General features: G+C 48.0%; 60 protein-coding genes, 10 tRNA genes, 1 rRNA gene and 1 riboswitch (1 of these 72 running past the window's edge). Of the genes, 40 read left to right on the top strand and 31 right to left on the bottom strand.

Annotated elements, in window-relative coordinates; translation table 11 throughout:
- Both argS and MUN34_RS12950 read left to right on the top strand, forming a co-directional pair.
- A protein-coding gene (gene argS / locus MUN34_RS12955) for an arginine--tRNA ligase (protein WP_026827195.1) crosses the window boundary here: on the top strand, window positions 1-32 show its final stretch. Its footprint begins 1651 nt before the window's first position; the window shows 32 of its 1683 coding nt (coding positions 1652-1683); its start codon lies off the left edge, out of view; it ends in the stop codon at window positions 30-32.
- 30 nt (window positions 33-62) lie between these two features.
- Entirely contained in the window at window positions 63-668 is a 606-nt protein-coding gene (locus MUN34_RS12950) for a hypothetical protein (protein WP_026827196.1), read from the top strand.
- A 75-nt stretch (window positions 669-743) separates the two neighbouring features.
- Here the strand turns inward: MUN34_RS12950 and MUN34_RS12945 are convergent, their stop codons facing one another.
- From MUN34_RS12945 to MUN34_RS12935, 3 genes are all read right to left on the bottom strand, one after another.
- Window positions 744-1337, bottom strand: a complete 594-nt coding sequence (locus tag MUN34_RS12945; protein WP_247858007.1) for a metallophosphoesterase family protein — start codon at window positions 1335-1337, stop codon at window positions 744-746.
- Between the two features lie 63 nt (window positions 1338-1400).
- A complete protein-coding gene (locus tag MUN34_RS12940; RefSeq protein ID WP_026827198.1) occupies window positions 1401-1814 on the bottom strand; it encodes a carboxymuconolactone decarboxylase family protein in 414 nt (137 codons plus the stop codon).
- 87 nt (window positions 1815-1901) lie between these two features.
- The gene (locus tag MUN34_RS12935) at window positions 1902-2786 is read right to left on the bottom strand and encodes a LysR family transcriptional regulator (RefSeq protein ID WP_247858006.1); all 885 of its coding nucleotides are present in this window, start codon (window positions 2784-2786) and stop codon (window positions 1902-1904) included.
- A 114-nt stretch (window positions 2787-2900) separates the two neighbouring features.
- On the opposite strand from MUN34_RS12935, the gene MUN34_RS12930 reads away from it, so the two are divergent.
- Window positions 2901-3683 (top strand): 3-hydroxybutyrate dehydrogenase, encoded by a 783-nt coding sequence (locus MUN34_RS12930; protein ID WP_026827200.1) that lies wholly within the window; start codon window positions 2901-2903, stop codon window positions 3681-3683.
- Window positions 3684-3732: 49 nt separating this feature from the next.
- Here the strand turns inward: MUN34_RS12930 and MUN34_RS12925 are convergent, their stop codons facing one another.
- Window positions 3733-4227, bottom strand: a complete 495-nt coding sequence (locus MUN34_RS12925; protein ID WP_026827201.1) for a YajQ family cyclic di-GMP-binding protein — start codon at window positions 4225-4227, stop codon at window positions 3733-3735.
- A gap of 161 nt (window positions 4228-4388) precedes the next feature.
- On the opposite strand from MUN34_RS12925, the gene pulA reads away from it, so the two are divergent.
- Both pulA and MUN34_RS12915 read left to right on the top strand, forming a co-directional pair.
- Window positions 4389-6401, top strand: a complete 2013-nt coding sequence (pulA, locus tag MUN34_RS12920) for a type I pullulanase (RefSeq protein WP_247858005.1) — start codon at window positions 4389-4391, stop codon at window positions 6399-6401.
- A gap of 217 nt (window positions 6402-6618) precedes the next feature.
- Window positions 6619-7101, top strand: a complete 483-nt coding sequence (locus MUN34_RS12915) for a hypothetical protein (protein WP_026827203.1) — start codon at window positions 6619-6621, stop codon at window positions 7099-7101.
- A 63-nt stretch (window positions 7102-7164) separates the two neighbouring features.
- Here MUN34_RS12915 and MUN34_RS12910 read toward each other — a convergent pair whose 3' ends face one another.
- A complete protein-coding gene (locus tag MUN34_RS12910) occupies window positions 7165-7341 on the bottom strand; it encodes a YycC family protein (protein WP_081776595.1) in 177 nt (58 codons plus the stop codon).
- Between the two features lie 115 nt (window positions 7342-7456).
- Between MUN34_RS12910 and MUN34_RS12905 the strand changes: the two genes are divergently transcribed.
- From MUN34_RS12905 to MUN34_RS12895, 3 genes are all read left to right on the top strand, one after another.
- Window positions 7457-8251, top strand: a complete 795-nt coding sequence (locus tag MUN34_RS12905; RefSeq protein ID WP_235188803.1) for a hypothetical protein — start codon at window positions 7457-7459, stop codon at window positions 8249-8251.
- 60 nt (window positions 8252-8311) lie between these two features.
- The gene (locus MUN34_RS12900) at window positions 8312-10417 is read left to right on the top strand and encodes an MMPL family transporter (protein ID WP_247858004.1); all 2106 of its coding nucleotides are present in this window, start codon (window positions 8312-8314) and stop codon (window positions 10415-10417) included.
- A 103-nt stretch (window positions 10418-10520) separates the two neighbouring features.
- Window positions 10521-11636 (top strand): NADH-dependent flavin oxidoreductase, encoded by a 1116-nt coding sequence (locus MUN34_RS12895; protein ID WP_026827206.1) that lies wholly within the window; start codon window positions 10521-10523, stop codon window positions 11634-11636.
- A gap of 49 nt (window positions 11637-11685) precedes the next feature.
- Here the strand turns inward: MUN34_RS12895 and MUN34_RS12890 are convergent, their stop codons facing one another.
- From MUN34_RS12890 to MUN34_RS12850, 9 genes are all read right to left on the bottom strand, one after another.
- The gene (locus tag MUN34_RS12890) at window positions 11686-12258 is read right to left on the bottom strand and encodes a 3'-5' exonuclease (protein ID WP_026827207.1); all 573 of its coding nucleotides are present in this window, start codon (window positions 12256-12258) and stop codon (window positions 11686-11688) included.
- Window positions 12259-12367: 109 nt separating this feature from the next.
- Window positions 12368-13759: an MATE family efflux transporter gene (locus MUN34_RS12885; RefSeq protein WP_247858003.1), complete on the bottom strand. Its 1392-nt coding sequence runs from the start codon at window positions 13757-13759 to the stop codon at window positions 12368-12370.
- 166 nt (window positions 13760-13925) lie between these two features.
- Window positions 13926-15005: a site-2 protease family protein gene (locus MUN34_RS12880; RefSeq protein ID WP_247858002.1), complete on the bottom strand. Its 1080-nt coding sequence runs from the start codon at window positions 15003-15005 to the stop codon at window positions 13926-13928.
- 78 nt (window positions 15006-15083) lie between these two features.
- On the bottom strand, window positions 15084-16349 hold the full coding sequence (locus MUN34_RS12875; RefSeq protein ID WP_247858001.1) for a sensor histidine kinase: 1266 nt from the start codon (window positions 16347-16349) through the stop codon (window positions 15084-15086).
- A complete protein-coding gene (locus MUN34_RS12870; RefSeq protein ID WP_247858000.1) occupies window positions 16346-17029 on the bottom strand; it encodes a response regulator transcription factor in 684 nt (227 codons plus the stop codon). The genes MUN34_RS12875 and MUN34_RS12870 overlap by 4 nt, the downstream gene beginning before the upstream one ends.
- Window positions 17030-17040: 11 nt before the next feature.
- Window positions 17041-17931: a hypothetical protein gene (locus tag MUN34_RS12865; RefSeq protein ID WP_247857999.1), complete on the bottom strand. Its 891-nt coding sequence runs from the start codon at window positions 17929-17931 to the stop codon at window positions 17041-17043.
- Window positions 17932-18031: 100 nt separating this feature from the next.
- Window positions 18032-18583 carry a maltose acetyltransferase domain-containing protein gene (locus tag MUN34_RS12860; RefSeq protein ID WP_427374472.1) on the bottom strand — a complete coding sequence of 184 codons (552 nt, stop codon included), beginning with the start codon at window positions 18581-18583 and terminating at the stop codon, window positions 18032-18034.
- Window positions 18584-18705: 122 nt separating this feature from the next.
- Complete coding sequence (locus tag MUN34_RS12855) at window positions 18706-19590, bottom strand: SDR family oxidoreductase (protein ID WP_247857997.1); 885 nt, start codon at window positions 19588-19590, stop codon at window positions 18706-18708.
- A gap of 226 nt (window positions 19591-19816) precedes the next feature.
- Complete coding sequence (locus MUN34_RS12850) at window positions 19817-21169, bottom strand: FAD-dependent oxidoreductase (protein WP_247857996.1); 1353 nt, start codon at window positions 21167-21169, stop codon at window positions 19817-19819.
- A gap of 445 nt (window positions 21170-21614) precedes the next feature.
- Between MUN34_RS12850 and MUN34_RS12845 the strand changes: the two genes are divergently transcribed.
- Entirely contained in the window at window positions 21615-22226 is a 612-nt protein-coding gene (locus MUN34_RS12845; protein ID WP_247857995.1) for a YitT family protein, read from the top strand.
- 71 nt (window positions 22227-22297) lie between these two features.
- A complete protein-coding gene (locus tag MUN34_RS12840; protein ID WP_247857994.1) occupies window positions 22298-22858 on the top strand; it encodes a GNAT family N-acetyltransferase in 561 nt (186 codons plus the stop codon).
- A 328-nt stretch (window positions 22859-23186) separates the two neighbouring features.
- On the opposite strand, the gene MUN34_RS12835 is transcribed toward MUN34_RS12840, so the two are convergent.
- From MUN34_RS12835 to MUN34_RS12790, 10 genes are all read right to left on the bottom strand, one after another.
- Window positions 23187-23882, bottom strand: coding sequence for a phosphotransferase family protein (locus tag MUN34_RS12835; RefSeq protein ID WP_247857993.1), 696 nt, complete (start codon window positions 23880-23882; stop codon window positions 23187-23189).
- 13 nt (window positions 23883-23895) lie between these two features.
- Window positions 23896-25278, bottom strand: a complete 1383-nt coding sequence (locus tag MUN34_RS12830; protein ID WP_247857992.1) for a hypothetical protein — start codon at window positions 25276-25278, stop codon at window positions 23896-23898.
- On the bottom strand, window positions 25275-26192 hold the full coding sequence (locus MUN34_RS12825; RefSeq protein ID WP_026827220.1) for an FTR1 family iron permease: 918 nt from the start codon (window positions 26190-26192) through the stop codon (window positions 25275-25277). Before MUN34_RS12825 ends, MUN34_RS12830 begins: the two co-directional genes overlap by 4 nt.
- Window positions 26193-26204: 12 nt before the next feature.
- Entirely contained in the window at window positions 26205-26942 is a 738-nt protein-coding gene (locus tag MUN34_RS12820) for a hypothetical protein (RefSeq protein WP_026827221.1), read from the bottom strand.
- Window positions 26939-27670 (bottom strand): glycosyltransferase family 2 protein, encoded by a 732-nt coding sequence (locus MUN34_RS12815; protein WP_026827222.1) that lies wholly within the window; start codon window positions 27668-27670, stop codon window positions 26939-26941. Before MUN34_RS12815 ends, MUN34_RS12820 begins: the two co-directional genes overlap by 4 nt.
- The gene (locus MUN34_RS12810; RefSeq protein WP_247857991.1) at window positions 27667-29100 is read right to left on the bottom strand and encodes an alkaline phosphatase family protein; all 1434 of its coding nucleotides are present in this window, start codon (window positions 29098-29100) and stop codon (window positions 27667-27669) included. The genes MUN34_RS12815 and MUN34_RS12810 overlap by 4 nt, the downstream gene beginning before the upstream one ends.
- A gap of 5 nt (window positions 29101-29105) precedes the next feature.
- A complete protein-coding gene (locus MUN34_RS12805) occupies window positions 29106-29963 on the bottom strand; it encodes a lysylphosphatidylglycerol synthase domain-containing protein (protein ID WP_247857990.1) in 858 nt (285 codons plus the stop codon).
- Window positions 29942-30862: an NAD-dependent epimerase/dehydratase family protein gene (locus tag MUN34_RS12800; protein WP_247857989.1), complete on the bottom strand. Its 921-nt coding sequence runs from the start codon at window positions 30860-30862 to the stop codon at window positions 29942-29944. The genes MUN34_RS12805 and MUN34_RS12800 overlap by 22 nt, the downstream gene beginning before the upstream one ends.
- 25 nt (window positions 30863-30887) lie before the next feature.
- On the bottom strand, window positions 30888-32069 hold the full coding sequence (locus MUN34_RS12795) for a hypothetical protein (RefSeq protein WP_247857988.1): 1182 nt from the start codon (window positions 32067-32069) through the stop codon (window positions 30888-30890).
- Window positions 32070-32220: 151 nt separating this feature from the next.
- Window positions 32221-32748, bottom strand: coding sequence for a type III secretion system chaperone family protein (locus tag MUN34_RS12790; RefSeq protein ID WP_026827227.1), 528 nt, complete (start codon window positions 32746-32748; stop codon window positions 32221-32223).
- Window positions 32749-32957: 209 nt separating this feature from the next.
- Between MUN34_RS12790 and MUN34_RS12785 the strand changes: the two genes are divergently transcribed.
- The 3 genes from MUN34_RS12785 to MUN34_RS12775 all read left to right on the top strand — a co-directional run bounded on the left by MUN34_RS12785 (window position 32958) and on the right by MUN34_RS12775 (window position 37656).
- Complete coding sequence (locus MUN34_RS12785) at window positions 32958-35405, top strand: CoA-disulfide reductase (protein WP_247857987.1); 2448 nt, start codon at window positions 32958-32960, stop codon at window positions 35403-35405.
- Between the two features lie 226 nt (window positions 35406-35631).
- Window positions 35632-37077 (top strand): alanine/glycine:cation symporter family protein, encoded by a 1446-nt coding sequence (locus MUN34_RS12780; RefSeq protein ID WP_247857986.1) that lies wholly within the window; start codon window positions 35632-35634, stop codon window positions 37075-37077.
- Between the two features lie 117 nt (window positions 37078-37194).
- Window positions 37195-37656: a hypothetical protein gene (locus MUN34_RS12775; protein WP_247857985.1), complete on the top strand. Its 462-nt coding sequence runs from the start codon at window positions 37195-37197 to the stop codon at window positions 37654-37656.
- A gap of 83 nt (window positions 37657-37739) precedes the next feature.
- Here the strand turns inward: MUN34_RS12775 and MUN34_RS12770 are convergent, their stop codons facing one another.
- Window positions 37740-38552 carry an aldo/keto reductase gene (locus tag MUN34_RS12770; RefSeq protein WP_247857984.1) on the bottom strand — a complete coding sequence of 271 codons (813 nt, stop codon included), beginning with the start codon at window positions 38550-38552 and terminating at the stop codon, window positions 37740-37742.
- Window positions 38553-38711: 159 nt separating this feature from the next.
- Between MUN34_RS12770 and MUN34_RS12765 the strand changes: the two genes are divergently transcribed.
- Window positions 38712-38912, top strand: a complete 201-nt coding sequence (locus tag MUN34_RS12765; protein WP_034769616.1) for a hypothetical protein — start codon at window positions 38712-38714, stop codon at window positions 38910-38912.
- Window positions 38913-38955: 43 nt separating this feature from the next.
- On the opposite strand, the gene MUN34_RS12760 is transcribed toward MUN34_RS12765, so the two are convergent.
- Together MUN34_RS12760 and MUN34_RS12755 are read right to left on the bottom strand one after the other, a co-directional pair.
- Window positions 38956-40263: a Na+/H+ antiporter NhaC family protein gene (locus MUN34_RS12760; protein ID WP_026827232.1), complete on the bottom strand. Its 1308-nt coding sequence runs from the start codon at window positions 40261-40263 to the stop codon at window positions 38956-38958.
- Between the two features lie 78 nt (window positions 40264-40341).
- Window positions 40342-40445, bottom strand: a riboswitch (SAM riboswitch).
- A gap of 68 nt (window positions 40446-40513) precedes the next feature.
- Window positions 40514-41467, bottom strand: a complete 954-nt coding sequence (locus MUN34_RS12755) for a metal ABC transporter solute-binding protein, Zn/Mn family (RefSeq protein WP_247857983.1) — start codon at window positions 41465-41467, stop codon at window positions 40514-40516.
- Window positions 41468-41643: 176 nt separating this feature from the next.
- Here MUN34_RS12755 and MUN34_RS12750 point away from each other — a divergent pair, with 176 nt between their 5' ends.
- Window positions 41644-42603 (top strand): alpha/beta hydrolase, encoded by a 960-nt coding sequence (locus MUN34_RS12750; RefSeq protein WP_026827234.1) that lies wholly within the window; start codon window positions 41644-41646, stop codon window positions 42601-42603.
- Window positions 42604-42654: 51 nt separating this feature from the next.
- Window positions 42655-43245, top strand: a complete 591-nt coding sequence (locus MUN34_RS12745) for a histidine phosphatase family protein (RefSeq protein ID WP_247857982.1) — start codon at window positions 42655-42657, stop codon at window positions 43243-43245.
- On the opposite strand, the gene MUN34_RS12740 is transcribed toward MUN34_RS12745, so the two are convergent.
- Complete coding sequence (locus tag MUN34_RS12740; RefSeq protein ID WP_247857981.1) at window positions 43242-43727, bottom strand: YwpF-like family protein; 486 nt, start codon at window positions 43725-43727, stop codon at window positions 43242-43244. The two genes, MUN34_RS12745 and MUN34_RS12740, sit on opposite strands and share 4 nt — an antisense overlap.
- A 142-nt stretch (window positions 43728-43869) precedes the next feature.
- On the opposite strand from MUN34_RS12740, the gene MUN34_RS12735 reads away from it, so the two are divergent.
- Complete coding sequence (locus MUN34_RS12735) at window positions 43870-44199, top strand: hypothetical protein (RefSeq protein ID WP_247857980.1); 330 nt, start codon at window positions 43870-43872, stop codon at window positions 44197-44199.
- 26 nt (window positions 44200-44225) lie between these two features.
- Here MUN34_RS12735 and MUN34_RS12730 read toward each other — a convergent pair whose 3' ends face one another.
- Together MUN34_RS12730 and MUN34_RS12725 are read right to left on the bottom strand one after the other, a co-directional pair.
- A complete protein-coding gene (locus MUN34_RS12730; protein WP_247857979.1) occupies window positions 44226-45677 on the bottom strand; it encodes a nicotinate phosphoribosyltransferase in 1452 nt (483 codons plus the stop codon).
- Window positions 45678-45693: 16 nt separating this feature from the next.
- Window positions 45694-46227: a cysteine hydrolase family protein gene (locus tag MUN34_RS12725; protein ID WP_026827239.1), complete on the bottom strand. Its 534-nt coding sequence runs from the start codon at window positions 46225-46227 to the stop codon at window positions 45694-45696.
- Between the two features lie 166 nt (window positions 46228-46393).
- Here MUN34_RS12725 and MUN34_RS12720 point away from each other — a divergent pair, with 166 nt between their 5' ends.
- Genes MUN34_RS12720 through MUN34_RS12710 form a run of 3 tightly spaced genes read left to right on the top strand, consistent with a single transcriptional unit; the run spans window position 46394 to window position 47451 of the window.
- Window positions 46394-46669 (top strand): 4a-hydroxytetrahydrobiopterin dehydratase, encoded by a 276-nt coding sequence (locus MUN34_RS12720; RefSeq protein WP_026827240.1) that lies wholly within the window; start codon window positions 46394-46396, stop codon window positions 46667-46669.
- Window positions 46659-47153 carry a hypothetical protein gene (locus tag MUN34_RS12715; protein WP_026827241.1) on the top strand — a complete coding sequence of 165 codons (495 nt, stop codon included), beginning with the start codon at window positions 46659-46661 and terminating at the stop codon, window positions 47151-47153. Before MUN34_RS12720 ends, MUN34_RS12715 begins: the two co-directional genes overlap by 11 nt.
- 34 nt (window positions 47154-47187) lie before the next feature.
- Window positions 47188-47451: a hypothetical protein gene (locus MUN34_RS12710; RefSeq protein ID WP_026827242.1), complete on the top strand. Its 264-nt coding sequence runs from the start codon at window positions 47188-47190 to the stop codon at window positions 47449-47451.
- 72 nt (window positions 47452-47523) lie between these two features.
- Here MUN34_RS12710 and MUN34_RS12705 read toward each other — a convergent pair whose 3' ends face one another.
- On the bottom strand, window positions 47524-48270 hold the full coding sequence (locus MUN34_RS12705) for a rhomboid family intramembrane serine protease (RefSeq protein WP_026827243.1): 747 nt from the start codon (window positions 48268-48270) through the stop codon (window positions 47524-47526).
- A gap of 68 nt (window positions 48271-48338) precedes the next feature.
- On the opposite strand from MUN34_RS12705, the gene acpS reads away from it, so the two are divergent.
- From acpS to MUN34_RS12605, 20 genes are all read left to right on the top strand, one after another.
- Window positions 48339-48725, top strand: coding sequence for a holo-ACP synthase (gene acpS / locus MUN34_RS12700; protein ID WP_026827244.1), 387 nt, complete (start codon window positions 48339-48341; stop codon window positions 48723-48725).
- Window positions 48697-49770, top strand: a complete 1074-nt coding sequence (gene alr, locus MUN34_RS12695; RefSeq protein ID WP_026827245.1) for an alanine racemase — start codon at window positions 48697-48699, stop codon at window positions 49768-49770. Before acpS ends, alr begins: the two co-directional genes overlap by 29 nt.
- A gap of 139 nt (window positions 49771-49909) precedes the next feature.
- On the top strand, window positions 49910-50134 hold the full coding sequence (locus MUN34_RS12690) for a hypothetical protein (RefSeq protein ID WP_012371670.1): 225 nt from the start codon (window positions 49910-49912) through the stop codon (window positions 50132-50134).
- 3 nt (window positions 50135-50137) lie between these two features.
- Window positions 50138-50488 (top strand): type II toxin-antitoxin system PemK/MazF family toxin, encoded by a 351-nt coding sequence (locus tag MUN34_RS12685; RefSeq protein ID WP_014971520.1) that lies wholly within the window; start codon window positions 50138-50140, stop codon window positions 50486-50488.
- 202 nt (window positions 50489-50690) lie between these two features.
- Window positions 50691-51017 (top strand): STAS domain-containing protein, encoded by a 327-nt coding sequence (locus tag MUN34_RS12680; RefSeq protein WP_026827246.1) that lies wholly within the window; start codon window positions 50691-50693, stop codon window positions 51015-51017.
- Entirely contained in the window at window positions 51014-51496 is a 483-nt protein-coding gene (rsbW, locus tag MUN34_RS12675) for an anti-sigma B factor RsbW (RefSeq protein ID WP_012371667.1), read from the top strand. The genes MUN34_RS12680 and rsbW overlap by 4 nt, the downstream gene beginning before the upstream one ends.
- On the top strand, window positions 51462-52259 hold the full coding sequence (gene sigB / locus MUN34_RS12670) for an RNA polymerase sigma factor SigB (protein WP_012371666.1): 798 nt from the start codon (window positions 51462-51464) through the stop codon (window positions 52257-52259). The genes rsbW and sigB overlap by 35 nt, the downstream gene beginning before the upstream one ends.
- 67 nt (window positions 52260-52326) lie before the next feature.
- On the top strand, window positions 52327-54447 hold the full coding sequence (locus MUN34_RS12665) for a Tex family protein (RefSeq protein ID WP_247857978.1): 2121 nt from the start codon (window positions 52327-52329) through the stop codon (window positions 54445-54447).
- Window positions 54444-54884 carry a SprT family protein gene (locus MUN34_RS12660; protein WP_247857977.1) on the top strand — a complete coding sequence of 147 codons (441 nt, stop codon included), beginning with the start codon at window positions 54444-54446 and terminating at the stop codon, window positions 54882-54884. The genes MUN34_RS12665 and MUN34_RS12660 overlap by 4 nt, the downstream gene beginning before the upstream one ends.
- A 149-nt stretch (window positions 54885-55033) precedes the next feature.
- Window positions 55034-55108 (top strand) — tRNA-Asn (locus tag MUN34_RS12655).
- Window positions 55109-55116: 8 nt separating this feature from the next.
- Window positions 55117-55208, top strand: a tRNA-Ser gene (locus tag MUN34_RS12650).
- Window positions 55209-55257: 49 nt separating this feature from the next.
- Window positions 55258-55332: transfer RNA gene (locus tag MUN34_RS12645), tRNA-Glu, on the top strand.
- A gap of 4 nt (window positions 55333-55336) precedes the next feature.
- Window positions 55337-55412, top strand: a tRNA-Val gene (locus MUN34_RS12640).
- A gap of 33 nt (window positions 55413-55445) precedes the next feature.
- Window positions 55446-55521: transfer RNA gene (locus tag MUN34_RS12635), tRNA-Asp, on the top strand.
- Window positions 55522-55525: 4 nt separating this feature from the next.
- Window positions 55526-55597, top strand: a tRNA-Gln gene (locus tag MUN34_RS12630).
- 6 nt (window positions 55598-55603) lie between these two features.
- Window positions 55604-55679 (top strand) — tRNA-Lys (locus MUN34_RS12625).
- 30 nt (window positions 55680-55709) lie between these two features.
- Window positions 55710-55795: transfer RNA gene (locus MUN34_RS12620), tRNA-Leu, on the top strand.
- A gap of 4 nt (window positions 55796-55799) precedes the next feature.
- Window positions 55800-55876: transfer RNA gene (locus tag MUN34_RS12615), tRNA-Arg, on the top strand.
- Between the two features lie 19 nt (window positions 55877-55895).
- Window positions 55896-55972, top strand: a tRNA-Ile gene (locus MUN34_RS12610).
- A gap of 133 nt (window positions 55973-56105) precedes the next feature.
- Window positions 56106-56204: ribosomal RNA gene (locus tag MUN34_RS12605) — 16S ribosomal RNA — on the top strand; the annotation flags it as partial.

Raw genomic sequence — 56204 nt, 5'->3', positions numbered from 1 at the left:
TGCTCGGTGTCGGCGCTCCAGAAGAAATGTAATATAAATCAGATTAAAGATGGGGTTATCATATGAACAAAGAGACAATGGAACGGTTACAGCACGCATCTACACAAATGAATCAGGAAGATTTGGCTGCATCCATCGCTTTTATTGCTGATTTTCACGGAAAGGTTGCCACGTGGCTGCCAGGCGAATCAGTCGATTTCATCTTAGATTTCGTGACAGCACCAGGAGCTGATCAAATTGCTCCGATCAGCGGTGACGCACTCGATACGAAAAGTAACTTCGAGTTCTTCATGGCAAAAAAACAAACGCGCAAAAAACTCGGTGAGTTATTGGCGTTATGGAAAGCTCCCCGTACAAAAGAGACGTTGAATCAAATCGATGCTATCGGTCTGAAGAAATGGTTGGCACGAAATGAATTTCGTTCGGAAGACAAGCCGTGGGATTATTTGAACCGTCTCCATGTTTTGTTATTCCTCGATCAAATGACGACTGTCATCGATGATCATCAGTTGACGACATTGTATGAGCAACTTGTCCGGAAAACACCGGTTCCAACAAGCTTCGTCCGCCGTCAAGGTGAAGTCCGCCGTGTCGTGAATCAATTTGCCGATAAAACAGAATTTACACAAGTTGATTTAGTTCGCGCTTCACTTGTTCGTTCTCTGTAAAAGAGACGACATCAAAATCCCCCGCTTCATTCACGAGCTGTGAATGAAGCGGGGGATTTTTTTCATGTCAGATATTCATTTGACTTGATGAAAGGTGATGGTTTCGGCCGTCGTATCGTATAGTAACCATTCGCGTTCGACCAGAACCGGTCCGACGTTGATGGCATAACGGCCACGTTTGATGGAAATCGGAATATCATGATGAATGGCCAGACGTTTACCCTCTTTAAATAATCCGTGCACATGGCTGTGTCCAAAAAACAAGAGCCGGTCCAGATAAGAGGATGTATCAGGCGTCAAATCATAGCTCCATTTCAATTGATCACCATGAATGAACAAAGCCGACGCTATTTGCTTCGTGCGATCTGATGAGCGCAGTTGATCGAGATGACTGGATATCCCCATTGGAATCAATGAAAATAAGCGTTCTTCCTGATTTCCAAGCAACGTCTCAAAAAACAGCAATTTCAAAAAATCGGGATCAAGCGTCACGATTTGTTCGATTTCTTCAAACGTATACCGTTTGGCCCGCTTTTTTCCGATGTGACACTCATGGACATCCCCGAGCGAAAAGACAATGGCTTGCGGAGCCGTCTGTTGAATATCTGTCAACACAGCACGTGTATCGGATAATGAACTGTGCAAATCCGTGATGAGTGCATACTGCATCTGGCATCGCTCCCTTGTACTAAGAGTATACCCTGCGTTTCATGCTGCTCATCCTATTTTTAATTAAGCCGGGTCGACTGTGACACCGCGTTCAGCAAAGACAACTTTTGCGACTTCGAGTGCATTAAGAACACGGGGGAAGCCAGTGTAAGGAACGAGATGCATGATGGCTTCAACGATTTCGTTTCCTGTCAATCCGGCTGTTAATCCAGTATTGATATGAAGAGCAAGCTGAGGCTCTGTCCCTTGTGTAACAAGTGTAGCAATCGTGACGATTGCCCGGTCACGATTGACAAGTCCGTTCCGGCTGTAGACTTCACCGTAAGCAAAATCTGTAATCCATTCGCCGACTGCCGGTGCGATGTCTTTTAACGACTCGGCGATTTTTTCGTGCGTCGATTGTGCAGAATTTGTATCTGTAAACTCGTTTAATTTTTTTAGTCCTACTTCGTGTCTGTTGTTTAAGTCTGTAGCCATGATGAATAACTTCCTTTCTGTTATGAACGATACGGTTTATCTTAAAGGAAGAATACTCATGCTACAAATACATGATTTTTATACTTGTCATTCGTTTAAGGAATGGATTTCTCGAACAAACCGAATCCATTCCCGCGTCACGTAGGACTGATAACGCCCGGTTGGAACAGCGACACCGAGTTGCCATGGCACACGGACATCAAGCGGAATCGTCTTAACACCGTTGATCGTCATTTGTTGAGCTAAAGACCGTGGAAGAACGGTCACGGCATTGCCTTCAGCGACGAGTAAGCACAAGAAGTCCCATTGCGAGCTGACATGGGCGATCGTCGGTTGAAAACCTGCCGCTTCGCAAGCCTGTAAGACGACATCGTGAAGGGAGAAGGTTTCATTAAAGAGAACGAACGGCATCTCGGCGACATCCGCCAGTGCAATCGACGACCGGTCAGCAAGCGGATGGTGTTCCGGTAAAAATAAATGCAGTTCTTCTTCAATAAAGGGATACACCGTCAAATGTTCATCGGCCGGAAAGACGGTGGCAATCAAATCGACTTCACCGGCAACGACGGCCTTTTCAAGCGCATGTCCACCGGCTTCTGTAATTTCAATCGTCACCATCGGATAACGTTCACGGAACAGGCGAAGCAGACGTGGAAAAAATAAGGAACCGATCAGAGGCGGTACACCGATTCGGATTGTTCCTTTCGTCAAGTGCATGACGTCGTAGAGATGGGATGGCAGATCAGCGAGCTGATTTAATATCTTTTCACCTTCGACAAGTAACGTTTCCCCGGCATCCGTTAACACAATTTGCCGTTTACTCCGATCAAACAGCTCTATATCCAGTTCTTCTTCTAAATGGCGGACCATTTTACTGAGTGTTGGTTGCGTGACATGGAGGTGATCCGCTGCCCGGGTAAAACTTTTGAAGCGGGCGACTTCCGTAAAATATTCCAATTGGCGAAAATCCATCTGATTCACTCCTATTCGTTTTTGTTATATCTATCATAACAAGTATTCATTTTTATTATTTATTGTCTAAGCGTACAGTAAAAGAAACAAACGAGTAAAGAGGAGTAGATGAAGATGAAACAACTTGAAGGAAAAGTCGCATTGATTACCGGAGCAGCAAGTGGGATCGGTCTTGAGATCGCAGAAGAATTTGCGCAAGAAGGTGCAAAAGTCGTGATTGTTGATTTACAGGAGAATGCAGCGAAACAGGCGGCAGAAACACTTCAAAGTAAAGGATTTGAAGCCTTTGCTGTGGCAGGGGATGTCACGAGTGAAGTTGCGATTCAGTCAAGTATCGAACAAACGATGAGTCATTATGGACGAATCGATATCGTCATTAACAATGCCGGTATGCAACACGTCTCACCAATCGAAGAGTTCTCGACTGAAAAATTCGATTTACTGCAAAGTATCATGTTGCGTGCGCCGTTCCTGTATACGAAATATGTCTTCCCAATCATGAAAAAACAAGGATTCGGCCGTATTTTAAACATGTCATCGATTAACGGATTAATCGGATTTGCCGGTAAAGCGGCTTACAACAGTGCGAAACACGGTGTCATCGGTTTGACGAAAGTCGCAGCACTTGAAGGTGCGACATCCGGTATTACCGTCAATGCGATTTGCCCGGGTTATGTCGATACACCACTCGTCCAAAAACAATTGTCTTCGCTTGCCGAAACACGGAATGTGCCACTCGACCGGGTACTTGAAGAAGTCATCTATCCATTGGTGCCGCAACACCGTTTACTGCAAGTCAAAGAAATTGCGGACTACGCGATCTTCCTCGCGAGTGACAAAGCAGCCGGTGTAACCGGTCAAGCGGTTGTACTTGATGGGGGATATACGGCTCAATAAGAACGAAAAAATACCCTTTCTCCAAGCTGGAGAAAGGGTATTTTTATACTTAACGGAAATTGAGGAACTGAACGTCGACCGATAATGGCAATTCGCGGACGATTTGCATGACTTGTTGTAAGTCATCACGCGATTTTCCTGTGACACGGATTTGATCGTCTTGAATCTGAGTTTTGACCTTGAGTTTTGATTCCTTGACGGCATTGTTGATTTTTTTAGCATCATCACGATCGATTCCGCTTTTGAGAATCACGCGTTGACGGACCGTGTTTCCGGCTGCCTGCTCGACTTTTTCGTATTGCAGGTTTTTCGTCGGGACTTCGCGTTTAATGAGTTTAGCTGTCAGGACGTCTTTGACTTGATCGAGTTTAAAATTGTCATCTGAGATCAGAATCAAATCTTCTTTCTCGAGTTTCATGTCGCTTTTTGATCCTTTGAAATCAAAGCGGTTCGTGATTTCCTTTAAAGCGACTTGCATCGCGTTTTTGACTTCCTCGATGTTGATTTGTGACACGATATCAAATGAATTGTCTTTTGCTGCCATAAAAATCTCCCCTTTCGTTCCACAACCATTTTAGCATATTTGTCCGCAGATGCTTTGACTTCACGCTGAAGTTTCGGCAAAAGAAACAGGAAGAGAGACAGTCGAATCGTTCATCTGTATGAAATTTTGTTATAATGAAAACCATGAAATGAAAGGGGTGCATGGCTTTGAAACAAACAGCAGATATGTTGACGCTCACACCAGAAGAGCTGGATGAGCGGTATGCCTATAGAGGATCGGATTTAGGAGCGACCTTTGATGAAAAAACGATACGGGTCCGTTTATGGGCACCGACGGCGGAACGTGTCGTGATTCGTTTGTACCGGACATTGCGGGCAAGGAAAGTTGAAGAACTTGAATTGGCGGCAGATCAGCAGGGGACATTCGTCGTCGAACTGGATCGTGCTGTGTATGAAGGTTACTTTTATACGTTTCAAGCCAGCATCAACGGACAGAAAGTCGAAGCGGTCGATCCGTATGCGAAAGCAGTCGGGACAAATGGCAAACGGGGAGCATTAATTGATCCGTCCACCACTCAACCGGAGCGTTGGATTGAAGAACGCCCTCTGTTCCACTCGTCACAAGATGCTGTCATCTATGAATTACATGTTCGGGACGCGACGAGCCATTCGGCGAGTGGGGTTATCGAGCGTGGCACTTTTCGCGGATTGACGGAAGCAGGGACACGGACACCATCAGGCGGATTGACGGGGCTTGATTATCTGACGGATTTAGGTGTGACGCATGTCCAACTGCTTCCGATTTATGATTTCGGTTCAGTTAATGAGGCAGCGCCGAACGATCCGGATAACTACAACTGGGGATACGATCCCGTCAATTATTTTGCGCCGGAAGGATCCTACTCGTCCAACCCGGATGATCCGGCAGCGCGGATCCGGGAATTAAAAGCCTTGATTCAAGCTTTGCACGACCGAGGTATTCGTGTCGTAATGGACGTGGTTTTTAATCACGTCTATGATGCGGAAACGGCACCACTCGGACAATTCGTCCCGGGTTATTTTTACCGGCAGGCAGCAGACGGAACACTTTCGAATGGAAGCTTTTGTGGAAACGACACAGCATCAGAACGTTTCATGATGCGTAAATTCATTCTTGATTGTGTAACGTACTGGGCAAAAGAGTATCATCTAGACGGATTCCGGTTTGACTTGATGGGATTACATGATATCGAAACGATGAATCAAGTCCGTCATGCACTCGACCGGATTGATCCATCCATCTTGATTATCGGTGAAGGGTGGGATCTCGACACGCCACTCGCAGTCGATCAAAAAGCCAACTACTTTAATGCGCCACAGACGCCGGGAATCGCCCATTTCAACAACGGATTACGTGACGGTATCAAAGGTGACGTTCAGACACCGCTTGACCGTGGATTTATCAGTGGGGCTTTCGAGCGGACAAGTGAAGTCAAACGGGGAATCGCCGGGAACGTCTCTTCTCAAGGGTTTGCGGATGAACCGAATCAAGTCGTTTCTTATGTCGAAGCACACGATGATTTAACGATTTGGGACAAATTGTCCGTGTCACGACCGGAAGATACGGATGAAATCCGTCGGAAACGGCAAATGCTTGCGAATGCGATTATTTTAACCGGGCAAGGCATTCCGTTTTTGCATGCGGGTCAAGAATTTTTCAGGACGAAAAATGGCATTCGTGACAGCTTCAATTCTGGAGAAGTCGTCAATCAACTGGATTATGAGCGGGCAGAACAATTCCGTTTTGGCATCGAATATGTCAAAGGGTTGATTGCCCTGCGGCGTCAGTATCCGATGTTCCGTCTGGAAAACACAGCGATGATCCGGAAACATCTCCGTTTCCTGGAAGAAGGAGAAGGCATCATCGCCTATGAATTGAAACGGACGTACGAAGGATATGTTGAACGTCAGCGGGTGTACCACAATGCGACGGAACACGATGTGACAATCGAGTTACCGAGCGGCGAGTTCGAAATTCTCGTCGAAGAAGGGGTTGTAAAAATCCATGCCCCTCGTCTGCATGAAGAAAAACAACTTATCGTAAAAGCACTATCGACGACGGTCATTGCCGAACGGAAAGCAGATTATAAAAAATATGCGGTGGCAGGTGGTGCTGCACTGACGATTCTTGGTTTGCTGTATGCAGCGAACAAAAGACGCAAGAATAATAAATGACGTATCTTCAAAGAATGGGAAAATCGGAAGAATCGGGGTTCACTAACGTGGACTCCGATTTTTTTAATACAGCCCTGCAGTCCAGAACGTGACAGTCGTGTTGCGGTGTCATCGTAATGACTTAATGATTTTTCACGTTTACTGTTTTAATTCAATGCTTAGGGGAACATACTATAAGTAGTATTTAGAGTGCTGGTTTTTTGAAAGGATGTATCTTATGTTCGGCTTCAATGATATCTGGAAATTTTTCTTCTCGTTTTTTTTGTTATTACCAATCGTCACGTTAATTCATGAGATGGGTCATTATTTTTTCGCACGCCTATTCGGCGGCAATATGGAAATCAACATCGGATCGGGAAAATCGTTATTACGTGTCGGACCCATCCGCTTAAATCGTGTCTATTTCTGGGACGGATGGTGTCAGTATGAGGCACTTCGTCATGAAAATAAATTTACGAACATCACCGTCTACGCCGGTGGAGCTATCTTTAATCTGGCGAGCATCTTGATCGTGAACGGTTTGATTTATGCAGGCGTCTTTGAAACTTCGATTTTTACGTATCAATTCGCCTATTTCTCGTTCTACTTCATTTTCTTCTCGTTATTTCCGATCGATCATCCGAACGGTTATCCGAGTGATGGAAAAGCAATCGTCAATGTATTTCGTTACGGAAAGTCCGAATACAATCCGCAATCATGAGGATATGCAAAATAATGCCCTTCTCTTCCTGCAATCAGTGCAAGAAAGAAGGGCATATTTTCATCATTTGTCTTGTGAAGATGTGTCATCTGCAGGTGAAGACTTGGATTGTTCAGTCTCTAATTCGACCAGTTTTTGAATCAAAATATGCCGTGGCATATGCATTAACTGTTCGAGCGGCACATTGAGACGTTTCGAAAGTTCAACAGCTGTATCAGCAGACAGTTGTAGGGGTTTCATAGTTTGCATACCTCCTTTTTGTTTAGCTTTAGTATACAGGACATGTTCTTGGAGCGCATCGACAGTAGCTAGAAATGAAGAAGGTTGATACCGTAGGAAGTAGGAAGTGATGCGTATGTATAAACCAGCCGCTGAGCTGTTGTTCCATGAATCTGTTTCACTCTTTGACCGATTCGGCGATGACCTGATTTTATATCGGGATCAAGGCGGGTTTACAAAATGTGATCTGGATTTGAGAATACGATGGGAGACAGCATGTGCGTATGTTCCGTTCACCTGGTTCTTTGAACCGGACGGATACCGTGTGTTCATCGTTTTTGAAGAAACTTCACTGTTTGGTTTACTAGATTTAAGAGACGGATGTCTCCAATATATGAATCGTCCCGTCATCTTTGCTGATGCATGGTTCAGTAATCTTTATGAATGGCGAGGCAATCAAATTTTTATGTACTCGGCTGAGACCGATGTCGTTCGTTATTGTTTTGAAGAACAGGAAGGAACTTTCTCGGATTATGACGAAGCTCCTTTATTAGGACGTTTGATTGAACGGGGTTATCATCCGCAGTATGCGTTCGAACGTCTGTTGGCACCGGCAACGATGATTTCCTATGATGTGACTCAGTCGCGTTATGTCATTTGGGATGCGTTTACGGAACATGAACAATTGATTCCTTTTTCCGAGTACGACGATTATTTGCTGGTCGATAGCCGACACCATCTGTTTTCCATTACGGATGCCAACCGATTCTATCTATATGAAAAAGATCAACTGAAATTTAAATTTGACGGGTGCCAGTCTTCCGTCCTGTTAAAGACGGTTTTGCTGGATGAAGCGGCACAGCGTCTGGCCATCGTTTCGACGTCGGCGAATTTCGGAAATACGTGGCTCCAAATTTTTCAAAAGACGTAAACACATCCTTTGTCTTAGCAGGCGAAGGATGTGTTTTGTATACGGGGAGGAAGATGACAGATGGAACGTTTTGGTCAATACGTCGTCCGTTTTCGAAAAGGTATCAGTGTCACCTGGATAGTCCTGTTGCTTCTGCTTGGTTATTTTGCGGTGCAACTACCGGATCAGCTTAAAGGAAACGGCTTTACCCGGGACGGAGAATTTCAACAAGTCGAACGCACGTTGGAACAAGAATTTAAGCAGGACCCTCATCAAATTATCGTTTTGTTTGAAGGAGAAACAGAAACCATCCGGCAGGAAATGGAGCGTCACGTCACTGCTTTTCGGACCATTCAAGGCGTCGGACAGGTCGTCGGGGTACAGGAAAATCCGGAAGCTTTAAAAGACGGAAAAGGATACGTTTCAATCGGGATACCGAACATTGAACCGTCTTGGGTGAAGGCAGTGCAGGAAAAGCTCGATCCACAAGACGGTAGTACGATTCGACTGACAGGAGAACCGTTAATCGTCGACGACTTAAATACAGCATCGAAAAATGACTTGGTCCGGGCTGAATTGATTGGGGTACCGGCAGCGTTACTTGTCTTATTTCTCGTTTTTGGTACTCCGCTTGCTGCCATCTTGCCGCTCATCATGGGTCTCGTCACGTTCATTTTCGGGGCCGGGACGCTGTATTTCATCGCTGGACAACAGGAATTATCAATCTTTGTCTTAAATGCCGTAGCGATGATTTCACTTGCCCTCGGAATCGATTTTTCCTTGCTTTACGTCAATCGTTTCCGGGAAGAAAGGACTGCCGGACGGTCGATTACGGCGGCAGCGGAAGTCTCGGTCGCTACAGCCGGACGATCGATTTTATTTTCCGGGATTTGTGTGTTCGTCGGGTTGGCGGGTTTGCTCGTCATTGATGTCGACGTGTTTCAAGCGGTCGCAATCGGCACATTGGTCTCGGTGCTCGGGGCCGTCATCAGTGCTGTTACCTTGCTACCTGCCCTGCTCGCACTGCTAGGGGGGAGTCTGGAAAAAGGGCGGATTTTCAAGGCTGACTCGGAGCAAGGCGAAGTCCGGTGGCGTAAGTTGGCCCGGTTCGTCATGAAGCGTCCGGTTGCCGTCAGTTTATTTTCGTTGCTCCTGCTGTTGCCATGCTTAATTCCATTGCGTGATTTAGAGCTGAACATTCCGCAAGCAAGCGCGTTACCGGAAGATTATGAATCACGCCTCGCTTTTGAAGCGTGGGAAAAAACTTTTGGCGACGATGGGACCGATGCCGTCGTCTTACTGAAAGCTGATTTTCAAACGGAACAAGGTGTCGAAAAACTGGAAGCGTTGACTACACGACTCGAAGCAGATGGCGGAGTAAGCAGTGTCGTTTCAGCGACGGCGCTGGCTGAAGCAAACGGCCGGACCGTTTCCCAGCTTGCTGCGAGTGAACAGGGGAAAGAACAGTTGGCGCCTTTGATTGCATTTGATCGAGGCATTGCTAGGATCAATGTCAAGTTGACGGGAGATCCGGGAGACAAGAGTTCACAAAAATGGGTCCGCGAAGTGCGGGATCAAGGGTATCAAGTCGGGGGACCCGCAGCCTTTAATCAGGAAATTTATGATGAAATCTACTCGAAGATGCCACTTGCGTTAGGTCTTGTCTTGCTTGCGACATTCATCATCCTGTTGTTTGCGTTCCAGTCGATCCTGATTCCGATTAAAGCAATCTTGATGAATCTGCTCAGCCTCGGTGCAACATTTGGTTTACTCGTCATTTTATTTGAATCAGGCTTGGTTTTCCCGGCCGAAACAATCGGTATTTTAACACCGGTCTTCATCTTCTCGCTTGTCTTCGGATTGTCGATGGATTATGAAGTGTTCCTCGTCTCACGAATGGAAGAATACTACGATGAGACCGGGAATAATGATCTCGCGACGGAAATGGGACTGGCGAAAACGAGTAAAATCATCACCTCCGCCGCTTTAATCATGATTGTCGTCACCGGCGCATTTGCTTTTACAGGAGTCAGTCCGATCAAACAGCTCGGTGTCGGGATTGCTTTGGCGATTTTCATTGATGCGACCATCGTTCGGATGCTTCTCGTTCCGGCATTGATGAAGCTGTTCGGACACTGGAACTGGTGGTGGCCGGGCGGACGGCGAAAACGAAAATACCGGATCTGATAAGTACTCAGAACATCAGTGAAGCACATCATTAGTCATTTAAAGCAGGACGAGCGTATACTGACGATATTCAAGTTAAGATTTCAGAGGAGGATATGCTTCAATGGCTAATGAAAAGATGTTTGATACGTTTACACTTCCAAACGGAGTGACACTTAAAAACCGGATTATGATGGCGCCGATGACAAACTACGCGGCGGAAGAAAACGGTGAAGTTTCAGAAGCGGAGCTTGCATACTACGCAGAACGTTCAGGTGGAGTCGGTGCAGTCATCACAGCATGTGCCAACGTCACGGCAGACGGTCAAGGATTCCCGAATGAGTTTGGCGCAGAACGCGATGAATTGATTCCGAGCCTGAAACGTCTTGCGACAACGATCCAAGATCAAGGCGCAAAAGCGATTCTGCAAATTTTCCACGCAGGTCGTATGGCACCACCGGAACTCGTCGGCGGACAAACTGTCAGTGCAAGCGCAGTAGCACCAGAACGTGAAGGCGCAATGACACCACGTGCACTTGAAGCAGCGGAAGTCGATGCAATCATCGAAGCGTTCGGTCAAGCGACACGCCGTGCGATGGAAGCTGGATTTGACGGAGTTGAGATTCATGGTGCGAACACGTACTTAATTCAACAATTCGTTTCTCCACACTCAAACCGTCGTGATGACAAATGGGGCGGAAGTCTTGAAAAACGTCTGGCTTTCCCGCTGGCAGTTGTTGATGCGGTCGAAGCTGTTGCAAAACAAGATCCATCATTCATCGTCGGTTACCGTTTCTCACCGGAAGAAGTTGAAAATCCGGGAATTACACTCGACGATACGATGCAACTCGTCGATGCTCTTGCGAAAAAAGACCTCGACTACTTGCACGTTTCCGTCATGGACTTCTTTGCCGGATCGATTCGTGATCAGAATGAAACGCGTTCACCGATCAGCCTTGTACAAGAGCGTGTCGGTCAACAGGTTCCGGTCATCGGTGTCGGTTCACTTCATACGCCGGAAGAAGTCGAGCGTTCGCTTGAAGTCGTGCCACTCGTCGCGCTTGGTCGTGAGTTGATCATGGAACCGAAATGGGTCGAAAAAGTGGAAGCGGGAGAAACGGATTCAATCCGGACTGAACTCGATCCGTCAGCACAAGCAGAACTCGTCGTACCGGATGCATTATGGCAAGGAATCACGAGCCGTCCAGGCTGGTTCCCAATCAAACAAACAACAAAATAAGAAATACGAAAGGAGCAACTCAGAATTCTGAGTTGCTCCTTTTTTAGTGTCAGTAAGCGACTTCACCCATCCGGACACCACAAAAACGGTGCAGCTCGACCGGATGTTCGATATTTGTCCGGTCCAACATATCCTGCAGCAACAAGGCGCAGATGTAGGCATCTTCCTTGGCATCATGGTGCTTAAACGAGACATTTAAAAATTCTGCCATCGTATTTAACTTGTGGTTCGGCAACCATGGATACAGTTTCCGTGATAACTTGACCGTACAGCCGTACTGAAACGGCGGCATTTGATACAAGTCGTATTTTTGAATCGCTTTTTGGAGTGCACCCATGTCGAATGCCGCATTATGAGCGACGATAAGCTCTGCATTTTCGATCAAATCAAACAAGCCATGTGTTGTCATTGCCTCCGGTAAGGCCGGTGCATCCCAGACGTCACTCGGCCGAATGCCGTGGACACGGATGTTGCCGGCATCAAAGTCTTCCTCCGGGTTGATCAAAACTTGTTGGCTTGTGATGACTTTCCCCTCGGATAAAATGGACCAGCCGAAAGCGCAGATACTACGGCTGTTCCGATTAGCTGTTTCAAAATCGATCGCCAGTGTATAAGGTTCCATATCATCTCTCCTTTTTTAAACAGCATACCGTATTTCGATTCAGAATGCATGTTCGTCTTTTGTTTCAATGAAAAAAGTCCGTCTGCCGAGCGGCATGACGGACTGTCGATTATTTTGCATGTACGGCTTTTTCTTCCGGCTCCGCGTACTCATCCGGCTTAAAGAGCATGATCCGGTCACGATAGGCAAAGACGACCGCCGTCAAAACGGCCATTAAATCAGCAATCGGGAAGGCGAACCAAACCCCCTGTACTCCAAAAAAGATCGGTAAAATCAATACGAGTGGAATCGTATATAATGTTTGCCGGGAGAGCGACAAGAACAAGGCAATCCGTGCCTTGGCGAGTGATTGATACATCCCGTTGATAATCATCTGAATGCCGTAGACAAATGAAATGGCGAATAAAATCCGCATCGCCGTCGAACCTTCATCGAGTAAGGTCGCGTCTTCCGTAAACATCCCGACCCAAAAGCGAGGGAACAATTGGATCAACAGCCATAGCGTGATCGATAAGGTCAAACCGTAACGAATCGCCAGCTTGATTGCTTGTGACATCCGGTCAAACTGTTTCGATCCGAAGTTATAGCCGACAATCGGCTGCATCCCTTGGACGATTCCCATGATCGGCATCCCGACGAGCGCCATGAATTTGTTGATGACGGCAAATGTCGCCAGTTCCGTCGTTCCGCCGTACCGGACGAGCATATGGTTGACGGTGATGAACAAAACGGATTGCGAGACTTGCATGATGAAGGACGAAGATCCGATTTGTCCCATCCGCACAACGAGTTTCGGATCAAAGCGGAACGCTTCCCGATTAAGTACTAAGCTCGTTTTTTTGGCTTTCGTGAAAAAGAACCGGAAAATCAGGATGGAACCGACGATTTGAGCGACGACCGTCCCGAGTGCCGCTCCTTGAATCCCCCAGTCGAGTCCGAAAATGAACAAGGGGGTCAAGACGATGTTGATTGCGACCGTCGTCAGCATGACACGCATCTGATAACTGGCACGTCCCTCGGCCCGAAGCATTGCACTGGATGCCATCGTCAGCATGAAGAACGGGGAACCGAGTAACAGGACACGGAGGAAATCAATACTGTACGGCATGATCTCGGGTGTCGCACCGAACACACGCAACAACGGTTCGACGAAGATGAACGCTGTGATAATGGCGAGCATACTGACAACAAAGACCGTCATCAGGACGTTCGCATAGGCACGACTGGCACCTGCCAGATTTTTTTGACCGAGCCGCTGAGAAGCAATGGCAGCACCGCCGATTCCGACCGAGTTCGAGATGGCCATCAAGACCAGTTGAACGGGAAACGCAATTCCGACAGCCGCGACGGCAACCGTCCCGATTCCCTGCGCGACAAAGATCGTATCGACAATATTGTAGAGAGCGGTCACGAGCATCCCGATCATCGCCGGGAGCGACAATCCGATCAGGAGTTTGTTAATGGGTGCTTCTCCCAATCGAGCCGTATTTTTATTCATCATCAGGAGAGCCTCCTTTTTCTTAAACAGGTACATGGATTTTCATTCAGATTAGTCGCTTCGACAACCGGATGCAAGCAATCGAATCAAGCAATGTGCAAAATAAGATGCTCTCATCGAAAAAGGCATCCCACATGAAAACAGCGGAATGCCTTTTTTCTGCTTATTGTTAAGATGGGGTCGGAAGATATCCTTTGGAATATTCGAAGGCGATAAAAAGAATCGCACCGAGTGCCAAGTAGGCAAACAGTGTAATCGTCTGCTGTTTTTTCGGCATTTGGTGATACTCAACCGATTTTTCAGCTTCCAGCAACGGTTCGATCCGTTGATCGAGGCGACGCAGCAAGGCATCATAATCATTGGCTGAATCATATTGGTAACGAAGCAAGTCATCAGCGGCACTTTTCGCCTCTTCCGGGCTTGCGCTCCGTAAATCCTGGAGATCATGCCGGAGTGACCAGGCAATCGGATCATAGGTCGAGACGGGGGTGTCGTCCGTTTCCTCAACGTCAGGTTCCATGACGGTTTCCGTTGCTGCGAGCTGTTCCTGCTCGACTTTCGCCTGCAACACCCGGTTACGGGCAGCACGGTACAACATTAAAACCGACTTACTGTTTTCATATTGTTTAGCGAACTGATATCGTTTCCAGACCGCACTTCCGCCAAGGAACGCAATCAGTAGCAGGATGATGCTGAAATGTGTCACACCATAGGCAATCAGGGCGGCGAGACCAGCGACCCAGACGACAATCGGCAATCCGGCTAAAATCCGTCCGCCGTCAAGCGGGCTAACCGGCAGCAGGTTAAACAGGTTCAACAAGGCCCCTAAATGGAAGATGACAAGCCAAAACTCGTTTCCGGTGACCGCGTATCCGATTAAAAGCGGAATGAGAGAAAATAATCCGGCCAGCGGACCGCCATAAGCCAAAATAGCTTCTTGTTTCGGCGTCCGGAATGTATCCTTGATTCCGATGACCGCTCCCATGAACGGAACGAAAATCGCCGGTCCCGTCTTAAAACCAAGCCGCTTGGCTGCTGCGAGATGTCCCATTTCGTGAATGAACAAAAGATACAGTAATCCGACACCAAACCAGACACCGAAAATTTGCGCGTAAAACAATAACGAGATGCCGAACGAGATTAACGTTCCGCCGAATTTGGAGAACTTTAAGAGAGCAAGCAGAACCTTACCTTTTGAGAGCAGAAATGCTCCGGCGACGGCTAAGCCTCCCCAACGTTTTTTATCCATCGTCCATAACCTTCTTTCATCATCTGACTCTTGTCTCTAGTGTACGCTAAAAGACGATGGAAGGTTTCGTTTCAGGTGTCAGTTGAATGTGATGAAAAAGCAACTTCCGCCGTCCGTTCGGGCCTCGCTGCCAACGGACAGATGATGATGTTCCGCCAATGCGGCAGCAATCGACAGGCCGAGACCGCTGCCGGACCGGTCTCGGGCTTCATCAAGCCGGTAAAACCGGTCGAAGAGATGCTTGCGCTGCTCGGCGGATAAAGCGGTTCCGCGGTCAAGGACTTCGAGCCGATCCGGTCGAAGCCGGATTTCCGGATCTTTCGCGTATTTGATCGCATTGTCGATAAAAATCGTCAAAATCCGTACGAGTGCTTCGTGATTTGCGGTGACCGTCCCGGTTGCATCGACCGGAATCTGGACGTCATAAGCATGGTGTATCCGGTCCGCGACTTCCGTGCCGAGCTGTTTCAAATCAATTGTCTCTGTCGTCGTTTCACCATATCCGAGCCGGGATAATTCGAGCATTGGTTCAATCAGTCCGCTTCGCATTGCATGTGTTTCGTTCAAGATATTGCTGATTGATTCTTCGAGAACATCGGGATTCGTTTTCCCCCAACGCTTCAGCAACTTCGCATATCCTTCGATGACGGTCAGCGGCGTCTTCATCTCGTGTGAGACATCAGCGACGAACTGCCGTTGCTGTTCCATTGTTTGGTCGACACGTCCAATCATCCGGTTAAAGACTTTTCCGAGCTGTCCGATTTCATCATTCTGCTGTTCCGGAACGGTCTCGAGTGTGCCGGAGTCGGAAATCCGTTCCATCGTCTGACCGAGTTGACGCAGCGGACGTAACGTCTGATAGGCGATGAAGAAACTGCTGAGGAAGGCGATGATGACTGCGATGATCAAGACAATCGAGAAGGCGAAAATCAAGGTCGAAATCGTATCATCGACGGTGTCGTCTTCAAACAGATAAGCTTGATCCTCATGAACGACGCCAAACCAGTTACCGGATTTGAACGGTTCGTCCCTGGTCGTCGGAATGCCGGGGAGATCGCGTGCGCGCACATCGCCGTTGATGGTGGCAGAATCATCATCTTCTTCATCGTTCGCGATGACCCAGCGTCCGTCGTCACGGGACAGGACGACGGAATCTTCATGCAGCGTCAACAAAGCTCGGGTCGAGGAATCATCTTCCATCAGCTCCTCGGCCTGTTCGAGTTGAGTGAAGCGGGATTCGATCAAGTGATCACGCACGACATAGGTGACGACTAGAAAAGATAAGAGCAACAAGAGTGTCGTGAACAACGTCACCGATAACGCCAGTTTGGTTCGTAACTTCATCCTTTCTCCTCCCTTAAGACATAGCCGATACCACGAACGGTCTGAATGAGGGGAGACTGGCTGCGGTCCATTTTTTTGCGTAAATACCGGATGTAGACATCGACGATATTCGTTTCTCCGAAGTAGTCATAACCCCAGACCCGATTGAGGATTTGCTCACGGGTCAAGACGTGTTCCTTATTTTCCATCAGATAGGACAACAAATCGAATTCGCGTGGTGTCAAATCAAGCGGGACGTCGTTTCGAAACGCTTCATGCCGGTCCAAATCCAGTAAGACATCGGCATAATGCAACTGATTGGATTCGACGGCGGCGCGTGTCGTCAAGCGGAGTAAGGCCCGGATACGTGCCAACAATTCTTCGATTTCAAACGGCTTCGTCACATAATCATTGGCGCCGAGATCAAGACCGGCCACCTTGTCATACACTTCGCCCCGTGCCGTCAATAAGATGACGGGAACCGGATTACCTTTTCCGCGAAGCCGTCGAAGCACCTCGAAGCCGCTGAGCTCCGGCATCATCACGTCGAGTAAGACGAGATCGATATCGTTCTCAGCAGCTACTAAGCCATCTTTACCGTTGAAGGCGACCTGCGTCGCGTATCCAGCGTGGTTTAATTCCAGTTCAAGTAGGCGGGCGATTTTCGAATCGTCCTCGACGATTAAGATGGTCGGTGCCATAGACTTCCTCCTTACGACTGTTCGTCGATTTCTGTCACTTGCTTCGATCCGTTCAACTCAAGTTCGACTTGTGAACCGACCTGTACATCATTATCCTGTTCCATGTTTTGCGCACGTTCAAACGTCACGTTTTTACCGTTTTGTTCAATGACGACTTGTGTGTCCGTCACACGGACCAATGCACCACGGATGTCTTGATCTTCCGCTGCATCGTCTTCTGGGCGGCCATCGTTCCGGTCGTCCCGATCACTTGCATCTTCCCGGTCGAGCTCCCGGACGAGACCGGCTGCTGTCAGTTCAAGTTTGACGGTATCACCGGCTTGCGCTTGGTCGATCTCTGCGCGCTCGCTGAAGCGGTACGTTTGATCCGAACCATTTTGAGTCAAGACGATTTGTTCATTGGACAGCTCTTTGACGACACCGGTGACTTCATTTCGGTCATCGTCGGAGGAATCGTTATCTCGACCATCCCGATCATCTTCACGTTCGAGTTCCCGGACAAGACCGTCCTGATTGAGTTCAAGTTTAATCCAATCGCCGGCCGTAGCTTGTTCGATTTCGGCAGATGAGGCAAACGAATACGATTGATCCGAACCATTTTGTGTAAGTGTCACCGATGTGCCGGATACTTCTTTTAACGTTCCTTCTATTTCTTGATCATCCCGAAATGCGCTCGGAAGCGACTGCTTGACGTTGCTTGAAACTTTTGTTGAAGCTGCTTCGACTTTTTGTTCAACTTGTTCTGAAGTCGTGACCGTTGAATTGACGAGAGAATGTCCCGGACCGGTGAAAAGTAAGAAGGCGCCGGCCCCCGTCAAAACGGTTCCTGTGATGGCGATTGAAGCGAGACCGCGTTTTACAAAATTCTTTTTTGGTTTATCCGTACGTTTTTCGTTTGTCATGATGATTTCCTCCTCGGTAGTGGTAGCTGCTTTTCTTATTCTTAGAATAGCGCCCGCAAGTGAGAGGAGACTGAGGATTAGATTAAAATTTGATGAGAAATCAAATTGGTTTGATGAAGCGGGCAGGATTCCCGCCGACGACAGTGTTTGGGGCGACATCTTTGACGACGACACTTCCGGCCGCGATGACGGCATTGTCCCCAATCGTCACGCCCGGCGTGATGACGGCACGGCCACCGATCCAGACGTTGTCCCCGATGACAACCGGTTTCCCGAATTCATAACCGCTGTTGCGTTCGATGGGATCTAGCGGATGCGTTGCTGTATAAATGTGGACGCCCGGAGCGAGCATACAGTTGTCGCCGATCGTAATCGGACAAATGTCGAGCAGCACGCAATCATAATTAGCATAAAACCGGGCACCAAGCGTGATGTTGTAGCCATAATCACATTTAAAAGACGGTTCGATGTAAAAATCTGTTTGTTCCGTCCGTAAAAGTTGTTGCAGGAGTGATTTTCGGGCAGGCAACTCTTCGATGCTGAGTTGGTTAAATTGATGACAAAGCACCTGGGCCCGTTTCCGATCGGCCACGAGCTCCGCATCCCCGGCTAAATACAACTGACCTTGAATCATCTTTTCTTTTTCTGTCACATGAATCATCTCCTATCATATGTATACCTTCATTAGACTAAACCGGACGGGGAGAAGCAACTGATACCAAAAAAAGCGATTTTGATGTCGCCATCAAAACCGCTTTTTACTCTAGCATTCAATTAAGCGAGTTCAATTCCGCCTGTGACACCATAAATTTGTGCCGTGACATAACTAGCATCATCTGAAGCGAGGAAGACATAGACGCTCGAAAGTTCGACCGGTTGACCACTCCGTTTAAGCGGTGTTTCCTGACCGAATTCTGGAATGTTTTCGCTTGGTTGACCACCTGAGATTTGCAACGGCGTCCAGATTGGACCCGGTGCAACAGAATTGACGCGGATGCCTTTTGGCGCGACTTGTTTCGCAAGTCCTCGTGTAAAGCCGTTGATGGCAAATTTCGTTGACGCGTAATCGAGCAGGTTCGCACTTGGGTTGTAGCCTTGAACCGAAGTCGTCGTGATAATCGAAGCCCCTTCTTTTAACAACGGGAGGGCAGCTTTAACGACCCAAAACAAAGAAAAAACATTGATTTCATATGTTTTGCGGAGTTGTTCCGTCGACAGGTCCATGATGTCCTCGACGGCTTGCTGTTTGCCGGCGACGAGTGCCAGAATATCGATTCCGCCAAGTGATTCGTGTGCTTCTTTGACGAGTTGTTGACAGAACGTTTCATCACTGAGGTCGCCCGCCAGTAAGTATGCTTTTTGGCCGGCAGCTTCAACAAGTGCTTTAACTTCTTCAGCGTCTTGTTGTTCTTCCGGTAGATAGTTGAGGAACACATCTGCACCTTCACGTGCATAAGCAATGGCAGCGGCACGACCGATTCCAGAATCGCCCCCTGTGATCAAGGCTTTTTTCCCGATCAGTTTACCGGAACCTTTATAACTTTCTTCACCACAATCCGGGACTGGCTCCATTTTTGCCTGGACAGCCGGTGCCTCCTGATATTGTTTTGGGAAGTCATCATTAAAATATTGTGTAAGTGGATTGTTAGACTGTGACATGAACTGATTCCTCCTAGGTAGTGGTTTCATTTGCATAAGAAGTATGTTCCCTGTCACTTCACGTCTAAACGTCAATTGATTAATCAAGTGAAATTTTCGTTAAGTGGAAAAGTGCGCTCAACAAGGCTGTAGCAATAACTAACCGAAGCGGAAAAAGAGCAAATAAAAAAATCGAAGTCCACAGATGTGAACTCCGATTTTGATTAAAGATGGGGTAGTTGACCAATCAGACACGTTCCGATGTCAGTTCTTTCATCCCTTGTAAAGCTGCTTGATTCAGTAAGTTCCATGGTTTGTTGTAGTGCGGTTGGAAGAAGAAGTCGACGAAAGCGAGTTCTTCAAGCGTCATCTCATTTTGAATCGCGACCGACAATGTATTCATCGCCTGGGTGAGGTCGACTTTTGAGATGATTTGTGCACCCACGACACGATGAGTCGTAGTTTCATACACAAGTTTCAGTTGGACATTTTCAGCTGTCGGCATGAACTCAGGACGGTAGGCATCTTGAACCGTCGTACTTGTCACTTCTAAACCGAAGAACGGAGCAGCATCTTCTGTCAGACCGGTCGAAGCAATGTTTAAGTCATACAACCGGAGACCGGACGTTCCTTGTGTGCCTTGGTAGCGGATCGTCGGAGCGAGTAAATTTTTCCCGACGAGTGTTCCCATTCGGACGGCATTTGTGGCGAGCGGAATATAAGCGTGTGTCCGAGCCGGATTGTAGTAGACGGCACAGCTGTCACCGGCAGCAAAGATGTTCGGATTACTGGTCCGCATATAGTCGTCGACGATGATCGCTCCGTTCGGCAACATGTCGATTTGTCCTTTTAACAATTCCGTACTTGGTCGGAAACCGACACAGAGAATGACGAGATCCGTCTCAAACGTTCCTTTGTCCGTGACGACTTGTGTGACATTGCCGTCCACGCCGGTAAAGCTTTGAACGGTCTGGTTCAACTCGAGGTGAATCCCGCGGTCTGTCAATTCGTTTTCAATGATATCCGTGAATGAACGATCCAAGTATTTATTTAAAATCCGGTCGGCACTGTCGATGAACGTGACATCTTTGCCGTATGCTTCGAATGCTTCAACCAATTCAGCACCGATGTAACCGGCACCGACAACGGTAATCCGCTGGGCATCTGTTGCTTTTTTGATGATGGTTTGTGCGTGGTGATAGTTTTTGCAGAGCTCAATTTGATTCAGTTCAATCCCGGGAAGCATCGGGATGATCGGCCATGAACCAGTCGTCATAATCAATTTATCGTACGTATCTTGAACGGTTTCACCCGTTAAGAGATTTTTTGCAAGAATCGTTTGGTTCGTGCTGTCGATTTCCAGGACATCATGTTTTAAGCGCATCTCGGCACCGAGTTCAGTCAGTTCATCCGGTGAAGAATAAAACAGCGACTCCGCATGCTCGACGACGCCACCGACGTGAAGCGCAATGCCGCAAGAAAGGAATGAGACGTTATCGTTTCGTTCGTAAACGGTGATATCCAGTTGCTCGTGCTGTGAAGTCAATTCTTTAACTGCTGCTGTTCCTGCGTGTGTACAACCGATGACTGCTACTTTCATGAGTAAAGTCCCCTTTTTGTTTGTTTGTGATAAAAATCACATTCATTTGATAGTCTTAGTGTATTACTTCACAATGTTGTTTTCAAGTAGTTTGTTCAATAATGAGCATAAGTTTGTCGGAATTGTGAATGAGTGAGCAAGTCGGGTTTCGAGGAGTTATGAATAGATTGTTCATCTGTATCGTTTCTGTTAAAAACGTGTAAAACTGTTTTAGTTTCTGAAGTTCGGGTTATAATGAAACAGAGAACTAAACGAAAGGGTGGAAACCGATGGATACCGAGAGGATCGATCATCTATTCAGCTTACCTGATTTTTAGCAGTGCCAATCTTCATTGAACAGGAAGGTAATGGCTTGAAAAAAATCAGGGAGAGCGAAAATAGATGAATACCCAAACGGGACAACTACAATCTCTCCCATGGAAGATACGGGAGAGGACAATAACACATGAAACGAATCATAACCATCTTAAGCGGAACGCTACTTATGGCGTTCGGCTACTACACCTTGAATGAACAATTTGGATTAGCAGAAGGCGGATTTATCGGTCTGTCTTTACTCGGACGTTACTTTTTTGACATTAATCCATCGATTTCGATGATCGTACTCGATATTCCGTTTTTTATCGGAGCGTTATATTTTAAAGGAAAACGTTTTGTCAGTGAAGCACTCGTATCGGCAGGCGCATTGTCGCTGTTTTACGAAATGTGGTACCGGCTGGATCTGTTTCATTTTCCGGAACAGGCATGGCCGGCAACACTGATTGCTGCTGTCGCCAGTGGAATCGTGACCGGCTATGGTCTTGGTCTCGTTCTGAAAAGTGGCGCGGCAACAGGAGGAGACGATTTGTTGTCGATGGGCCTCAGTAAGCTGACCGGCTTATCAATCGGGACGATTTTATTTGGTCTTGATGCCATCGTCCTTGTCATCTCACTCGTCTATCTGCCGTTGAGTCTAACGTTGTATACGTTGCTTGCAGTCGCGATTGCGGGACGTGTCGTCTCGGTCATGACACGCGAACCGGTCGTTACACCGATTCCGGTAGCTGAACTGAAATGAACAAATCCCTCCTGACATCAGGAGGGATTTTGTTTTACGATAAAAGAGAGTAGAAGAAAGGGGACATATAAATGATTAGACAAGCAACTGCCAATGACGCAGATCAAATCGCACCGTTAATTGAACAGGCGATTCATGAAATTGCAGAGACCCTGACCGGAACACAGGAGAAGGAATTAATTTTGGAACGGCTCGCGCTGTTTGTTACGCAACCGGGAAACCGGTTAAGTCACGAGAATATTCTCGTCAAGGAGCTCGACGGGCATGTCGTCGGCATCGTCATCGCATACGCGGGAGTGGATGCAGCACAGTTGGATGAACCGATTAAACGTCAACTGCTTGAGTGGACAGGACAAGAGGTGCAGATTGATCAAGAGACGGAAGGAAATGTCTTTTATCTGGATACGTTGTCGGTTGATGCGGCATACGGCGGAAAAGGAATTGGGTCTGAGCTGTTGCAGGCAGCGGCGGACGAAGGAGAACGGCGTGGATTACGGGCGTTTACGTTAAATGCGGATCAGACGAATGCTGGTGCGCAACGCCTGTATCGGCGTCTTGGATTCGTCCCGGTCAAGACGATTGAAATCAGTGGCGGACAATTTGATTATATGGAACGACCGTATTCAATTTAAATGATGAGGGAAGTACTTCGAATTCGTTTCAAGATTCGTTGATACGCAGACAAGACTTCGCTTTCCGCGGGCGAAACGTGAGCCTCCGCGTCGCCTGCGCGACTTACGGGGTCTCACCTGTTCCGCTTTTCCCGCAGGAGTCTTCGTCTTGTCTGCTTCTCAACGACGTTTTGTTAAGCTGTTAAGATCGACACATTAAGAATCTGGATTCAAAAAATTACTCGCTTCACGCGACTCCTACAGGAAAAGGCGTGGAAAAGAGTGATTTTTTATGTTCAGCTTAATTAAGTGACGATGATTTGTGATTCGCTGGAGTCGACCGGATCCATCACTTTAAAAAACGTTGTAACAGAACGGATTCGACAGGCGTAATCTGCTCTTTCAAACGAGAAGCTGCACACAACCGTAAACAAGCCTTAAATCCGGTGACTTTTCTGATGCGCTTAAAGTAACAGACACGGTACAAATGACTGAGGATGAAGCGGGAAACGCGTTCTGCCGGATTTCGTAAAGACATTCGCCCCCCGTAGCGAATCAATAAAAAAGTACGGGCGACGTCCATCAGTGGATTGCCGATGGAGGCATCCATCCAATCGATGACATAGACGTCTTTTTTAACAAGCAACAGATTATACGGGTGAAAATCACCATGACATAAAGTATGTCCCGCTACAAGTGTAGTGTGAGCAGGATATCGTTCTTGAAGACGCGGTAACCCGTCGACGGATAACGCATGAAGATACCTTTGTAAGGCGACCATGGTCGTCATGTAGCGGAGAATCCGAACGGGATGACGTTTCATCAAATCTCCGAGCGATTCCCCTTTCAAATACTCCATGCGAATGGAATGATCAACTTGATTATAGACACGAGGTGTCATCGGAAAGTGGTTCTGGATGGACAGATGATTTAAAAATTCCTGCTGGACCGCTGCATGCGGAACGTGTGCGTGAAACTGCTTTCGAACAATCGCCGCAGTTTCTTGTTGAATCGTTGCCGTGTTGCCGGTTCCAATGATATTCATCCAAATCCGCTCCTTATCGTAAGATCATCCGATACAGCCGTGCTTCCGCATCCTCCGGTTCGAACCGGGAATCACTCGTGAAGCGGAAAACTTCCGTCACTTCGATTGGTACATCTGCCGCCCGTAACCGTTTGAGCAATCGTCCGGTCAGATAGACCTCCTGTGATTTTGGTTCCGCCCGCCATTTGCTGACGGATCCAATCGGGACGATCGTAGCGTCAGGACGCGCCATCAAAAACTGACGTTCTTCTTCATCCGTAAAGATGGTCGCGGACGCCGGTAAACCGGTAAGGGCTTCCGCCAGCTGAATCGTAGCCGGTTTAGTAGTCGCTTGTTGATACAAAGCGATACTTCCGATCAGCAATTGAATACATAAAAACGGAACGAGCCAACGGATCGACAAACGGCGGACGAGTAAAACCACAAGCAGTAAGACGAGTGGTAAGACATGCCGCGGTTTATCGATGTTTTGGGCAAACCATACCCAAAGAAAATACCCGGTTCCGGTAACACTCCACCAGAGAGGGAACGAACGGAGACGTTGGCAAAATAAGAATAGTCCCGATCCGAGACCAATCCAAGTGGCAAACCCAAGACCATGCCAAACCATTTGTTTGATTGTCAATCCAAGTCGTTCCAGCAGGGTGGCGTCATCCGTTTGCGCCGTGCCTCCCCAGTCCGAGAAATGACCCGTCACGAAGCTGAGTGATAATTGGGCAAAGGAAGCCGGTCCGCCGACAGAGAAGGCGACCGGTAACAGCCAGGCCAGTTGGGCGAGGAGCAGGACTGCCATCTCTGACACCACCTGCCAAGCGTCACGCCGCACTTGCCACAGTAAAAACAAAAGGATGATTCCAAACGGTGCATAGGATAACCGGGTCGCCATCAACAGGCCAAACAAGAGGTACGGCAAAAGACGGAAATGTCCCTGCCGTGCGCGTTCGACACTCCAAACGAACCAACAAAGAACACCAAGGGCGAGACCATCCGACATCCCGGTTGCGGACAAGACGACAAGGGAAGCCGTCGACACGACCGTAAAAGCAGCCAGCAGACGAACCGCATCGAATCGTCTGCGTTTGAACAGCAGGTACAGCGGAACCAGTCCGCTCGTGAAGCCAAGCATCGAGACGATTCCAAGGGCGCGGACAGGTTCGAGCCCGAGTCGTGCCAGACCGGTCGCGAGTAAGATGAAAAACGGGTATCCGGGGAAATGCGGCTGTAAATTCGCCAAGTCATACTGTCCGACCGCTAACGTGAAGTTGGCGATGTCGTAGCTTGCCACAAACGGACTGACCAGATAAAGGCGTCCGGCGGTGCACACGGAAATCAGAATGATACACATGAAAAAAAGCGATCGTCCACGTTGTTGTGGATGACCGCTTCGAACCGTCACGAGACCTCCTTCAGTTTCTTGACGGTTTTTGGCGCGCGATTTTGACGCATCAACATGAAACCTGCAAAGGCGAAGTATCCCCACCAGGCGAAAACTTGCTCAATGGAGGGATTATGGCTGTAGCCGAACATCGCCCCCATGAACGTTCCGATTTGACCGCTGATCAATGTCGTATTGCCGGTGTCCCTTAAATACTGGACTTGATCGATATAGTGTTCCGGCATGAAAGCCACGATGTTATAAAGGGCGGCCGGTGTACCGTCCGCATTCGTCAACAGACTGCCGAGCAACCCAAGATCCTGGAATCGGCCAATCGTTTGGACGAGCATGCCGGCAGCGATGAACAAGATCAAGACGCCTGTCACTTGGAAAAAGCGTTTGACGGGAATCTTCATCGTACCGGAAACGAACAGGTAACCGAAAATCAAGGCGAGCAGGAGACCGGAGACAGCACCGTAGCTGGTCAGAACCTTCTCGATTTCACCACCTGAAATCGCAGCGAAGAAGAAGACCGTTTCGATTCCTTCCCGGACGATGACAAGGAACGAATGGACGATCATTGTAATCGCACTGCCGGTCGAGACAGCGGCAGCGACTTTCGCTTGCGAGGCCTGCTGGTTTTCCTTTGCCTCCTTGCCCATCCAAAGCACCATATGGGTCAAGAGGAAAACAGAGATGATCATAATCCCAAGACGCAAATACGTATCGCTGCCGAAGCTTGCGAAACTCGTAAAGACGACTTGGAACAAGAAGGCGACACCTAAACTCGCGAGTAAGGCAAGTCCAACACCGGCGTAGACCCATTTTTTATATTGTGGTGCATTGAGCCGATCGAGATAACCGAGAATCAAGCCGACGATCAAGACGGCTTCAAGACATTCGCGAAGGGTGATTAAAAACGCCTGAAAATCCATGTGTCTTCCTCCTTATTGAGCGCGTCGTTTCTTACGCTGACCGATGATGACGATGACGATTAAGATGATGACAAGACTGATGGCGACCGTTTTCCAAATGTCGTCCGTCCCAAAGGATTGACCGAAGATTGAGTCCTCTTCATCAAAGACACCCGTCTTCTCTTCACCTGGCAAAACGAACAGCGGGGTGACCGTATCTTCAATCTGTTTAATGTTTTGATCAAATGTTTTTCGATCGCTTGCTTTTTTCCCGACTCCAAACAAACCGGGGTTTCCAAGCGCCGCAAGTGAATCATCAAAAGCAGTATACAATGAATCACTTGTCTTTGCACCCTCACTTTCTTTGACGTAAGGAGCGAGCACATCATATGTGCCGCGTGCTTTAGCGAGCAACAACTTGGCCTGTCCGAAATCATCGAATTGTTCTTGTGCAAAGTGCAGACGACGTTCGATGTTTTGACGCAAAGCGACCCGGTAGGCTTGCTTGGCGGCATCGGCATCTTCCTTGGCTAACGACGCATCGATCTTTTCTTTTGCTTCCGGGAAGTAGAGCGTGAATTCCTTATCGTAGGCATCGATGGTTTCTTTGGCTAACGTGTAGTCCTTTTGGTCAAGCTGTTCCTCAAACTGTTTATAAGCTTCCGCAAAAGCTTCCTTTCCTGGATCCCCGTAGCTGTAGGCGAATGCCGGCAACGGTGTAGTGAGCAGGAACAAGAAGGCGATGACGGTGATGAAAAGCGGTTTTCTCATCCGAGATGCTCCTTTCGTTCAAAACGTTCTTCAGACGACAGTGGGACGATTGGGCGACGCCATTCCCGGTAAATCGCAGGGAGGACGCGCTGGATATAATTAAAGCGGATAAAGGACTTTCCGGCTTCGCGCACACGGTAACGAATCGGGACTTCCTGCAGCCGGAACCCTTTTCGAACAAGATTCAGTGTCAGCACTTGGGCATAGTTATAGTCGTGGATGATTTCCGCGTGTTTACACGCCGCACGGGAAAAGGCACGCATGCCGCTTTGTCCATCGTGAATCCGACGTTTTAATAAGACACACTGTAACCAAGTAAAGACATGATTGCCGATATACCGATACAAGCGCATCCCGTCGACGGTTCCGAGAAAACGGGAACCAAACACATAGTCGGCCTCGTCGAGAAGAATCGGTCGGACGACGTCGGGAATCTGATCCGCCGGGTATTCGTTATCGGCGTCAATCATGACGGCGACGGTCGCACCATGGGCATAGGACCGGAGCAGCCCTTCCCGAACGGCAGCTCCGAGTCCGCGATTTTTAGGAAAACGATAGACATGGGCTCCGTGTTGCCGGGCAATCTCGGACGTCGCATCAGTGGATCCGTCGTCGATGACGATCGTTTCGACAGGCAGTCCATCGATTTCAGCCGGAATGCGTCTTAAGACAAGCGGCAAGGAGACTTCTTCATTGTGGGCCGGAAGAAAAACGACGATTTTTTTCATGAGGATTCCTCCTTAAAGGCTTCCGTCAGTAAGACACCGCGGCTGTCGTGCGGGATAGCAGCACCAAGCAACTTCGTAATCGTTGGTCCAAGTGACAGGATATGTCGGTGTGTATCAACTTTCAGACCGGCATGGACGTGTTTGCCGTACATCCAAAACGGAACAAACCGTTCTCCTTCATCGAGATGACCATGACCGCCGATTCCATCGGCTTGTCCGTGATCCGCCATGACAATCAGTGTTGCATCGTCGAGCTTACCGAGCCGGTCCAGTTCTTCACAAAATTCAGCCAGTAAGGCATCGGCTTCTTCGATTTTCTGAACGTATTCGGAATACAGGGTGCCGCGGCTGTGACCGGTCTGATCGGTGCCGATCAATTGAATCGCCAGTAAATCCGGATCTTCTTGCTGGACGATTTGTTTGGCGCGATCGATGATGTTGCGGTCCGCGACATCATTATGCATGACGGCTGTGACGGTATGAACGTCTTTGGCACCGAACGCATCGACGAGATGAGCGATTCCAAGAATCTTACCGGTTTTCCCGACGTCGCGCAACCGGTCAAAGACCGTATCGGTTTTGACCCCTGTCGTATTCCAGACCATGTTCGAATGGATACCGTGTTCTTCCGGACGGGCGCCGGTGAACATGGAACTGAAACAGACGACCGTTCGAGCTGGATAGACGGTCTCCATGTTCGTATACTCCGTTCCTTCTTGGCGGAGACGTTCGAGAAACGGCGTGTTCGCCGCCATGTAGCGATCTTTCCGCATGCCGTCGACGATCAGGACATAGACTTTTTGTGATGTCGGAATCGGTGCATCGACGGTTGATTCGGTCGGTAGTTTCGGTTTCCAATCGAACAGGTAGTGATGCAGGATCCAGGCGAACAGGAACAGCCCAAGCGGAAACCAAAGATAGGACCAATCGAGTGTCTGTTCGATTGAAGCGGTTTGCCAATACGCGAGTAAAAGTCCGACTTTCGGCAGTTGTTCTTGGGCATTTCCGCTCGTCGAGTCACTGTTTTTAAGGACCAGTTTCCAAAAACGTGTGAAGTTGAGCCAGTTAGTCCCGATCCGAAGGTGATAATAAATCGTTCCCCAGAAAAAGACGGTGAAGAAGAAATAAAGACCGGCTCCATACGCAAACAGCGGCAGGAGACGCGTGTCCGTTCCTTCGATGAACAACCAGACGATTAACGGAAACCAAAGATAATTCCGTAAGAACAACGGAAAATCAAACTTCCAATATAAGACGAGCAGTGGCAGGGTCATCAGGAATCCAAAGCCAACACCGCTGAGCGAGCCTTGCGTCAAAATCAGATAGCTGAGAAACACACCGATCGTAAAAATCGGTGTGAAGGGTTTGCCTTCATTCAATAAGTTCCACATCCGTGCGGCAACTTTTTCAAAACGGGAAGCACTTTTCATGCAGGTCATCCTTTCGTATCGTGCTTCTTAAACTGGGTGAACAGTAATTTGACAATCGGCAAGTGGCGGATGAGCACATAGACCGGCGCCAAAAATGCGAACGCATATTTAAAGAGATGCGTCATCAAGGCGAGCTCGTATGGGTTGGCCACACCCGCAAGTTGCAGGACTGTTCCCATCGCAAGTTCATACGTTCCGAGTCCACCCGGGGTAAACTGGGCGATTCCGGACAAGACCCCGGCACTCATCGCGACGAGGACAAGCGGAAAGGCGATGTCGGCATCCGCACCTTGCAAGAGACAAAAAACGGCCCCTGCTTCAAACAGCCACGCCGTCGCCCCGTATCCAATCAAGGGATATATCGTCTTGATCCATCGCCGGACCAGCAACAAGGCGAGCAGACCACCGGCAAACGCAAGCCCGGCGACCCACATCGTCTGTCCTAATAATACCCCGGCAGCGACAAAAAGACCGAGTACGGATAGGTCGATGCCGCGTTGGGCGACAAAAATCGCCGTCGTCCGCTTCATCGGACTGCCGATCGCTCGCGCCGTCAGCAGGCGAACCGCTTCTCCTACTTTGACAGGGGAGAGGTGATTGATCGCCAGACCGAGATACAGACTCGTCAAGTAAACAGCGATAGACGCATTTTTTTCGTCTGCCGTCCGCCAAGCGCGTGCGCGTAAATAAAACGCGAAAGCGTAAGTGACGGTAGCGGCTACTGTCCAGTAAGACGTCAACAGGGTTTGGAGATAGTCATAAACAACAGGCAGTTCCAGACCGAAACGGACGAGTAAAAAAAGAGCTGCAAACGTCAGAACGACGCCCGCAGCTCCACGTATCACAGACGATCGAGATGCCATGTGATCATCCGTTCCATTCCATCAGCGAGCGTGACGGAGGGAACATAACCGAACGTCTGCCTTGCCGCATCGGTGTTACTCCATGTCATTGAGACATCTCCCGCCCGGGCGGGAGCAAATGCCAAAGGCACGTCAAACCGTTTACTAAGCATCGCCGCGGCGTCGCGCACCGATTCCGGACGGTTGGCACCAAGGTTGAAAACACCGGTTGCCCGTGCTTGCAGGGCTTGCTCCATTCCCCGCGTGATGTCGTCGATATAAGTGAAGTCCCGAATCGGGTCACCGAAAACGGTCAACGGTTGACCGTGTAATGCCTGTTCGATGAATCGATACAATGCCATGTCAGGTCGTCCGGCAGGACCGTAGACAGTGAAGAAGCGGAAGATCCCGATTTGTAGACCGTACAGATTCTGATAAGCCTGGCAAAAAGTTTCCGCACTGTACTTGGCTGCAGCATAGGGACTCATCACCTGTCCGGTTGCTTGATGTTCCAACAGGGCACCCGTTTGTTCCCCGTAGACGGAGGAGGAAGAAGCGAAGAACAGATGCGCAATAGTATATGTGCGCGCTGCTTCGAGGACGGTCACCGTCATCGCGATATCATCCTCGATGTAGCGGTGCGGTTCCTGTAACGAACCGGGGACGCCTGGCAAAGCGGCGAGATGAAATACGGCGGCAAAGGAGTGACTGCCGAACCAAGTCGGCAAATCCTCATGCACGTTCCCTTCGAACACCTCGATCCCGTTCTCTTGCAACAGACGAGCCCGCTCCAGTTTCAGTTCGACGTCATAATAATCCGTGAAGGCATCGATGACACTTACGGTATGACCGCTGGCGTGAAGACGAAGCGCAAGGGCGGATCCGATGAAACCCGCGCCTCCTGTAATTCCAATCTGCATGTCGCGTTCCTCCGATTCCAATCAATTAGTTGAGTGGCTCTAACGCGTCAACGATTTTATCACCTGTCGTTTCGGCTTTCAGGTCACCTTTTTCGACAAGGGCATACCAAGCGTTGGCGTCAGACAACACCGTGCTGGCTTGCTCTTTTCCGAGACGGCTCTCAAGTGTCGGTTTCATTGCGATGACGAACATGTTTGCTTCCATCGCCTCGACCCGTGCCGTATCGACGTCTTTTTTCTCAAGTGCTTCTTGTGTTTCTTCGTGGTAGCCGTCAATCTTTTCCGTTAATGCTTTAGCGAATAAGCTTTCCACTTCTTTGAACTTGACGTCTGCTGGTTTTGTTTTTGAGAAGTCATAGAGGTCTTTTAATTTCGCGACGGCTTCTTCATCGCCACCGGCAAGTGATTCCTCGATGGCAAGTAAGAAACCGTATCCTTCCGCTTGCTCCATCTGTAATTCTTTTTCATCCGTTCCGGCTTTGACGCCATCCTCGATTTTTTGAGCGTACCCGAGAGCGGCAAGATAGAACGAACGGTAGATTGATTTATCCGTCAACTGTTTCGCGACATTGAAATCAGCAGGCTTTTTCGCCGTGATCGCTTCTTCCTGTGCCGTCAACCCGGAATTGATGGCTTGAGCAATGGAGTCTTCGTTTTTAAAGCCGTAACTTGCATCCCGTTTTTCGGCAGTCGGAATGAAGACCGTTTCTGACATGTCTTTAATATCGTTGAGCGCAGCTGTCGCTTCATCCGTTTTGCCGGCAGCAACGGCTTCTTCCGCTGTCGCTTGTGTTGATTTTTGGAGTTTATAGAAGTAAGACTGAATGCCTTTGTCGACAAGTTGACGGGCAACGTTCTCATCCAGCTCTTTTGATTCGACACCCGCTAACGCGGAACTGATGACTTCTTCGATTTCAGGGGCAGCCGTCGTGACGCCGCCTTTTAATTTCGAGTCATAGCTTGTCTGGACCATTTTCCAGTCAATCGCTTGACCTTCTTTGGCTTTATCGAGCTCGGCCTTGATGGAACTGAAGATGGTTAGTTCATCTTTTAAAGTCGTTGCCGCAATACCAGCGTTTGTTTTCGTCTCCGATGTTTGCTCCGTTTTCTCTTTTTTAGGAGCCGTCGTTGTGTCTTCGCTATTCCCGCAAGCAGCAAGCAGTCCTGCTGTAATGAAGAGTGATGCTACTTTTAATCGTTTTTTCATAATCTATTCCCCCAGAATAAGATGATTGTGTTATAAATGATGTCGTTTTCACAAATCTAACTATAGCGAGAATAATTCTCATTGTCAATTGAACTTCAAAATGAAAAAAATGGCTCCCGAGAAGTCTCGGAAGCCATTTTAAGGTGATGTTTTACTGAACTTGGTCATACAATTTCGTAAGATAAGCGAATACTTCATCGGAAGCTTGGAACATCATGACAGAGTGTCCGAAGATCGCTGCCGGATTAAAGCCATGATCCAAATCGATCGTCGAAGCAATCGTGACATCACGGTCGCTGTCGAGGACAACACGGAAGTATTTGAATTCTTGGTTAAAGTCGTTAATCGCATTTAAGATTGGGAGGTCTTCGACACCGTCCGGTACGTGTGTGATTGTACGGGCAAACAGTTCAACATCGGTCGCTGTTTTACTGAAGACGATCATCATCATCGGCTCAGCGCCTGATGGTGTTTTTTCCTGCGTCATGAAGAAAACGTGTGTCTCGTTTTCACGTGCTTCCATCGGGATGCCTTTTTCGACTAAGAAAGCTTGGAATTCTTCTAGATATTGTTGTTGCACAGCCGTTACCCCGTTTTCATTTGTTTCCGGCTGAATGTTTTGGTTGATCGGTGTGACTTTGTTATCGTTCGTGTCTTTTGAGTTACGATCCTGGTCCATGATTAAATCCCCCTTATAAATACTGTAATCTCAGTTTCAAGCATTTTAGATGGAATTGCAACTAATGTCCGTTATCCTCAAAGGAACATTTTCATTTTAAAGTAAGACATATTTGTGAATGAACGAACAGATAACTTGAAAAGGTATACCTGAATGGGTATATTGGTACACATAGACAATAATGGATTCTACTTAAGGAGGAAGACGGAATGAAAACGATCATTGTAGGTGGAGTAGCTGGTGGAGCAACGGCGGCGGCGCGATTACGTCGATTGGACGAAACAGCAGAAATCATTCTTTTAGAACGGGGAAAAGAAATTTCTTTTGCGAACTGTGGACTCCCGTACTATATCGGGGACGTCATCAAAGACCGGAATAAACTGTTGGTTCAAACACCGGAAGGAATGAACGCACGATTCAATCTGGACGTCCGGAATTTGTCTGAAGCGATCCGAATCAATCGTGAGCAAAAAACGGTGACGATTCGTAAAGTGGATACGGGAGAAGAGTACGACGAAACATACGACCAGTTAATTTTGTCACCAGGCGCAAAACCGATCCGTCCTGGTATTCCGGGCTTAGCGGAAGCAACAAATGTCTTTACGTTACGTAATATTCCCGATACCGATAAGATGCGCCAGTATGTCGACGAAGCGCGTCCGGCGCATGCGACTGTCATCGGCGGCGGGTTCATTGGTCTTGAAATGGCGGAAAATTTAGCCGAGCGCGGAGCGCGTGTGACCTTAGTGGAGATGTCAGATCAAGTCATGGCACCGGTCGATCCGGAAATGGCAGCCATCGTCCATGAACATTTGCGGGCGAAAGGTGTCGAGCTAATTTTAGCGGATGGCGTGGCACGTTTTGAAGAAGAAGGGACCCGTGTGGTCTTGACGAGCGGAAAAACGATTCAGACAGAAATGAACATCTTATCAATCGGTGTCATGCCGGAAAGCAACTTGGCTGCAGAGGCCGGACTCGAATTAGGGATTAAACAGACGATTCAAGTCGATGAGACGTTACGGACATCGGACCCTTCAATTTTTGCGATTGGTGATGCGATTGAAGTCAAAGACTACATTACAGGGGAACCGGTTCACGTTCCGCTTGCTTGGCCGGCAAACCGGCAGGGCCGTCTAGTCGCTGACATCATTGCCGGACGAGATGTCCGTTATACGGGAACGCTCGGAACAGCGGTCGCAAAAGTGTTTGATTTGACGGTCGCTGCCACGGGGAACAACGAAAAACGACTCCGTCAGTCGGGCCGCCGTTATGAAGCCATTCATCTTCACCCTGGGTCACATGCCGGTTATTATCCAGGGGCCAGTCCGATCTCGATGAAACTCTTATTTGATCCGGTGGACGGAACGATTTTTGGTGCACAAGCGATTGGGATGACAGGTGTCGAGAAACGAATCGATGTTTTGGCAACAGCCATTAAGGGCGGATTGACTGTCCTTGATCTTCCCGATCTTGAACTGTCGTATGCGCCTCCTTATAGTTCGGCAAAAGATCCGGTCAACATGGCAGGATATATTGCCTCGAATATCGTACTCGGGGACAGCGAAAATGTTCACTGGCACGAGATTGATCAGATTGTCGCGGACGGCGGACTGTTGCTGGATGTCCGGGAACCTTCCGAAAATGAACTCGGTTCGATTCCGGGATCCGTCAACATCTCCTTACCGACGTTACGCCAGTCGCTTGACGAATTACCAAAAGATCAGACGATTTACGTGACGTGTCAGGTCGGACTTCGTGGCTATGTCGCGAGTCAATTGCTCAAACAGAACGGATTTACTGTCAAAAACTTGAGTGGCGGCTATAAAACGTGGGCGACGGTCAACCGTGACCGCGAAGCGAGAAGCCAAGTACGGGAGGAAACAGCTGTGACGACGATAAAAAGTGAGCCGAAACAAGTAACAAAAGAACAGATTACGTTACTGGATACATGCGGTTTACAGTGCCCGGGACCGATTTTGGAGTTGAAAACGAAAATCGATCAATTACAGGATGGAGACCAAGTCTTCGTTAAAGCATCCGATCCCGGATTCCTGCCGGATGTTCAAGCGTGGGCAAAAAAACTCGGGCATACCGTCCATACGGCGGAAATGAACAAGGGAATCGTCGAAGTCTTGCTTGAAAAAGGAACGGCAACGGCAGCGCCGGTCCAATCTGACGTCACGAAAGCGGACGATGCGACGATGGTCGTCTTCAGCGGAGACCTCGATAAAGCACTTGCATCGTTCGTCATCGCGCAAGGTGCTCAGGCGATGGGGAAACAAGTGACGATGTTCTTTACGTTCTGGGGACTGAATGTTATTCGGAAACCGGACGCACCATCCGTTGAGAAGGCGCCGATGGAACGGATGATGGGCATGATGATGCCGAAACATGCCGGCGATCTGCCGCTCTCGAACATGAATATGGGCGGGGCCGGTCAAAAAATGATGAAAAAAGTCATGAAGGATAAACAGGTCGATGCGTTAGAGACAATGATGGCGAAGGCGCAAGCAGCCGGTGTCCGAATGATTGCCTGCACGATGTCGATGGACATCATGGGAATCAAAAAAGAAGAATTATTGGATGGCATCGATTATGGTGGTGTCGCGAGTTACCTCGGAGCGACAGATGACGCCAACCTGAATTTGTTCATCTGATGTATTCGATTATTAAATAATAAAGATATTCTCAACAAGCCTCCCTTCCACGGAGGCTTGTTTTTTACGTTAAATCTAACATCGGATGTGAGGTTTTGTGATTTTTTACGTACTTGAACGATCTAAAAGAAGAAAATGAATTTGATTTTCTGAAATTATTTTCGTATCATAGAAAACATGTGAAAAAAGGTTACATGATCGAACGTTAAAATAAGGGGGAACATCTGTGGAAAAACAACTGATGGATTTAATCGGTAGGATTAACGACTTGTTATGGTCGAGTGTCTTGATCATCTTGTTGGTCGGTTTAGGAATTTATTTTACGATTCGAATGGGATTTGTCCAGTTTCGGATGATTCCGGAAATGTTGCGACTGTTGTTCCAAGGAACGGATAAAGGGAAAGACGGTGTGTCACCGTTCCAAGCCTTCGCCATCAGCACAGCGGCACGTGTCGGGACCGGCAATATTGCCGGCGTCGCGACAGCCATTGCGCTCGGTGGACCAGGTGCGGTCTTTTGGATGTGGTTGATTGCCTTAATCGGTTCGGCTTCTGCATTCGTCGAGAGTACGCTCGCTCAGATTTATAAAGTGCGTGATGAAAAAGCATGGCGGGGTGGTCCGGCGTATTACATGGAAAAAGCGCTCGGACAGCGCTGGCTCGGAGTCGTGTTCAGTATCTTGATTACGATTTCGTTTGGCTTCGTCTTTAACTCAGTCCAGTCAAATACGATTTCATTATCGCTTCAAAGTCAGTACGGAGTGGATAAAACATGGATTACGGTTGGACTTGTCCTGTTGACGGCACTCGTCATCTTCGGCGGTGTCCGAAGCATTGCGACCGTATCAGCTTTCCTCGTCCCGATCATGGCAGGAGGATACATCTTGATTGCCCTCTACATCATGGTGACGAATCTAGAAGCGTTACCGAACGTCTTCGGTCTGATTTTCCAAGAAGGATTACTCGAATTTAAAACACTTGCCGGTGGAGCAATCGGGGCAGCGGTCTTAAACGGCATCCGTCGTGGTCTCTTCTCGAATGAAGCCGGTATGGGTTCAGCACCGAATGCTGCTGCAACGGCAGAAGTTTCCCATCCCGTCAAACAAGGTTTGATTCAATCGTTTGCGGTTTTTGTCGATACACTGCTCGTCTGTTCTTCGACAGCGATGATTGTGTTAGTCAGTGGTGTTGCGACCAAGGATGCGAGTGGAGTACCTGTCGCCGGAATCGATTTGGCGCAAGGGGCACTTGCTTCTCAGGTCGGTCCGTTGGCCACTGCATTTATGGCGCTCGCGATTTTCTTGTTTGCCTTCAGTTCGATTGTCGGAAATTATTATTACGGTGAATCCAATATCAGTTTCATCAACGATAATAAAAAAATCATGATGGTGTATCGTATCATTGTCCTTGGCATGGTTGTGTTTGGTTCGCTCGTTCAAACGGCTGGACTTGTTTGGGCGCTCGCGGATATCTTCATGGGCTTGATGGCAATCGTCAATTTGTATGCGATTTTCCGATTATCGAAAGTTGCGAAGCTGGCACTTGATGATTATTTAGTACAACGTAAAGACGGTCACGAACCCCGTTTCCATAAAGATTCGATTCCGAATCTTCCGGGAAAAGAATCGCTTGAAGCGTGGCAGGATGAAGATCAAAAAGAAAAGGCGATTTAACGCGAGAAGGATCAGAGTCATCTGGTCCTTTTTTTGTCTGGAGAGATTTTGATAATCGTTACTAAAGCGGTACAAAAATGGGAATACTAAAAAAAACGGTCGGAAAGGAGGGGGAGGATGGAGAACGTACATTATGTTCGAGTCGCGGATGCCGTTTGGGATTCGTTTGGCGATGATCCACATATCATCATGGACTGGATTTTATTCATCCATGAAACACAACCTGATCATGAACAGTTATTTGCACTCGAGGAGACGACATCACTTTATCAATTAATGAGTCAAATCGATATCTTCATTGATCAGGAGACCCATTACAATCTGGGACGGGCAATCGTCGGTGAAGAGCTGATTGTCAATGAAGAGCATGCAGCGATCGTCGGTATCCTTCCCTTACCGCTTCTCATCATTTCGTCGGAGGTCATGCGGAACTTTGATCGACAAGCGCTTGAAGTCATTTATCAGGAAGCCGGCCGGCAAGGTGAATTCGATGAGGTTTGGGAACAATTCGGGAATCTACGCACCTATTTTCACCAGGCGGAAGAAGCGCAGGATACGATTCTCGTCTATTATGTATAAGGATTTCCTTGTACAACTCCATATAGAAAAAGAGAGGGGGATGTGACATCCGCCTCTCTTTCCTGTATGTGTAAAGTCGATGCTTAAAAGTCGATTTCGTCTGGATCTGGTCCAAGACGAACGTCCGTTGCCAAACGATCAATCTTTTCGAGATCATCGGCATCGAGTTGGAAATCAAAGACGTCAAAGTTTTCCGCAATCCGTTCAGGTGTGACCGATTTCGGAAGGGCAACGATGCCGTTATCCAGGTGCCAGCGTAAGACGACTTGTGAAGGGGACTTACCGTGTTTTTCGGCAATTTCCTTGAAGTCGTTGATTTCGAGGAATTTTCCTTGCATGAGTGGGCTCCACGCTTCAACTTGAATACCGTTGTCCTGCAAGTATTCATGCAGTTCATGTTGCGGAAGTTGCGGATGAAGTTCGACCTGATTGATCATAGGTGTCATTAATCCTTCTTCAGCAAGTGTATCAAGGTGATGTTCTTTAAAGTTCGATACACCGATTGCTTTAATCTTTCCGGCTTCGTAAAGCTCAACCATGGCTTTCCAGGCTTCGATATATCCTTCAACCGGCCAGTGGATCAGATAGAGATCAAGGTAGTCGGTCTCAAGACGTTCCAGTGACTCTGCGAAGGCTTCTTTAGTTCGTCCGGCACGAATATCATCGTTCCATACTTTAGACGTTAAGAAGAGATCTTCACGGTTCACGCCGCTTTCTTTAATTCCTTTGGCAACACCACGTTCGTTTTTGTAAACGGCAGCCGTATCAATATGACGGTAACCGACACGAATGGCTTCTGCGACGGCAGCCGGTGCTTCCGTCTCTTCATCGACTTGCCAGACACCGAATCCGATTTGTGGAATTGTGACACCATTTGAAAGTTTTGCGTATTGCATGTGTATACTCCTCCTTTAATGAAACGAGAATATGGAATTGCTCGTTTAGTTTAGCATGAACAAGCAAGAACGTCCGTTTCAACGCTCAAGGGAGGAAAAAGCCGGTTAGAAAGCGAAAAGAGGAGGGTAAATCCCTAGAGGGAAAGAGGTGTATTTTGTATGAAACGAGCTGTTAAAAACGTACCAAAAGGTGTATGGGCCGGTATCGCGGCACTGTTGGGGGCGCAAGCGACATTCTTGTTCCTCGGTGCCCGGAAGACTGGGCGTAATCCGTGGGTTTGGGGAGGCGCTGGACTAATTCAGTTCCCGCTTCCGGCGATTGCGTATTTCATTCTCAACCGCCAAGACCAGAAAAAATAAGTCAATACAAGACCCGTCGCAAAAGCGACGGGTCTTGTATTTTTTACGAAACATTTTTTTTACGCACATCAGCTGTTTTTCGACGCGGGAAGCCGAAGACGATGGCAAGAGATCCGCAAACGAAAAGCAGGAACGGATAAAACAGATAGGGAATCAGTTCCGGGGAAGCCGTTTTCGTTAATTCCGCTGCAATCAGCAACTGGGCTCCGTAAGGGATAATTCCTTGGATACCGCACGAGAAGATGTCGAGAATACTGGCGGATTTCTTCCGATCAATATCATACGTATCGGCGATTTCCGCAGCGAGTGGTCCGGCGACAAGAATCGAAATCGTATTGTTCGCTGTCGCGAGATTCGTTGCACTGACGAGTGCCGCCATACTGAATTCCGCACCGCGGCGTTGTGAGATTTTCCGCGTCAGCGTTTCTTTCAGGTAAGCAATCCCGCCGTTAAAGGTGATTAGGCTGACGAGTCCGCCCATTAATAACGTCAAAATCGAAATTTCTGCCATCCCCATCAATCCTTCAGACATCGACAGGACGAAGCCGCTTAAGCCGAAGCTTCCGTCAATCATACCGATGATTCCCGTCAAAACGGTTCCGCCGACTAAGACGAGGATGACGTTGACACCAAACAAGGCGAGGACGATGACAGACAGATACGGAATCAATTTATAAAACTCAAACGCTTTTGCTTCGACGACGTCTCCTGTACCTGAGACGAAAGCCAAGATGATGACCGTCAGGATTGCTGCCGGCAAGACGATCATGAAGTTGGTTCGGAATTTATCGCGCATGTTGGTTTTTTGCGTCCGTACCGCTGCAATCGTTGTATCGGAAATGAACGACAAGTTATCGCCGAACATTGCACCACCGACGACAGCTGCTGCGGCAATTGCGACATTGACACCGGTTGCTTCATGGATTCCGAGAGCAATCGGTGCAAGTGCTGCGATTGTACCGGTGGAAGTACCCATCGCCATCGAGATGAAGGCGGCGATGATGAACAGTCCGCTCATCAAGAGGGACGGGGGTAAAAATGTTAATGATGCATTGACGGTCGCTTCAATTGCGCCGATTGCATCTGCCGTTCCAGAAAAGGCACCGGCGAGTAGGAAGATAAAGACCATAATCATGATGTCCGGATTTCCGGCCCCCGTCGCAATCCGTTCCACGGTTTGATTGATGCTGCCCTTTGTTGTGACCGCCGCAAAAATCAAGGCAATCAAAGCAGCAATCAGAATCGGGAATTTGTAAAAATCATTGTAAAAAATTCCGGCACCGATAAAAAGAACTAAAAAGACAAGCAACGGTAGAAGTGCCCATTTGTTCGGTGTAATCGTCTCGTTCATAAAATCACTCCTTTTCTACGTGTACAAAAAAAGACTCCTTCGCAAGAAAGAAGGAGGTCTTTACTGAAAAAGACGCTCTTCTTATCTCTCAAGCCTCAGCTTGCTGGATTTGGCACAGTACGATTTAATCGTCCGCTGCCGAAACATCATCGGGCCAGTCCCTCCGTCTCTCGCGATAAAAAGAAGTCATTTAATTGTCTGAAATACGTTTTCTACCGTAACGTATCTTTTAATGCATGTCAACACTACTTCACTGCAGTGCTTGTTTGAGTGTCGCTACATTTTCATTCATCAAGTCAAAATAGGAAGTCTTTTGCTGCTCTTTCGTGACGGACTCGAGGTTGTGAATCGTAATCGCTTCCGCTCCGATTTCCTGTTGGATGACACGGGCGACTTTCGGAGAAACCGTTTCTTCGAAAGCGATATACTTCAAGTCGTGTAACTTAGCTTCCTTGACGATCGCCGCCAGTTGCTTTTGCGAAGGCTCGTCCGACGGTGAGATACCGGCAATCGGTAATTGCGAGAAACCGTAGCGTTCTGCTAAATATCCGTAAGCCGCATGTGTGACGAGTAATTCTTTTTTCGATCCCTTATTAACGGCCTGTTGCAGGTTTTGATCAAGATCATCTGCCTGGGTATTGAAGGCGGTGAGATTTTTCTCGAACGCTGCTTTTTTATCAGGTACCTCTTTAGCGAGCGCCGTCGTAATCGATTGCGCCATCACTTTGGCATTGTTCGGATCGAGCCAGACATGCGGGTCAAATTTGCCGTGATCATGTCCTTCTTCCGCATGTTCGCCGGTATGTCCTTCATGCTCATGAAGCGTGGCATTCGCTTCCAGCAGTTCGATTCCTTTGCTGGTCTCGACGAAGCGGACATCGTTGCCTTTAAGACTGGCTTTGATTTTTTTCGAGTACGGCTCAAGCGTCGTCCCGGTTAAGAGGAACAGATCACCTTGTGCGATTTCCGTCAGTTGTTTAGACGTCGGTTCGTACGAATGCGGATCTGCCCCTGGAGGTACGATCATCTGGACGTCGATGTCCGTTCCGCCAATTTCCTTGGCGATGGCCGCAGTAGCGAACGTCGATGTATAGACGCGAAGCTTTTGATTGGTCGCACCTTGATCGGATTCGGAAGAACCGCAGGCGGCAAGGACAGCAGCACTGGCAAAGGCAACCGTGAAAGCAGAAATTAATTTTTTCATATGAATAAAACCTCCAAAAAATATTAAAACGTAATTATTCCGATTTGAACCTTTTCACTATAACGAATCCAAAACGAAGCGTCAAGTACCAGTCGGGGAAGACGTTCGGCTTCTAAATAAATCGGGTAGAAGACTAATAAGATCAGAAATCAAGAGTAAGCTTTGGAGGTGATGAGGTGAAACGGGAAACTGCTTGGCTGATGGGAGGAGCGGCGATCTTGACGACGGCTGCTGCCGGGGCGAGTATCTGGAACAACTACGGTGCTTTATTGCGCTGGACGGAACCGGCCCTTCCGCTGTCGGAAGTCCAACTCGCGCCCCGGACGACTTTGTATAAAACCGTCAATGAACAAGAACTGAAGTTGGATTTATATTATCCACCGGGTGATGGTCCCTTCCCGGTTGCGATTTATGCGCATGGGGGAGCCTTCGTTAGAGGAAATCGGGATGATATCTTTTGCTTTACACCAATTGTGGAACGTTTCTTGGAACTCGGAATCGCAGTTTGCAGCATCGATTATCGGTTGTTTGAGGACGGTAGCTATTTTCCGGATAATCTGGAAGATGTTCGAGATGCGCTGTGTTTCTTAAATCAGGAAGCGGATGATTTACGGATTATGCGGGGACGAATGGTGTTGTGGGGAGACTCGGCCGGTGCCGCGTTAATGCTGACGACGGCACTTGCCCCGATGGAATTCATCGGCGAACAAACAGCCGAACGCCTCCCGTTGATCAGTGGTGTCATTGCCTTGTATCCTCCGACAAATTTTCTCCTGTTCAAGTTCATTCAAACGTGGATTGCCCACATCAAGTTTTATGGGGGAGGGCGGGAAGAATGGCGGGAACTCATGACACGTGTTTCACCGGTAACGCATCTGACAGCGGACTCACCGCCGATCATGTTATTGCACGGAAAAAAAGACCCGATTGTCCCTTTTACACAAGCGCTACATTTTGTTGAAAAAGGAGCCGATGTCGGAGCCGATGTCCGGCTGTTTTCCTTCCCGAACGGCACGCATTCACTGGCGAGCTTTGCTCAAACCGAAAATCCGTTAAAAATCGAACGGTTGCTGGAACGGATTGAAGCGTTCAGCTGTCAGGTCCTGGCTTTGCCACCCCGGGAGACCCTTCATTAAAAAAGAAAACATGATACAATCAGTGATATTTCTTTTGAAGGAGACAGTGAAATGACAGAAATTTGTTTAGTGCGTCATGGTCAGACGGATTGGAATTTAAACGAGCGGATTCAAGGACGGGAGGACATCCCTCTTAATGAAACTGGGCGGTGGCAGGCTGGAATGAGTGCTGCTTACCTGGCAGAAGAAAAATGGGACGTCTTGATTTCGAGCCCCTTATCGCGGGCAGTCGAGACGGCAGAAATCATCGGACGTTCGATCGGACTGGATGTGACGGAGACGGATGAACGGTTGGTTGAACGGGAATTTGGCGTTGCATCTGGACAGCCTGTCGCCGGAATCTACGAAGCCGTTCAAGCGAATGATACGGAGCGTGTACCGGGACTTGAAACCGAACAGGAAATCCAACATCGCGTGTTTTCGGCAATTGAAGAACTGACAGAAAAATATCGAGGACAACGCCTGTTGATCGTCTGTCATTCGCATACGATCAAAGCTGCATTATCCTCGATTGATGGTAGTTTTAGTTACCGGACACCACTTAAGAATGCATGTGCGAACTATATTCGTTTCTCCGATCGGTATGAGATTGACCGGATCAATGTCGCGGATCATATCGTAGATTACACGAAACGTCCTTAAGAAAGAGTCGGATTTTCGTGCAGGTACTGTTTAAATGTTTCTTTCGCGATACTCGTAATGTGGGCACCGCGTTTGGAGCGGCGGTCTTTGTATTCTTGAATCAAGGCTTCACCGGTGAAATGGTCTTCGACGACTTCACGTAAGATGGATTCCGACAAGTCATTTTTCATCATGACCATCTTTCCTTTGAACAGATACGATACCCCTTCACTTAAGGGAGTCGATTCAAGTGGTGTCACAATCATCGCAGCCGGATCATTATCAGGTCGGGAAATCGTAATTTCAATCAAGGCACGTAAATTTTTAGCGAACAACTCGTCGATGATTGTTTGATCATTTTCGAGGACGACAATTTCAGCGACCCACTGTGCCGTCTGATCCGTGCTGACAGTCAGTCCATCTTTGATCGCAACGGGAATCGTTGTATCCCGACCGGATTCATCCATTAGAATACGTAAGGTGCACAATTTAAAGGTTTTCAAGAAAACGCCTCCTTGTTGAATGAACAACAGATTTTCTTCAGTATACCGTGACCGGGCAAACGGTGGGAAAGTTTTAGGGAGGATTTTTTAGTGAACTATGTTTAAATGGAGTTAGAAATTAGAAACAGGAGGACCGTTCATTATGCCGCAAGCACTGATAGGAGTATTAGGAATCATTGGCATCATCTTACTTGCCCATTACATCATCTCGTATTGGCATGCTGAACCAACAGACCGTCCGACACTTGCTTATCGTATAGCGCTCCTGATTGCCTGTTTGCTTCTCGTCAGTGGAAGCGACCACTTAATCAGTATTTTTTATGCGGATTCCTTGGCAGAGTTCGGTCAGCGGATTACGTATATCGTTTTCATCGGAGGTGCGCTTGGTTTCGCTTGGTACTTTCGTCAACAAATGGAACAAGCGGCAATCCAAATGACAGTTACACCAAATGAAACAGCCCACTTCAGCTGAAGTAGGCTGTTTTTATTTTCAGGTATTTATTTGAGACCGCTCGCAGTCCGTGTGTTGCGAATCATATCCAGTTTCAGTTTCCAGAGACGGTCGCTGAAGGTGATGGCGTAGACTTCCGGCAGGCGGAGACGTTTGTATTCTTCCCACAGGCGGCCGATTTGCTGCTCGTGGAACTGGCGGCTTTCTTCAATGGTCGGGACGGAATAGATGAGTTCACCATCAACGAAAATCGGTGTCAACAACCGTTCGACGTTAAAGTTCTCGATCCGGTTTCGGAATGACGGATCACGGACGTCGATTAAGTCGATTGAATCCAAATCAGTCGGATCTTCGTCGAGCAACGTTACATAATCGCCTTTGAACTTATTCGTGACACGGTCGACAATCCGGTACACTTCTTTGATGTGTGGCGTCGTCGTTTTGGCTTTAGAAGAAGAGACTTTGATGACGGGAATGAGCTCACCGTCTACTTCACGTGCGACCAGCTTATAGACCATGCCGAGTGCAGGTTGTTCGTATGCCGTGATACCACGCGTCCCGACGAGGAACGTATTCGCCTGCGCACCTTGAATCCGTAAATCCTGGATGACGTATTCATCGAGATCACCGGATAAGACGATGTCGACATCGGGGAATCCGGCTTCGTCGAGCATTGTCCGCGCCCGTTTGGATAAGTAAGATAAATCGCCGGAATCAATCCGAATGCCGCGCAATTTATGCCCTTTTGCTTCGAGCTCCTTCGCGACGATGATGGCATTCGGCAAACCGCTTTTCAGCGTGTCATACGTGTCGACGAGTAGTGTCGCCTGATCAGGATAGTAGGCAGCGAATGTCCGGAACGCCGTCAATTCATCATCATGGAATTGAATATCGGCATGTTCCATCGTTCCGCCGCACGGAATACCGAAGTCTCGTCCGGCCGAAGCAAGGCTCGTAACATCAAATCCAGCTAAGTACGAAGCACGGGTTCCAAAATAAGCAGCATCGATGCCTTGGGCACGACGCGCTCCGGCCTCAAGGAATTTTGCTCCCGGTGCCGATTGACGGATCCGCGCATATTTCGTGGCAATCAACGATTCGTGGTTGGCGATATTTAAAATCGCAGTCTGCAATAATTTCGCTTCGAAAATCCGGGCCTCGATCCGAACGAGTGGTTCGTTCGGGAAAACGATTTCGCCCTCTTTGACGCTCGAGATGGAACCGGAAAATTTAAAGTTTCGCAACTCATCTTTGAACTCGTCCGGGAAACCGATCATTTTTTGGAGATACGTAATGTCTTCTTCTGTAAAACGAAGTGTCTGGACATATTCGATGATGTTTTCGAGTCCGGCGAAGACGACGTATCCGCCTTCGAACGGGTTCGACCGATAGTAGACGTCAAAGACAGCTCGTTCATTGTGACGTCCTTCTTGCCAATAAATATACATCCACCGTGGCAGATAAAGATCAGTATGAAGTGCAAGATTACGTTGTAGCATGAAGACAGATCCCTTCTTATTCGCCGACGACATCTGCGCCGATCGATTGTTTGAAATGTGTAAGCGCCCAGTCGTGGCCGGCCGCGTTAAAGCTTGCGACAGCGTCGGCATGGACGACGATTTTGTATCCCAGATTGTAGGCATCGACCGCTGTATGCAGGACACAAATGTCCGTACAGACACCGACGAGGTGAACTTCGTGAATCGAACGTTCGCGTAACCGCAAATCAAGATCCGTTCCGGCAAAAGCACTATACCGTGTTTTATCGATGACATGATCTGCGACACGTGCCATCTCAGCTACTTGTCCGAAGAGATCTCTGCCGTGAGTGCCACGGATGTTGTGTGGTGGGAAGAGGACGGTTTCCGGATGGAACGTGTCTCCTTCTTCATGGATATCGTTTGCGATGACGACGTAATCCTCAGCTGAAAACTCATCCATCAGCGAAGCGATGCGTCCTTCAATCGCCTGTCCTGGTTTTCCGCACGTCAACTTTCCTTCATCGGCTACAAAATCAACCGTATAATCAATCACGATAAGTGCACGCATGAGCGTCTGCCCCTTTCTTTTTTGGGAGATAGTGTTCTCCTTCACATTGTACTCTATCTGTGCCCGAAGACAAAAGGAAGAAATCCATCCGCTAGAGGTATAAGAAACCAGAAAAGTAGGGTATAAGGTATAGGACGAAAATAATATGGTGGAGGAGGAAAATGGCATGAAGAGGTTGAATGAGTATGAAGTGGAAGAACGTCTAGAAGGACTGGCGGAATGGCGTGTCGTCGATGACGAAATCGTCCGTGTCTATACATTGGATTCATTCCCGGCAGCACTTGATTTTGTACAGGAGGTTGGTTCGATAGCGGAACATCTCAACCATCATCCGAGAATCATCATCGATTATAAGAACGTTACGCTTGCTGCGACGACCCACGATTCAGGTGGTCTGACTAGCAAAGACTTCGAACTCGCGGAGGCCTGTGATGCCATCTAAACTTTCCATAACATTTGGTAGCGGTAGTTTTGTCGATCAAATTCGATCCCGTGATCCTCATATTCGGGCAGCAAGTGGAAGTGGTGAAGCTCTTTTGTTTATTGAAACAGAAGGGAAGTCCCCATTTCAAAGCGGCAACACGTATACGTTACTCGAGACACGCGGTAATTTTGATGAACAAGGCAGTTTATTCTACTGGTCGATTCCGGCAGATCAGAACAGCGGTGATTTATTTGTCCATCATGTCATGTCGGATCCGAAAGTACTGGGTGCGGAATACGAAAGTTTCCAAGCCGTTCGCATTGCCCGCGTCGAGCGTGGAACGGATTTGGTCTTGTTAATTCAGTTCAACAATGACACGGATGCTTCGCGCTATGCGAAATCAGTTGAACGACTGACCGTCGACCAGTATGCTGAAGAGGCAGGGAAGTCATTTTCGCCTTCTCCAGTCATGAAACGGTATCAGCTTTTACAACCACTTTAATGAACAGTTAAATTAGTCTAGGGGGAAAAAACAGATGAAAAAGAATTACTTTTTAGTAGCAACGCTTGGTGGAGCACTTGTAGGTGCCACGTTATCCATGCTTCATAAAGATACACGTCAATCGCAACTTGCTGCAGTCAAACGTACATTTGGCGGAGCGGGAACACAACTTTCAGCTGTTAAACAAGATCCAAAAGGCCGTTTTGAAGAACTTCGCGCTTTATATACAGATAACCAAGAAACAATCCACAACTTGATCGATGATATCAAAGATCTTGCGGAATCATTGCGTAAATAAGCAAATAGGAAAAACGAGCCTGTCTGAATTTCGAAAATCGGAATTCAGACAGGCTCGTTTTTTGTTCTTTTTTTAAATGAATCGTGCCAGCAGTCCAAACACGGCGAAGGCGACGATGACATAAAAGATGATCCGTCCGAGTTGTCCGGAACCGCTCGTATGAATGATGCGACCGCCTGATGCAGGACGTCTTCCGGTATTGAATGGTCGTGTAAACGGTACTGTGCCTTTTCCGAAGAGGAAGCCGGCAAGGAATCCGAGCACGAAACCATATAAATGACCGAAGACAGAAACGTTTGAACCGAGCAGTGTGAAGATTGCTGTAATGGCGCTAAAGATATAAACGAGACGTGCATCATCGGCTGAGATGACGGTCCGTTTGAAACGACCGAGGTAGACATAAAAACCAAGCAATCCTAAAATGGCTCCCGATGCCCCGGCTTGACCATAAAACGGTTCATTGATTTTCGTGAAATACGTCAAGACGTTAGCCAGCGTACCGACCAAAAGATAGAAGGAAGCAAACTTCGCATGACCAATCATCCGTTCTAGCGCAGGTGCAAAAATGATCAAGGCAAACGTGTTGAAGGCGATATGCCAAAAATCATAATGCAGGAACGTCGCAGTCACGACACGCCACCATTCCCCGTTCCCGATGAACAAGTTGATGGCTGCCCCGTAATTGAGCGGCGAAAAGCCAAAGTTGAAAAAGACATTTAACTGTTCGATGACAAACAGCACAACTTGGATTAAAATGAACAACGAAACGACCGGATAAGAACGTGTGAACGTTTGTAGGTTTTCCGTTCGACTAAACATGACAACACCTCGCTTCCTCTTCATTCTATATGAAGATGGCGAAGAATAGAACTGTGGAGGCGTCAGGAATGATTTTCGGAATAGGACTCGATCTCGTAGAACTGGAACAAATTCGACAAACGCTGGAGCGTCAACCGCGAATCGTCAAACGGATCTTGACGGCAGAAGAACAAGAACGGTTTCATACGTTGTCCGACGGGCGAAAGCTTGAATATCTCGCAGGGCGGTTCGCGGCCAAAGAAGCGTTTGTCAAAGCATTTGGAACCGGCATCGGTGCCGAAGTATCGTGGCTCGATCTCGAAGTGTTAAATGAAGCCTCGGGACGCCCGGTCATGACAGGACCGTTTGAAGGAATCATCCATCTCTCGATTACCCATTCCGACCATTATGCGGCTGCACAAGTCTTATTAGAAAAGAGGAGTTCAGATGTATCGACCAACTTGGATAGAAATTGACCGCGAAGCAATCGCACATAACGTACGGGAAATCAAGGCACGGATCGGTCATCAAACGATGATGGCGGTCGTGAAGGCGGATGGATACGGACACGGTGCCGTGACGGTCGCGGAAATCGCTTTAGCAAACGGAGCGGATTTGCTGGCCGTCGCACTCCTTGAAGAAGCGATCGAGTTACGGGAAGCGGGAATTCAGGCACCGATTTTAATGCTTGAAACGCTTTTACCGGAACACGCACCGATTGCCTCGAACTATGATGTCGCCGTGCCTGTTTTTTCAGCAGACTGGTTGCGGGAAGCGAAACAGCATTTAACGGACGTCGATCATTTACGACTCCATATCAAAGTCGACAGCGGAATGGGGCGTCTTGGACTACAGACACTTGAAGAGTTGGATGCCGTTTTAAAAGAGTTGGACTCGGACGTGATGGAGCTCGAAGGCATCTATACACATTTCGCGACAGCCGATGAGCTGACAAGCCGGTTGTTTGACGAACAACAGACCGTTTTTCTGCGCTTCGTCGAACGTGTGCCGGGCATTCGGTATATCCATGCTGCCAACTCAGCGGGTGCCATCCGTTTAATCGGACAGGATCCGTTTAATGTCGTCCGGATCGGGATTGCGTTGTATGGGGCGATGCCGTCGGATGAAATGATTCCCTTCTACGATTTTTTAAAGCCGGCTTTCTCATTAAAAAGTCGTCTGATGCAAATCAAGTGTGTCGAACCTGGTCAGACGATCAGTTACGGCGCAACGTATACGGCTCCTACGGATGAATGGATCGGAACGGTGCCAATCGGATACGCCGATGGCTGGTCCCGTAAATTCCAGGGATACTCGTTGCTTGTCGACGGCTACCCGTGTGAAATCGTCGGACGCGTCTGTATGGACCGGTTGATGATCCGCTTACCGCGCAATTATCCAATCGGAACAGAGGTCACGTTGATCGGGCAAGGTGTACCGATTGATGAAGCGGCTCACTGGTTAGGTACCATCAACTACGAAGTGCTCTGCCAGTTTTCGAAGCGAGTCCCGCGCGTCTGATTTTTGAAAAGACATCAATATGATGGCAAAAAAATGTTATTTGTTTGAATTTTGATTGTATTTTCTGAATTTGACTGATATATTGAAGTGGAAGTGAGTCGTTCGTTAAGGTTTCAGTGAATCTGGAGGTGCCATTATCTTGGTCCAACAACGGGAAAAGCAATTTGTTGAACGAAATGTAGCGAAGGAGACGATTGGGATGAAGTCGAACCATACGACCGAAGAACGCAAGCGTCAGCTACGTGAGGAATTGAAACGTGGTTACGAAGAAATGGCAGCGATCAATTTATCAATCGTTGGCGAAATGTTCCAGATTGAAACGGAGGCGGAGTTCTCGCTCCTACGTCAAGTAAGCGGGGTGTAAGCTTTGATAGTCAAACGTGGCGACGTGTTTTATGCAAATTTGTCACCTGTGGTCGGATCGGAACAAGGAGGCGTTCGTCCTGTCCTTGTCCTACAAAATGATATTGGTAACCGATTCAGCCCAACTGTAATCGTGGCTGCGATCACGGCACAGATCGACAAAGCCAAACTACCGACCCATGTGGAAGTATATCGAGAGCGACACGGATTAGAACGTGATTCGGTCATCCTACTTGAGCAGGTCCGTACAATCGACAAACGCCGTCTAACGGATAAAGTCACGCACCTAGATCCTGACACGATGATGAAAGTAAATAGTGCCGTCGCGATCAGCCTAGGCTTGATTGATTTTTAGGCACTTACATATAACAGCGAGAAGAGTCGATACATCTGTATACGACTTTTTTTGAACATTTTTTTAAATTTTGGTTTAAAGATGTTTAAATGCGGGAATTACATCAGAGTGACCTTTTCTTTAAGAGGGGTCATCCCATACTATTTAAACTATATAGATAGAGAGAACACATAGCAGATTTTCCTTGAGGAGGAACTTGAAGATGGATTTAACAATTAAAACAGAGCAACTAGATGGTCAGACGCATCTCTATATCGCAGGAGAGATTGATACGTATACAGCACCGAAACTTCGTCAAGAACTCGTACCAGCCGTTGAAGCAAATGATGTCGTCGTTCATTTAGATGAGATTCATTATATGGATTCAACAGGTCTTGGTGTGTTTGTCGGCGCCTTAAAAGCTTCAAAGAAAAATGGAACATCGTTTACACTCGTCGGTGTGTCTGAACGCATTCGTCGTTTGTTTGAAATTACTGGTCTTTCAAGCATCATTACAATCGATAGTGGTGTACGAGGTGGAACACAATGAAAAACGAACAACTTGAAATGACACTTCCGGCAAAACCGGAATATGTTGCGATTGCTCGATTAACAGTTTCAGGTGTCGCGAATCGGATGGGTTATACCTACGATGATATCGAAGACATCAAAATTGCTGTTTCTGAAGCATGTGCGAATGCAGTTCAGCATGCCTATGAAGGAGAGCAAGATGGATCGATGGCTTTAACGTGTAACGTTTACCCGGACGATCGTCTTGAAATCATCGTGAAAGACAATGGTGTGACTTTCGATAAAGACAGCGTGAAGCGTCAAAGTGAACCAATCACGGAATCGCATGATTTAGACTCTCTGCACGAGGGGGGACTAGGGATCTTAATGATCGAAGCACTCATGGATCAAGTCACGATCGAGAAAGCAAACGGCGTCACTGTCCATATGACAAAATATATGAATAGAGATGAGGTGGGTCAAAGTGCCAGCAAAGTCTCAACAACGCCATCACAGTGACGATGAAGTCCTTCGTCTAATTGACCTGTACCAACAAGATGATCAAGATGAAGAAGTTCATGCTGCTTTACTTGCCCGGTATTCCGATCTTGTAGAGGCGCTTGCCCGTAAGTTCTCACGTGGCCGTCCGATTCATGATGACCTCGTCCAAGTCGGGATGATTGGCCTGCTTGCCGCTCTTCGTCGTTTTGATAAAGAGTTCGGTCGTAGTTTTGAATCGTTTGCCGTTCCGACCATCATTGGTGAAATCAAACGGTTTATCCGTGATAAGACATGGAGCGTTCACGTTCCGCGTCGTATCAAGGAGCTTGGACCGAAAATCAAGAAAGCCGTCGAAGAACTGACGACAGAATTGCAACGTTCACCGCGTATCGATGAAATTGCAGCTCGTCTGGAAGTATCGGAAGAGGAAGTTCTCGAGACACTTGAGATGGGTAAAAGTTACCAAGCCCTTTCTGTCGACAGTTCGATCGAAGCCGATCAAGAAGGCAGTACGGTCACATTACTTGACCTCGTCGGTAACCAGGAAAACGGATATGATTCGGTGGATCAAAAGCTGATTCTCGAAAAAGCATTTGCTGTTTTGACTGACCGGGAACGTTCGATTTTAGAATGTGCCTATTACCGCAACATGAGTCAAAAAGAAACCGGAGAGCTCCTTGGAATTTCGCAAATGCATGTGTCGCGTCTTCAGCGTCGTGCGTTGCAAAAATTACGGGAAGCCATCAAAGTAGAACCCAACGAAGTATTTTCAAAAGACTGATGCGGAAGCATCGGTCTTTTTTTGTGTCCCATCGATTCTTCGGTATAATAACAGAGAGGTGAGGAAAATGGAGAAGAGAATCGCAACAGAATTGAACATCAGACCAGCACAAGTTAAAGCCGTTTTACAATTGACGGAAGACGGAGGAACAATTCCGTTTATCGCCAGATACCGTAAAGAACAAACCGGTGAACTCGATGAGGTCGAAATCAAAGCAATCCTCGATCGCCATAAAAGCATCACACAACTTGAAACGAAACGAGAAGATGTCCTGCGGAAAATCGAAGAGCAGGGTGTTTTGACGTCTGAGTTAAAACACAGTTTGAATGGAGCCACGACATTACAACAAATTGAAGACTTATACTTACCGTTTCGTCCGAAGCGGAGAACAAAAGCAGAAATTGCCCGTGAAGCGGGATTAACCCCGTTCGCTGACTTTTTACGTTCACCGAAACCATACGATGAACAACAATTTAACCAGTATGTAGCGGCGCATCCGGAAGGGGAGGCAATTGCTGGAGCACAAGCCATCATCGCAGAAGAATGGGGCGAGCAGGCGAGTGTCCGGGAACATATCCGGAAGACAGCCTACCGATTTGCAGATATCGTCACGAAACTAAAAAAAGACGCAGTCGACGAAAAACGTGTCTTTGCCCAGTACTATGAGTACAGCGAACGGATCCTGCAAATCGTGCCACATCGGATCTTAGCGATTAATCGTGCCGAGTCGTTAAAAATCGTTTCTGTCAAAATCGTCCTGGAAGAACAACATGTTTTACCATACTTGTTGAAGCCGTTCAGCCGATTGGCAGAACAAAAACGTCGGTTGGTCGAAGATGCCGTCCAAACGGGATATAAAAAATCAGTTTTCCCGGCAATCGAACGGGAACTTCGGAATGAGTTGACCGATAAAGCAGAAAACCAGGCGATTGAAGTGTTCGGAAAAAACTTACGACAACTCTATATGCAACCACCGATGAAAGGGAAAGTGATGTTAGGACTTGATCCTGCGTACCGGACCGGATGTAAGTGGGCAGTGATTGATCCGACAGGAGAAGTAAAAGAAGTGGGTGTCGTCTATCTGACGATGTCGGAACAAAAAGCACATGAGGCACGCCAAGTCTTAACGAAGCTAGTAAACCGGTACGGGATCGAATTGATTGCGATCGGAAACGGGACGGCTTCCCGCGAGACGGAATCCTTTGTCGCCGACTGGATTAAAGGACATGATCAAATTGCCTTTACGATTGTCGATGAGGCAGGGGCGAGTATCTATTCGGCGTCAGAAATTGCCCGCACTGAGTTTCCGGATCTACAAGTCGAGCAACGGTCAGCCATCTCGATTGCACGACGCTTGCAGGATCCATTGGCGGAGCTCGTCAAAGTGGACCCACAATCCGTGGGTGTCGGACAGTACCAACATGATGTCACACAGACGAAGTTAAAAGAAACACTCGATTTCGTCGTCGAGACAGTCGTTAACCAAGTGGGTGTCGACGTCAATACGGCCTCGGAGTCATTGCTCGGTTACGTCGCAGGGATTACGAAAGCAACAGCTAAAAAGATTGTCGAACGCCGCTCGGAACTGGGGGCTTTCGCCTCCCGGAAAGAATTGTTGAAAGTCCCGCGTTTAGGAGCAAAAGCATATGAACAGGCAGCCGGCTTCTTGCGCATCCCGGAAGGCAGTCATCCGCTTGATCGGACACCGATTCACCCGGAACAGTATAAAACCGTTGAGTCCTTGTTTAAGCAACTGGATTTGCCGTTGCAGAGCGTTGGAACGGAAAACTTACGGACTCGACTCGGAGAATTATCCGTACCGGACACAGCTCAATTGCTTGAAGTCGGTGAGCCGACATTACGAGACATCATTGAAGCATTGCAGCGTCCAGAACGGGATCCGCGGGAAGCGCTCGATAAGCCGTTACTGCGTCAAGATGTCTTATCGCTGGATATGATTCAAGTCGGAATGGAGTTCCAGGGGACGGTCCGCAATGTGCTCGACTTTGGTGCTTTCGTTGATATTGGTGTGAAGGAGAGTGGTCTTGTCCACATCTCGAAGCTCAGTAAAAAACGGGTCAAACATCCGCTTGATGTCATTGCAGTAGGTGATATCGTAACCGTTTGGGTAACGAGTGTCGAACCGGAACGAGGACGGATCGGTCTGACGATGGTCAGTCCATCATGACGAACGAAGAGTTGCAGCAATACGTCGAGCAACTCTCGCTCGACGTGTTTGCTTTACCTTTTAGACATATTGCACTTTTTAACAATCGCTTACGGACGACCGGTGGACGTTATTTTCTGACGGATCATCATTTGGATTTCAATCGGAGCTATTTAGTCGACCGTAATATCTTTCGTGGAATCGTCATTCATGAGCTGTGTCACTACCATTTACACTTATGCGGAATGGGACATCGGCACCAGGATCAGGATTTTAAAGAGTGGCTACAACGATACGGAGGACTGCGCTACAGTCCGCGTCTGGAAGAAACGGAAAAAAAGAATCATCTTTATGAGTGTGAGAAATGCGGGACATTATATAGAAGAAAAAGAAAGATGAATCCGGAACGATACCGTTGCGGACGATGTCGTGGAAAGATTTTTTACAAAAGTAGTTGACGTTCATTTCGGAGCATGATAAATTATAGAAGTCGTCAAAACGACCGCAACTAAACAACTTCTCGTCACTAAAAACTTTTTTAAAAAAGCATTGACGAAGAGAAAGAAAGTTGCTAATATAGAAAAGTGTTCTGAAACGAACGTCACGTTCCGCAATAGCTCAGTGGTAGAGCAACCGGCTGTTAACCGGTAGGTCGTAGGTTCAAATCCTACTTGCGGAGCCATTATTTTTGGAGATGTACCCAAGTGGCTATAAGGGGCGCCCCTGCTAAGGGTGTAGGCCGGGAAACTGGTGCGAGGGTTCGAATCCCTCCATCTCCGCCAGATCTCTTATGTGAATTTGTTACTTGAGAATAGTTATCATTTTTAAAATGGCCCGTTGGTCAAGCGGTTAAGACACCGCCCTTTCACGGCGGTATCACGGGTTCGATTCCCGTACGGGTCACCATTTCGGAGGATTAGCTCAGCTGGGAGAGCATCTGCCTTACAAGCAGAGGGTCGGCGGTTCGATCCCGTCATCCTCCACCATTTTAATTTCATACTTAAGTTTCACAAAAATGTGGTCCTGTGGTGTAGCGGTTAACATGCCTGCCTGTCACGCAGGAGATCGCGGGTTCGAATCCCGTCAGGACCGCCATTTTTGGGCTGTGGCCAAGTGGTAAGGCACTGGATTTTGATTCCAGCATGCGAAGGTTCGATCCCTTCCAGCCCAGTTTTTCGTGTCATTAGCTCAGTTGGTAGAGCATCTGACTTTTAATCAGAGGGTCGCAGGTTCGAATCCTGCATGACACACCATTTTATTTTTTAATTCCTAACTTTATATTTGCGGTCGTGGCGGAATGGTAGACGCGCTAGGTTGAGGGCCTAGTGGTGGCAACACTGTGGAGGTTCAAGTCCTCTCGACCGCACCATATCGCACCCTTAGCTCAGCTGGATAGAGTACTTGACTACGAATCAAGGGGTCGGGAGTTCGAATCTCTCAGGGTGCACCATATTTTGTTTGCTTTTGACGGGCCTATAGCTCAGCTGGTTAGAGCGCACGCCTGATAAGCGTGAGGTCGGTGGTTCGAGTCCACTTAGGCCCACCATTTTCAAAACAAACGATGACGAACTTTGAAAACTGAACGATGAGGCAAAAAACGTATCTTCGGATACAAACAATGAATGAAGCGCAAGCTTCGTCAACGTGACTTCGGTCACAACAACGAGCAAGTCAAACACTTTATGGAGAGTTTGATCCTGGCTCAGGACGAACGCTGGCGGCGTGCCTAATACATGCAAGTCGAGCGCAGGAAGCTCACGGAACTCTTCGGAGGGAAG

This window comes from Exiguobacterium sp. 17-1 (assembly GCF_023096305.1).
Taxonomy (GTDB): domain Bacteria; phylum Bacillota; class Bacilli; order Exiguobacteriales; family Exiguobacteriaceae; genus Exiguobacterium_A; species Exiguobacterium_A sibiricum_A.
The sequence above is the reverse complement of the archived record's forward strand: the minus strand, read 5'-3'. Positions and strand labels throughout refer to the sequence as shown.

Coding starts and splice junctions, on each gene's coding strand:
- MUN34_RS12885 (WP_247858003.1), bottom strand. CDS start 13,759: ATGATGAATAAAAATACGGCTCGATTGGGAGAAGCACCCATTAACAAA.
- acpS (WP_026827244.1), top strand. CDS start 48,339: ATGATTTTCGGAATAGGACTCGATCTCGTAGAACTGGAACAAATTCGA.
- rsbW (WP_012371667.1), top strand. CDS start 51,014: ATGAAAAACGAACAACTTGAAATGACACTTCCGGCAAAACCGGAATAT.
- MUN34_RS12665 (WP_247857978.1), top strand. CDS start 52,327: ATGGAGAAGAGAATCGCAACAGAATTGAACATCAGACCAGCACAAGTT.
- MUN34_RS12835 (WP_247857993.1), bottom strand. CDS start 23,882: ATGAATATCATTGGAACCGGCAACACGGCAACGATTCAACAAGAAACT.
- MUN34_RS12905 (WP_235188803.1), top strand. CDS start 7,457: ATGTATAAACCAGCCGCTGAGCTGTTGTTCCATGAATCTGTTTCACTC.
- MUN34_RS12810 (WP_247857991.1), bottom strand. CDS start 29,100: ATGAAAAGTGCTTCCCGTTTTGAAAAAGTTGCCGCACGGATGTGGAAC.
- MUN34_RS12725 (WP_026827239.1), bottom strand. CDS start 46,227: ATGCGTGCACTTATCGTGATTGATTATACGGTTGATTTTGTAGCCGAT.
- MUN34_RS12910 (WP_081776595.1), bottom strand. CDS start 7,341: ATGAAACCCCTACAACTGTCTGCTGATACAGCTGTTGAACTTTCGAAA.
- MUN34_RS12935 (WP_247858006.1), bottom strand. CDS start 2,786: ATGGATTTTCGCCAATTGGAATATTTTACGGAAGTCGCCCGCTTCAAA.
- MUN34_RS12775 (WP_247857985.1), top strand. CDS start 37,195: ATGGAGAACGTACATTATGTTCGAGTCGCGGATGCCGTTTGGGATTCG.
- MUN34_RS12800 (WP_247857989.1), bottom strand. CDS start 30,862: ATGCAGATTGGAATTACAGGAGGCGCGGGTTTCATCGGATCCGCCCTT.
- MUN34_RS12660 (WP_247857977.1), top strand. CDS start 54,444: ATGACGAACGAAGAGTTGCAGCAATACGTCGAGCAACTCTCGCTCGAC.
- MUN34_RS12945 (WP_247858007.1), bottom strand. CDS start 1,337: ATGCAGTATGCACTCATCACGGATTTGCACAGTTCATTATCCGATACA.
- MUN34_RS12745 (WP_247857982.1), top strand. CDS start 42,655: ATGACAGAAATTTGTTTAGTGCGTCATGGTCAGACGGATTGGAATTTA.
- MUN34_RS12855 (WP_247857997.1), bottom strand. CDS start 19,590: ATGTCACAGTCTAACAATCCACTTACACAATATTTTAATGATGACTTC.
- MUN34_RS12760 (WP_026827232.1), bottom strand. CDS start 40,263: ATGAACGAGACGATTACACCGAACAAATGGGCACTTCTACCGTTGCTT.
- MUN34_RS12765 (WP_034769616.1), top strand. CDS start 38,712: ATGAAACGAGCTGTTAAAAACGTACCAAAAGGTGTATGGGCCGGTATC.
- MUN34_RS12785 (WP_247857987.1), top strand. CDS start 32,958: ATGAAAACGATCATTGTAGGTGGAGTAGCTGGTGGAGCAACGGCGGCG.
- MUN34_RS12805 (WP_247857990.1), bottom strand. CDS start 29,963: ATGGCATCTCGATCGTCTGTGATACGTGGAGCTGCGGGCGTCGTTCTG.
- MUN34_RS12895 (WP_026827206.1), top strand. CDS start 10,521: ATGGCTAATGAAAAGATGTTTGATACGTTTACACTTCCAAACGGAGTG.
- MUN34_RS12925 (WP_026827201.1), bottom strand. CDS start 4,227: ATGGCAGCAAAAGACAATTCATTTGATATCGTGTCACAAATCAACATC.
- MUN34_RS12890 (WP_026827207.1), bottom strand. CDS start 12,258: ATGGAACCTTATACACTGGCGATCGATTTTGAAACAGCTAATCGGAAC.
- MUN34_RS12950 (WP_026827196.1), top strand. CDS start 63: ATGAACAAAGAGACAATGGAACGGTTACAGCACGCATCTACACAAATG.
- MUN34_RS12875 (WP_247858001.1), bottom strand. CDS start 16,349: ATGAAGTTACGAACCAAACTGGCGTTATCGGTGACGTTGTTCACGACA.
- MUN34_RS12865 (WP_247857999.1), bottom strand. CDS start 17,931: ATGACAAACGAAAAACGTACGGATAAACCAAAAAAGAATTTTGTAAAA.
- MUN34_RS12795 (WP_247857988.1), bottom strand. CDS start 32,069: ATGAAAAAACGATTAAAAGTAGCATCACTCTTCATTACAGCAGGACTG.
- MUN34_RS12755 (WP_247857983.1), bottom strand. CDS start 41,467: ATGAAAAAATTAATTTCTGCTTTCACGGTTGCCTTTGCCAGTGCTGCT.
- MUN34_RS12790 (WP_026827227.1), bottom strand. CDS start 32,748: ATGGACCAGGATCGTAACTCAAAAGACACGAACGATAACAAAGTCACA.
- MUN34_RS12930 (WP_026827200.1), top strand. CDS start 2,901: ATGAAACAACTTGAAGGAAAAGTCGCATTGATTACCGGAGCAGCAAGT.
- MUN34_RS12870 (WP_247858000.1), bottom strand. CDS start 17,029: ATGGCACCGACCATCTTAATCGTCGAGGACGATTCGAAAATCGCCCGC.
- MUN34_RS12840 (WP_247857994.1), top strand. CDS start 22,298: ATGATTAGACAAGCAACTGCCAATGACGCAGATCAAATCGCACCGTTA.
- MUN34_RS12915 (WP_026827203.1), top strand. CDS start 6,619: ATGTTCGGCTTCAATGATATCTGGAAATTTTTCTTCTCGTTTTTTTTG.
- MUN34_RS12710 (WP_026827242.1), top strand. CDS start 47,188: ATGAAAAAGAATTACTTTTTAGTAGCAACGCTTGGTGGAGCACTTGTA.
- pulA (WP_247858005.1), top strand. CDS start 4,389: ATGGCTTTGAAACAAACAGCAGATATGTTGACGCTCACACCAGAAGAG.
- MUN34_RS12730 (WP_247857979.1), bottom strand. CDS start 45,677: ATGCTACAACGTAATCTTGCACTTCATACTGATCTTTATCTGCCACGG.
- MUN34_RS12720 (WP_026827240.1), top strand. CDS start 46,394: ATGAAGAGGTTGAATGAGTATGAAGTGGAAGAACGTCTAGAAGGACTG.
- MUN34_RS12680 (WP_026827246.1), top strand. CDS start 50,691: ATGGATTTAACAATTAAAACAGAGCAACTAGATGGTCAGACGCATCTC.
- MUN34_RS12900 (WP_247858004.1), top strand. CDS start 8,312: ATGGAACGTTTTGGTCAATACGTCGTCCGTTTTCGAAAAGGTATCAGT.
- MUN34_RS12820 (WP_026827221.1), bottom strand. CDS start 26,942: ATGAGAAAACCGCTTTTCATCACCGTCATCGCCTTCTTGTTCCTGCTC.
- MUN34_RS12735 (WP_247857980.1), top strand. CDS start 43,870: ATGCCGCAAGCACTGATAGGAGTATTAGGAATCATTGGCATCATCTTA.
- MUN34_RS12825 (WP_026827220.1), bottom strand. CDS start 26,192: ATGGATTTTCAGGCGTTTTTAATCACCCTTCGCGAATGTCTTGAAGCC.
- MUN34_RS12940 (WP_026827198.1), bottom strand. CDS start 1,814: ATGGCTACAGACTTAAACAACAGACACGAAGTAGGACTAAAAAAATTA.
- MUN34_RS12845 (WP_247857995.1), top strand. CDS start 21,615: ATGAAACGAATCATAACCATCTTAAGCGGAACGCTACTTATGGCGTTC.
- MUN34_RS12715 (WP_026827241.1), top strand. CDS start 46,659: ATGCCATCTAAACTTTCCATAACATTTGGTAGCGGTAGTTTTGTCGAT.
- MUN34_RS12705 (WP_026827243.1), bottom strand. CDS start 48,270: ATGTTTAGTCGAACGGAAAACCTACAAACGTTCACACGTTCTTATCCG.
- alr (WP_026827245.1), top strand. CDS start 48,697: ATGTATCGACCAACTTGGATAGAAATTGACCGCGAAGCAATCGCACAT.
- MUN34_RS12880 (WP_247858002.1), bottom strand. CDS start 15,005: ATGGATAAAAAACGTTGGGGAGGCTTAGCCGTCGCCGGAGCATTTCTG.
- MUN34_RS12770 (WP_247857984.1), bottom strand. CDS start 38,552: ATGCAATACGCAAAACTTTCAAATGGTGTCACAATTCCACAAATCGGA.
- MUN34_RS12850 (WP_247857996.1), bottom strand. CDS start 21,169: ATGAAAGTAGCAGTCATCGGTTGTACACACGCAGGAACAGCAGCAGTT.
- MUN34_RS12815 (WP_026827222.1), bottom strand. CDS start 27,670: ATGAAAAAAATCGTCGTTTTTCTTCCGGCCCACAATGAAGAAGTCTCC.